This is a genomic window from Nocardia sp. NPDC050630 (assembly GCF_044457245.1).
Classification (GTDB): Bacteria; Actinomycetota; Actinomycetes; order Mycobacteriales; family Mycobacteriaceae; genus Nocardia.
This window is the reverse complement of the sequence record NZ_JBITGN010000004.1, coordinates 72,486-128,862: the sequence shown is the minus strand read 5'-3', so window position 1 is coordinate 128,862 and position 56,377 is coordinate 72,486. Positions and strand designations below refer to the sequence as shown.

54 protein-coding genes, 3 tRNA genes and 1 pseudogene (1 of these 58 running past the window's edge) are annotated in these 56,377 nt (G+C 65.3%); 42 read left to right on the top strand and 16 right to left on the bottom strand.

Annotation, left to right across the window (positions count from 1 at the left end; translation table 11 throughout):
- From infB to ACIBG0_RS13200, 5 genes are all read left to right on the top strand, one after another.
- Positions 1-9 carry the end of a translation initiation factor IF-2 gene (gene infB, locus ACIBG0_RS13220; protein WP_397032154.1) on the top strand. The gene continues 3,048 nt to the left of window position 1, outside the view, so the window shows 9 of its 3,057 coding nt (coding positions 3,049-3,057); the start codon falls outside the window, past its left edge; the stop codon is at positions 7-9.
- A gap of 88 nt (positions 10-97) precedes the next feature.
- Positions 98-388, top strand: a complete 291-nt coding sequence (locus ACIBG0_RS13215; RefSeq protein ID WP_397032152.1) for a DUF503 domain-containing protein — start codon at positions 98-100, stop codon at positions 386-388.
- 25 nt (positions 389-413) lie between these two features.
- Positions 414-857, top strand: a complete 444-nt coding sequence (gene rbfA / locus ACIBG0_RS13210) for a 30S ribosome-binding factor RbfA (RefSeq protein WP_040693060.1) — start codon at positions 414-416, stop codon at positions 855-857.
- A gap of 13 nt (positions 858-870) precedes the next feature.
- Positions 871-1,899, top strand: a complete 1,029-nt coding sequence (locus ACIBG0_RS13205) for a bifunctional oligoribonuclease/PAP phosphatase NrnA (protein ID WP_397032151.1) — start codon at positions 871-873, stop codon at positions 1,897-1,899.
- 234 nt (positions 1,900-2,133) lie between these two features.
- A complete protein-coding gene (locus tag ACIBG0_RS13200) occupies positions 2,134-3,501 on the top strand; it encodes an MATE family efflux transporter (RefSeq protein WP_397032678.1) in 1,368 nt (455 codons plus the stop codon).
- Positions 3,502-3,923: 422 nt separating this feature from the next.
- Here ACIBG0_RS13200 and grpE read toward each other — a convergent pair whose 3' ends face one another.
- Complete coding sequence (grpE, locus tag ACIBG0_RS13195; RefSeq protein ID WP_397032150.1) at positions 3,924-4,385, bottom strand: nucleotide exchange factor GrpE; 462 nt, start codon at positions 4,383-4,385, stop codon at positions 3,924-3,926.
- A gap of 109 nt (positions 4,386-4,494) precedes the next feature.
- Between grpE and ACIBG0_RS13190 the strand changes: the two genes are divergently transcribed.
- From ACIBG0_RS13190 to truB, 7 genes are all read left to right on the top strand, one after another.
- Positions 4,495-6,177 (top strand): Hsp70 family protein, encoded by a 1,683-nt coding sequence (locus ACIBG0_RS13190; RefSeq protein ID WP_397032149.1) that lies wholly within the window; start codon positions 4,495-4,497, stop codon positions 6,175-6,177.
- Between the two features lie 9 nt (positions 6,178-6,186).
- Positions 6,187-8,277, top strand: coding sequence for an Ig-like domain repeat protein (locus ACIBG0_RS13185; protein WP_397032147.1), 2,091 nt, complete (start codon positions 6,187-6,189; stop codon positions 8,275-8,277).
- A gap of 249 nt (positions 8,278-8,526) precedes the next feature.
- Positions 8,527-9,531 carry a permease gene (locus ACIBG0_RS13180; protein WP_397032146.1) on the top strand — a complete coding sequence of 335 codons (1,005 nt, stop codon included), beginning with the start codon at positions 8,527-8,529 and terminating at the stop codon, positions 9,529-9,531.
- On the top strand, positions 9,528-10,397 hold the full coding sequence (locus tag ACIBG0_RS13175; RefSeq protein WP_397032145.1) for a TIGR03943 family putative permease subunit: 870 nt from the start codon (positions 9,528-9,530) through the stop codon (positions 10,395-10,397). Before ACIBG0_RS13180 ends, ACIBG0_RS13175 begins: the two co-directional genes overlap by 4 nt.
- Positions 10,398-10,455: 58 nt before the next feature.
- The gene (locus ACIBG0_RS13170) at positions 10,456-11,412 is read left to right on the top strand and encodes a metallophosphoesterase family protein (protein WP_397032676.1); all 957 of its coding nucleotides are present in this window, start codon (positions 10,456-10,458) and stop codon (positions 11,410-11,412) included.
- Positions 11,413-11,576: 164 nt separating this feature from the next.
- Positions 11,577-12,248 carry a 4'-phosphopantetheinyl transferase Npt gene (gene npt / locus ACIBG0_RS13165; RefSeq protein ID WP_397032674.1) on the top strand — a complete coding sequence of 224 codons (672 nt, stop codon included), beginning with the start codon at positions 11,577-11,579 and terminating at the stop codon, positions 12,246-12,248.
- Positions 12,248-13,153 (top strand): tRNA pseudouridine(55) synthase TruB, encoded by a 906-nt coding sequence (truB, locus tag ACIBG0_RS13160; RefSeq protein ID WP_397032143.1) that lies wholly within the window; start codon positions 12,248-12,250, stop codon positions 13,151-13,153. Before npt ends, truB begins: the two co-directional genes overlap by 1 nt.
- Here the strand turns inward: truB and ACIBG0_RS13155 are convergent.
- A complete protein-coding gene (locus ACIBG0_RS13155) occupies positions 13,125-13,727 on the bottom strand; it encodes a TetR/AcrR family transcriptional regulator (protein WP_397032141.1) in 603 nt (200 codons plus the stop codon). The genes truB and ACIBG0_RS13155 overlap by 29 nt on opposite strands.
- An 86-nt stretch (positions 13,728-13,813) precedes the next feature.
- Between ACIBG0_RS13155 and ACIBG0_RS13150 the strand changes: the two genes are divergently transcribed.
- Positions 13,814-14,227 carry a DUF4345 domain-containing protein gene (locus tag ACIBG0_RS13150; RefSeq protein ID WP_397032139.1) on the top strand — a complete coding sequence of 138 codons (414 nt, stop codon included), beginning with the start codon at positions 13,814-13,816 and terminating at the stop codon, positions 14,225-14,227.
- A gap of 264 nt (positions 14,228-14,491) precedes the next feature.
- On the opposite strand, the gene ACIBG0_RS13145 is transcribed toward ACIBG0_RS13150, so the two are convergent.
- On the bottom strand, positions 14,492-15,268 hold the full coding sequence (locus tag ACIBG0_RS13145) for a metal-dependent transcriptional regulator (protein ID WP_397032137.1): 777 nt from the start codon (positions 15,266-15,268) through the stop codon (positions 14,492-14,494).
- Between the two features lie 412 nt (positions 15,269-15,680).
- On the opposite strand from ACIBG0_RS13145, the gene ACIBG0_RS13140 reads away from it, so the two are divergent.
- The 4 genes from ACIBG0_RS13140 to ACIBG0_RS13125 all read left to right on the top strand — a co-directional run bounded on the left by ACIBG0_RS13140 (position 15,681) and on the right by ACIBG0_RS13125 (position 21,245).
- Positions 15,681-16,652, top strand: coding sequence for a bifunctional riboflavin kinase/FAD synthetase (locus tag ACIBG0_RS13140; RefSeq protein WP_397032135.1), 972 nt, complete (start codon positions 15,681-15,683; stop codon positions 16,650-16,652).
- Positions 16,653-16,778: 126 nt separating this feature from the next.
- Positions 16,779-17,048: a 30S ribosomal protein S15 gene (gene rpsO / locus ACIBG0_RS13135; protein WP_063044519.1), complete on the top strand. Its 270-nt coding sequence runs from the start codon at positions 16,779-16,781 to the stop codon at positions 17,046-17,048.
- A gap of 532 nt (positions 17,049-17,580) precedes the next feature.
- Positions 17,581-19,854: a polyribonucleotide nucleotidyltransferase gene (locus ACIBG0_RS13130; protein ID WP_397032133.1), complete on the top strand. Its 2,274-nt coding sequence runs from the start codon at positions 17,581-17,583 to the stop codon at positions 19,852-19,854.
- Positions 19,855-19,934: 80 nt separating this feature from the next.
- Complete coding sequence (locus ACIBG0_RS13125) at positions 19,935-21,245, top strand: M16 family metallopeptidase (protein WP_397032131.1); 1,311 nt, start codon at positions 19,935-19,937, stop codon at positions 21,243-21,245.
- Between the two features lie 51 nt (positions 21,246-21,296).
- Here ACIBG0_RS13125 and ACIBG0_RS13120 read toward each other — a convergent pair whose 3' ends face one another.
- The gene (locus tag ACIBG0_RS13120; RefSeq protein ID WP_397032129.1) at positions 21,297-21,626 is read right to left on the bottom strand and encodes an ArsR/SmtB family transcription factor; all 330 of its coding nucleotides are present in this window, start codon (positions 21,624-21,626) and stop codon (positions 21,297-21,299) included.
- Between the two features lie 79 nt (positions 21,627-21,705).
- Here ACIBG0_RS13120 and ACIBG0_RS13115 point away from each other — a divergent pair, with 79 nt between their 5' ends.
- Together ACIBG0_RS13115 and ACIBG0_RS13110 are read left to right on the top strand one after the other, a co-directional pair.
- Positions 21,706-22,941 carry an MFS transporter gene (locus tag ACIBG0_RS13115; protein WP_397032672.1) on the top strand — a complete coding sequence of 412 codons (1,236 nt, stop codon included), beginning with the start codon at positions 21,706-21,708 and terminating at the stop codon, positions 22,939-22,941.
- A gap of 367 nt (positions 22,942-23,308) precedes the next feature.
- Positions 23,309-24,694, top strand: coding sequence for a pentapeptide repeat-containing protein (locus tag ACIBG0_RS13110; RefSeq protein ID WP_397032127.1), 1,386 nt, complete (start codon positions 23,309-23,311; stop codon positions 24,692-24,694).
- Positions 24,695-24,697: 3 nt separating this feature from the next.
- On the opposite strand, the gene ACIBG0_RS13105 is transcribed toward ACIBG0_RS13110, so the two are convergent.
- Positions 24,698-25,093 (bottom strand): VOC family protein, encoded by a 396-nt coding sequence (locus tag ACIBG0_RS13105; protein WP_397032670.1) that lies wholly within the window; start codon positions 25,091-25,093, stop codon positions 24,698-24,700.
- A gap of 169 nt (positions 25,094-25,262) precedes the next feature.
- On the opposite strand from ACIBG0_RS13105, the gene ACIBG0_RS13100 reads away from it, so the two are divergent.
- Positions 25,263-26,369 (top strand): zinc-binding dehydrogenase, encoded by a 1,107-nt coding sequence (locus ACIBG0_RS13100; RefSeq protein WP_397032125.1) that lies wholly within the window; start codon positions 25,263-25,265, stop codon positions 26,367-26,369.
- A gap of 55 nt (positions 26,370-26,424) precedes the next feature.
- Here the strand turns inward: ACIBG0_RS13100 and ACIBG0_RS13095 are convergent, their stop codons facing one another.
- The gene (locus ACIBG0_RS13095; RefSeq protein WP_397032123.1) at positions 26,425-26,877 is read right to left on the bottom strand and encodes a MarR family winged helix-turn-helix transcriptional regulator; all 453 of its coding nucleotides are present in this window, start codon (positions 26,875-26,877) and stop codon (positions 26,425-26,427) included.
- A 44-nt stretch (positions 26,878-26,921) separates the two neighbouring features.
- Between ACIBG0_RS13095 and ACIBG0_RS13090 the strand changes: the two genes are divergently transcribed.
- The 8 genes from ACIBG0_RS13090 (at position 26,922) to ACIBG0_RS13055 (ending at position 33,941) form a co-directional block, all read left to right on the top strand.
- Positions 26,922-27,332, top strand: a complete 411-nt coding sequence (locus tag ACIBG0_RS13090; protein ID WP_397032122.1) for a MarR family winged helix-turn-helix transcriptional regulator — start codon at positions 26,922-26,924, stop codon at positions 27,330-27,332.
- A gap of 88 nt (positions 27,333-27,420) precedes the next feature.
- Positions 27,421-28,167 carry a 4-hydroxy-tetrahydrodipicolinate reductase gene (gene dapB / locus ACIBG0_RS13085; RefSeq protein ID WP_397032120.1) on the top strand — a complete coding sequence of 249 codons (747 nt, stop codon included), beginning with the start codon at positions 27,421-27,423 and terminating at the stop codon, positions 28,165-28,167.
- Positions 28,164-28,697, top strand: coding sequence for a hypothetical protein (locus ACIBG0_RS13080; protein ID WP_397032119.1), 534 nt, complete (start codon positions 28,164-28,166; stop codon positions 28,695-28,697). The genes dapB and ACIBG0_RS13080 overlap by 4 nt, the downstream gene beginning before the upstream one ends.
- Positions 28,698-29,030: 333 nt before the next feature.
- Positions 29,031-29,483: a flavodoxin family protein gene (locus ACIBG0_RS13075; RefSeq protein WP_397032669.1), complete on the top strand. Its 453-nt coding sequence runs from the start codon at positions 29,031-29,033 to the stop codon at positions 29,481-29,483.
- A gap of 121 nt (positions 29,484-29,604) precedes the next feature.
- The gene (locus ACIBG0_RS13070) at positions 29,605-30,288 is read left to right on the top strand and encodes a response regulator (protein WP_397032667.1); all 684 of its coding nucleotides are present in this window, start codon (positions 29,605-29,607) and stop codon (positions 30,286-30,288) included.
- Between the two features lie 66 nt (positions 30,289-30,354).
- The gene (locus ACIBG0_RS13065; protein WP_397032117.1) at positions 30,355-31,641 is read left to right on the top strand and encodes an ATP-binding protein; all 1,287 of its coding nucleotides are present in this window, start codon (positions 30,355-30,357) and stop codon (positions 31,639-31,641) included.
- Entirely contained in the window at positions 31,634-32,647 is a 1,014-nt protein-coding gene (locus ACIBG0_RS13060; protein WP_397032116.1) for a hypothetical protein, read from the top strand. Before ACIBG0_RS13065 ends, ACIBG0_RS13060 begins: the two co-directional genes overlap by 8 nt.
- A gap of 82 nt (positions 32,648-32,729) precedes the next feature.
- Entirely contained in the window at positions 32,730-33,941 is a 1,212-nt protein-coding gene (locus tag ACIBG0_RS13055; RefSeq protein ID WP_397032114.1) for a winged helix-turn-helix domain-containing protein, read from the top strand.
- A gap of 41 nt (positions 33,942-33,982) precedes the next feature.
- Here ACIBG0_RS13055 and ACIBG0_RS13050 read toward each other — a convergent pair whose 3' ends face one another.
- On the bottom strand, positions 33,983-34,432 hold the full coding sequence (locus ACIBG0_RS13050) for a toxin-antitoxin system HicB family antitoxin (RefSeq protein ID WP_397032112.1): 450 nt from the start codon (positions 34,430-34,432) through the stop codon (positions 33,983-33,985).
- Between the two features lie 208 nt (positions 34,433-34,640).
- On the opposite strand from ACIBG0_RS13050, the gene dapA reads away from it, so the two are divergent.
- The 5 genes from dapA (at position 34,641) to ACIBG0_RS13025 (ending at position 42,720) form a co-directional block, all read left to right on the top strand.
- Complete coding sequence (dapA, locus tag ACIBG0_RS13045) at positions 34,641-35,564, top strand: 4-hydroxy-tetrahydrodipicolinate synthase (protein ID WP_397032110.1); 924 nt, start codon at positions 34,641-34,643, stop codon at positions 35,562-35,564.
- A 67-nt stretch (positions 35,565-35,631) separates the two neighbouring features.
- The gene (locus ACIBG0_RS13040; protein ID WP_397032108.1) at positions 35,632-37,611 is read left to right on the top strand and encodes a ribonuclease J; all 1,980 of its coding nucleotides are present in this window, start codon (positions 35,632-35,634) and stop codon (positions 37,609-37,611) included.
- Positions 37,612-37,780: 169 nt separating this feature from the next.
- On the top strand, positions 37,781-38,407 hold the full coding sequence (locus ACIBG0_RS13035; protein ID WP_397032106.1) for a TIGR03085 family metal-binding protein: 627 nt from the start codon (positions 37,781-37,783) through the stop codon (positions 38,405-38,407).
- A 239-nt stretch (positions 38,408-38,646) separates the two neighbouring features.
- Positions 38,647-41,232: a DNA translocase FtsK gene (locus tag ACIBG0_RS13030; protein ID WP_397032104.1), complete on the top strand. Its 2,586-nt coding sequence runs from the start codon at positions 38,647-38,649 to the stop codon at positions 41,230-41,232.
- Between the two features lie 69 nt (positions 41,233-41,301).
- Entirely contained in the window at positions 41,302-42,720 is a 1,419-nt protein-coding gene (locus ACIBG0_RS13025; RefSeq protein WP_397032665.1) for a carbamoyltransferase N-terminal domain-containing protein, read from the top strand.
- On the opposite strand, the gene ACIBG0_RS13020 is transcribed toward ACIBG0_RS13025, so the two are convergent.
- The 4 genes from ACIBG0_RS13020 to ACIBG0_RS13005 form a co-directional block, all read right to left on the bottom strand.
- Positions 42,715-42,849, bottom strand: a tRNA-OTHER gene (locus ACIBG0_RS13020). The two genes, ACIBG0_RS13025 and ACIBG0_RS13020, sit on opposite strands and share 6 nt — an antisense overlap.
- A gap of 24 nt (positions 42,850-42,873) precedes the next feature.
- A tRNA-Leu gene (locus ACIBG0_RS13015) sits at positions 42,874-42,950 on the bottom strand.
- A 196-nt stretch (positions 42,951-43,146) separates the two neighbouring features.
- Positions 43,147-43,219, bottom strand: a tRNA-Trp gene (locus tag ACIBG0_RS13010).
- 493 nt (positions 43,220-43,712) lie between these two features.
- Positions 43,713-43,907 carry a hypothetical protein gene (locus ACIBG0_RS13005; RefSeq protein ID WP_397032103.1) on the bottom strand — a complete coding sequence of 65 codons (195 nt, stop codon included), beginning with the start codon at positions 43,905-43,907 and terminating at the stop codon, positions 43,713-43,715.
- A gap of 260 nt (positions 43,908-44,167) precedes the next feature.
- Here ACIBG0_RS13005 and ACIBG0_RS13000 point away from each other — a divergent pair, with 260 nt between their 5' ends.
- Positions 44,168-45,169, top strand: coding sequence for a TerC family protein (locus ACIBG0_RS13000; RefSeq protein WP_397032102.1), 1,002 nt, complete (start codon positions 44,168-44,170; stop codon positions 45,167-45,169).
- On the opposite strand, the gene ACIBG0_RS12995 is transcribed toward ACIBG0_RS13000, so the two are convergent.
- From ACIBG0_RS12995 to ACIBG0_RS12985, 3 genes are all read right to left on the bottom strand, one after another.
- Positions 45,166-45,717 (bottom strand): hypothetical protein, encoded by a 552-nt coding sequence (locus ACIBG0_RS12995; protein WP_397032101.1) that lies wholly within the window; start codon positions 45,715-45,717, stop codon positions 45,166-45,168. The genes ACIBG0_RS13000 and ACIBG0_RS12995 overlap by 4 nt on opposite strands.
- Before the next feature lie 111 nt (positions 45,718-45,828).
- Entirely contained in the window at positions 45,829-46,113 is a 285-nt protein-coding gene (locus ACIBG0_RS12990) for a YciI family protein (RefSeq protein WP_397032099.1), read from the bottom strand.
- A 16-nt stretch (positions 46,114-46,129) separates the two neighbouring features.
- Positions 46,130-46,696 carry an amino-acid N-acetyltransferase gene (locus tag ACIBG0_RS12985; protein ID WP_397032097.1) on the bottom strand — a complete coding sequence of 189 codons (567 nt, stop codon included), beginning with the start codon at positions 46,694-46,696 and terminating at the stop codon, positions 46,130-46,132.
- Between the two features lie 389 nt (positions 46,697-47,085).
- Here ACIBG0_RS12985 and pgsA point away from each other — a divergent pair, with 389 nt between their 5' ends.
- From pgsA to ACIBG0_RS12945, 8 genes are all read left to right on the top strand, one after another.
- Positions 47,086-47,742, top strand: coding sequence for a CDP-diacylglycerol--glycerol-3-phosphate 3-phosphatidyltransferase (pgsA, locus tag ACIBG0_RS12980; RefSeq protein ID WP_397032096.1), 657 nt, complete (start codon positions 47,086-47,088; stop codon positions 47,740-47,742).
- The gene (locus tag ACIBG0_RS12975) at positions 47,739-48,233 is read left to right on the top strand and encodes a CinA family protein (protein ID WP_397032094.1); all 495 of its coding nucleotides are present in this window, start codon (positions 47,739-47,741) and stop codon (positions 48,231-48,233) included. The genes pgsA and ACIBG0_RS12975 overlap by 4 nt, the downstream gene beginning before the upstream one ends.
- A gap of 168 nt (positions 48,234-48,401) precedes the next feature.
- Positions 48,402-48,839: a helix-turn-helix domain-containing protein gene (locus tag ACIBG0_RS12970; RefSeq protein ID WP_397032092.1), complete on the top strand. Its 438-nt coding sequence runs from the start codon at positions 48,402-48,404 to the stop codon at positions 48,837-48,839.
- A 202-nt stretch (positions 48,840-49,041) separates the two neighbouring features.
- Complete coding sequence (locus ACIBG0_RS12965; protein WP_397032090.1) at positions 49,042-49,866, top strand: PspA/IM30 family protein; 825 nt, start codon at positions 49,042-49,044, stop codon at positions 49,864-49,866.
- 150 nt (positions 49,867-50,016) lie between these two features.
- Positions 50,017-50,895, top strand: coding sequence for a hypothetical protein (locus ACIBG0_RS12960; RefSeq protein WP_397032088.1), 879 nt, complete (start codon positions 50,017-50,019; stop codon positions 50,893-50,895).
- A 573-nt stretch (positions 50,896-51,468) separates the two neighbouring features.
- Positions 51,469-51,918: an SRPBCC family protein gene (locus ACIBG0_RS12955; RefSeq protein ID WP_397032086.1), complete on the top strand. Its 450-nt coding sequence runs from the start codon at positions 51,469-51,471 to the stop codon at positions 51,916-51,918.
- Entirely contained in the window at positions 51,915-52,259 is a 345-nt protein-coding gene (locus tag ACIBG0_RS12950) for an ArsR/SmtB family transcription factor (protein WP_397032084.1), read from the top strand. The genes ACIBG0_RS12955 and ACIBG0_RS12950 overlap by 4 nt, the downstream gene beginning before the upstream one ends.
- Before the next feature lie 29 nt (positions 52,260-52,288).
- On the top strand, positions 52,289-52,732 hold the full coding sequence (locus ACIBG0_RS12945) for an SRPBCC domain-containing protein (protein WP_397032082.1): 444 nt from the start codon (positions 52,289-52,291) through the stop codon (positions 52,730-52,732).
- A 156-nt stretch (positions 52,733-52,888) separates the two neighbouring features.
- On the opposite strand, the gene ACIBG0_RS12940 is transcribed toward ACIBG0_RS12945, so the two are convergent.
- Positions 52,889-53,902 carry a DUF4226 domain-containing protein gene (locus ACIBG0_RS12940; protein WP_397032081.1) on the bottom strand — a complete coding sequence of 338 codons (1,014 nt, stop codon included), beginning with the start codon at positions 53,900-53,902 and terminating at the stop codon, positions 52,889-52,891.
- A 961-nt stretch (positions 53,903-54,863) separates the two neighbouring features.
- Positions 54,864-56,377 (bottom strand): annotated as a pseudogene (locus ACIBG0_RS12935) (hypothetical protein); the annotation flags it as partial.

The following is a 56,377-nucleotide window of genomic DNA, read 5'->3' as shown; positions in this document are numbered from 1 at the left end:
CGCGACTGATTTGTTCATCGGTGGTCCGGTCCGCCCGTCAACGCTGGGCCGGACCACCGAGACAATCTTTTCGTAGGCGCCGATACAGGAGGCTTGGGTGTACCTGGGTGCACTGGAGTTCGATGTCCTGCTCGGAGACGTGCACTCGCTGAAGCAGAAGCGTTCGGTGATCCGGCCCGTGCTGGCCGAATTGCAGCGCTTCGGCGTGAGTGCCGCCGAGGGTGGGGAACAAGACCGCTACCGTCGCTCATTGCTCGGAGTCGCCATGGTCAGTTCCGGTATGGATCACTTGACCGAGGTACTCGACAAATGTGAGCGGCACGTCGCGGCTCGTCCGGAGTTAGAGTTGCTGGCAGTGCGCCGCAGGATCTTCGGACCCGAAGACTGAGTTAGCAAGTGAGGAGGGTTCAGCCATGGTGGATCAAGCCAGGGCACGCCGACTCGCCAAGCGGATTTCCGCGATCGTGGCGACCGCGATCGAGTACGAGGTGAAGGATCCGCGTCTGAATTTCGTGACCGTTACCGATGCGAAGGTCACCGGCGATCTACGCGAGGCGACGGTGTACTACACGGTGATGGGCGAAACCCTCGACGTGGAACCGGATTACGCGGCCGCGGCCGCCGGTCTGGAGAAGGCGAAGGGTGTGCTGCGCTCGAAAGTGGGCGCGGGCACCGGCGTGAAATTCACCCCGACATTGGCGTTCGTGCTGGACAAGGTGCCCGACGCGGCACGGGATATGGAAGAGCTACTGGCCAGGGCGCGGGCCGCCGACGACGCGGTCGCGAAGGTGGCGGCCACCGCCACCCACGCCGGCGATGCCGACCCGTACAAGGTCGAACGCGAATCCGACGAGTGACGTGCGGTAGACCATGACGACGATGCCCGTCGACCCGGGTAGGGGGGTCGCTGTCGATACGGTCGATTTCGGACCGGCCGTTGCCGCATTGAGCGCGGCTCGTTCGGTGACCATCCTGTGTCATGTGCAGCCCGATGCCGACACCGTCGGCAGCGGGCTGGCACTGGCATTGGTTCTGCATCGGCGCGGTGTCCCGGTATGGGTGTCGTTCGCCGAACCCGCCGAACTGCCCGCCACGATGCGAACCCTGCCCGGTGTGCGGCATCTGGTGCCGCCCGCGGATGTACCCGCCGAGGTGGATCTGGTGGTGTCGGTCGACTGTGGCAGTGCCGGTCGGCTGGGTTCACTCGGTGATCGATTAGCCGGAGCCGCAACGACTTTGGTGTTGGATCATCATCGCTCCAATACCCGGTTCGGGACAATCAATGTGATCGATGCGAGTGCGGAATCGACGACCAGTCTGATCGCGCGGCTGCTCGATACCTGGCAGGAGCCGATCGATGCGGAAGTGGCACATTGCCTCTACGCCGGACTGGTCACCGATACCGGATCCTTCCGCTGGGTGCGGCCCGGCACCCATCACCTGGCCGAACGGCTGTTGGCCACCGGCATCGACGGTGCCGAAATCACGCGCTCGCTGATGGATACGCATCCATTCGGCTGGTTGCCGATGCTGTCGCGGGTGCTCGGCTCGGCCCGGCTGGAGCCGCAGGCTGGTGGTGGGACCGGGCTGGTGTATGCCATTGTGCGGCGCGAGGATGTCGATGGAGTGCGCTCGGAAGAGGTGGAGAGTGTGGTCGATATCGTCCGCACCACCTCCGAGGCCGGGGTCGCCGCGGTGTTCAAGGAATCGCGCACGATTCCTGATCGGTGGACGGTTTCGCTGCGCTCGCGCGATAGTGTGCCGGGGGCGCAGGATGGTGTCGATGTTGCTTCTGTCGCAACGTCTTTGGGCGGTGGCGGACATCGGTTCGCGGCGGGGTACACCACCAACGGCACCTCTGAGTCGGTTGTAGCGGCTTTATTGGCCGAGCTCGGGTGAGTATCGGTCGTGGGTTGGCAGGTCGGGCAGAGGTGCTCGATTCTTCAGCGTTGTTTTCGACAGTGGGGTGGCGGCGCGCCAGGCGCGGAGTTGCCTTTCGACCGCATTGTGGTGTGCGTATGACAGGACCCGGCAGACGTACATCCTGTGCTCGCCGACTTCGGCGGTATCGAGTCAATGGGTGAGACACGACCGGATTCATCGCGCACGGCGGGCATCGATCCGGTGAATCCAATGGCCGCGACCGCCTCGGAGGTCGGGAATGGGTTGGATCCGACCCGTGCGGTGGGGCCGCGACGGATTCTCGGACTCGCTTTGCCGACCTTGGGTGTGCTGGTGGCAGAGCCCATCTATCTGCTATTCGATCTGGCCGTGGTGGGGCGGCTCGGGGCATTGGCATTGGCCGGGCTCGCGGTCGGCGGATTGATTCTGGCGCAGGTCGGTTCGCAGCTGACGTTCCTGTCGTATGGGACAACAGCGCGGGCGGCGCGGCGGCACGGAGCGGGGGATGAGCGCGGTGCGATCGTGGAAGGGGTGCAGGCGACCTGGGTTGCGGTGGTCGTCGGGACGCTGATTCTTGTTGTGGGGCAGGCGATTGCGGTTCCGCTGACGAATGTGATCGCCGGTGGTGGGGATATTGCGGGGCAGGCATTGGTCTGGGTGCGGATCGCGTTGTGCGGGGTGCCGCTGATTCTGATCGCGATGGCGGGTAACGGGTGGTTGCGCGGGGTGCAGGAGACGCGTCGGCCACTGCTGTTCGTTGTTGCGGGACTGCTGGTTTCGGGGGTGTTGTGCCCGACGCTCGTGCACGGGTTACTGGGTGCGCCGCGGCTGGAGTTGGCGGGTTCGGCGGTCGCGAATGCGGCGGGACAGTCCGTGACGGCCGGGCTCTTCCTGACCGCGCTGCTGCGCGCACATGTTCCGCTGGCGCCGCACTGGTCGGTGATGCGGGCGCAGTTGGTTCTCGGTCGCGATCTGATCGCCCGCAGCCTCGCTTTCCAAGCCAGCTTCGTGTCAGCTGCGGCTGTCGCCTCCAGATTCGGTGCCGCATCAGTGGCCGCACATCAGCTGGTCCTACAGCTGTGGAATTTCCTTGCCCTGACCCTGGATTCGCTCGCGATCGCCGCCCAAACGCTGGTCGGTGCGGCACTGGGCGCGGGTGACGTCAGCGGTGCGCGTGGACTTGCGCGCCGGATAACCCGCTGGTCGGGCGGTTTCGCTGTGGTGCTGGCGGCGGCTTTCGCGGCAGGCGCCATCGTCATCCCCGAACTCTTCACCGACGATCCAGCCGTGCTCGACCGCACCCACGTCGCCTGGTGGTTCTTCGTCGCCATCATCCCGATCGCAGGCATTGTCTTCGCCCTCGACGGCGTCCTGCTCGGCGCGGGCGACGCCGCCTACCTCCGCAATACCACCCTGGGGGCCGCCCTCCTCGGGTTCCTTCCCGCCATCTGGCTCTCCCTCGTCTTCAGCTGGGGCATAGCAGGCATTTGGACCGGCCTAGTGGCCTTCATGCTGCTACGCCTGATCGCCGTCGTCTGGCGCGCAGAATCCGGCCGCTGGGCTCGAGTTGGTACGGAGATCCCGCGCGTCCACGCTTAGTTAGTGCACGTTCCATGCGGCATAGAGTTTCGGGCGAATTCGTGCTCGGCGGGCGGCAGTCCTCATTGGTGTCCGCGGACGATCACGCCTGCCGGGGTGAACTTGCGTGCGGTGGGTCGACAGTCGCGTCCGTGGACTCCGCTCCTGAAGGGTGTACTCGTATGTGGCGGGCGGAAGGTCATCAGTCGTATGGGCGGACGACTGGTCCTGTCAGGCGACCGTGTCTGCGGCGGGGCGGCGCGTGGTCATTGGTGTCCGCGGACGATCACGCCTGCCGGGTGAACTTGCGTGCGGTGGGTCGACAGTCGCGTCTGTGACTGCCACTTCTGACGGGGTATTCGTGCGCGGCGGGCGGAAGGTCATCAGTCGTATCGGCGAACGACTGCTCCTGTCAGGCGACCGTGTCTGCGGGCGGCATGTGGTCAGTGGTGTTTGCGGACGATCACGCCTGCCGGGCGGATCGAGCGTCCGGAGATGGTCAGGCCGGTTTGGACGACGGATGCCACCGTGCGATCGAGGGCGGGATCGTCGGTATCGGCGACGTCCGCCGCTTCCATGGTGAGTGAGTCGAAGGCGTCGCCAGGCTGTGGGTTGACCAGTGTGGCGCCGCGGCCGACGATGAGCCGTTCGATGCGAGCGACGATCGCTTCGAATGCTGCACGCTCGCGCGGGGATTCGGCGGTGCTGGCGCAGGCGGTGGTGTCGGTGTGAATGGCGAAGAGCTCCAGGACAAGCGGGAGGTCGACGCCAGCGCGGTCGCGGCGATCGCGGGCCTTGGCCTCGTCTGCGAGGCGATCGATGGTGGTGGCTTGGCGGGCGACTACCCGCGTGAGATCTTCGATGCGTTCCGCCAAGTGGGCGAGCGGCTCGGCGGGGTCGGTCATGCTCGCACTTTAACGCGAGTTCGTGGGCGCATCGATTGTTCTGGGCGGCAGCGGGATCCAGTGTCCGGAGCCGGGGTCGTGTCGGAGGTGGCTGCTACCATCGCGTCTCATGGGGGTCTACGGCATCGACCTTGGTACGACGAATTCGGCGATCGCGCGGATGGACGCCGATGGTCGGCCCGAAGTCATGATCGGTCTGAACGGTGAGGCGACGGTGCCTTCGGTCGTCTTGTTCGCGTCGGCGTTCGATCATCTGGTGGGTGAGGGCGCGCGGCGGCAGGCCCGACTCGATCCGGAGCATGTGTGCGCGCTGGTGAAGCGGCGGATGGGCGATACGGATTGGCGTTTCGCCGCGCACGGTCAGACGTGGTCTGCGCCTGCGGTTTCGGCGCTGATCCTGAAAAGCCTTGCCGCCGATGCCGAATTCAGCGGTGGCGAGCCGGTGAAACGCGCGGTGATCACCGTGCCCGCCTACTTCGGCGACGAGGAGCGGCGCGCGACCATCCAGGCGGGCACGTATGCGGGCTTCGATGTCGCCGGTGTGCTCTCCGAACCGATCGCTGCGGCGCTCTCCTACGGGTTCGGCAGACTCGACGGCAGTGCGGGTGTCGGCAAGCCGGGCCCGCGCGAGACGGTGCTCGTCTACGACCTGGGCGGCGGCACCTTCGACGCCACCGTTATCGAACTCGCCGACCGCCGCATTTCGGTGCTCGCGGTCGAGGGTGATCACCAACTCGGCGGCGCGGACTGGGATGAACGCATCGCGCTGTATCTTTCGCAGAAGTTCTGCGAGGCGAATCCGGATGCCGAAGACCCGCTCGATGATTCGGCGGGTTCGCAGATGTTGGTGCTGGCCGCTGAACGTGCCAAACGCGAGTTGACCGATGCCGAGCGCACCGATGTGGTGATCGCGCACGACGGTGCTCGCGCGGTGATCCCGCTGACGCGCGATGAAGTCGAGGCGATGACCGCATCACTCATGCGCCGCACCATCGACCTGACCCGCGACTGCCTGGCTGCGGCGAGCAAGCGCGGCGTCGCATCCGTCGACCGCCTGCTGCTCGTCGGCGGGTCCTCGCGCATGCCGATGGTGGAGCACGAATTGCGTAACGAGTTCGATCTCGCCGGTGAACTGCGCGATCCCGACCTATCGGTGGCACGCGGCGCGGCACTCTACGGCGAAAAGCTGGAGCTGGAACGTCTGGTCCTCGCCGACCTGACCACGCGCGGTCGACTGCGCGACGGTGCGCGGGTCGAGGACGCGGCACCGGCCGATCTGGACCAATCGATCGCCCGCGTCGCCGCCTCCTTCGGGCACCCGGTCGGGCTGGTGCGTCGGATGCTCGAAATCCAGGTCGATACCGTCGTTTCGCGCGGTTTCGGCGTGCTCGCACTGGACTACCAGTACGGGCTCGCGGCAACCTGGTTGGTGCATCGCAACTCGACCCTGCCGGTCAAAGTTCGTCGCTCCTTCGGCACCGTGCGTGCGGATCAGGACGAAATCGCGCTGACCATCGTCGAACAGCAGGGCCAGGCGGCATCGGCGCGACCCGAGGATACGAAGGTGCTGGTAGAAGGACGCATTCGCGGCATTCCCCCGGGCTATCCCGAGGGCAGCGAGGTGCGGGTGACCTTCGAGATGGGTTTCGACGGCGTCCTGCGCGTCACCTGCCATCACGTCGACGCCGATATTCCGCTGGTCTTGACCGCGCAGACCGGTGCGACTCTGTCGCAAGCGGATGTCGCGCGCGAACTCGATCAGGTCCAGCGCACCCGCCGTCGAAACAGCTGAGCCGGGACCATGGAGGCGTTCAACCCGAACGACTATCGCAAGCGGGTACTCGCCGATGTCGAGCGCCGCGGCGGCCCCGGGGAGTCGGATCCGTTCGAGCTCTATGACATTCCGCTGGATGAGGTGGACTCGCTCAGCGATGCCGAGATCGCCGTGCGAGTCGAGGAGGTCTGGGGTTTCTGGCAGCGACAGCGCGACCATCCGAAATACCGGGTGCTCGTGGGTCTGCTCGTGGCCGCGCATCCAGCGCTGTCTCGGGTGCTGTTCGATTCGGCAGCACGTCGCGTGGAAGCGGGGCGGATTCGGGAGATGCGCGAGCGGCGGGATGCGGATCGCTACGAGATGCTCGACGCGGCGATCTCCCGATTGGTGCAACGGCACGGTGGGGTTCCGTCCGGGAAGGTGTCCGGGCTGGAGGAGATCGGCGCGATGGGCGGGCTCAGTGCCACCGAGGTCGCGACTCGATTGCGCAGGCATCGGGTGATCGAGGACGCTCCGATGCCCGTCAGTGTGCTCACCGACCAACGCAGACAACAGATTCGGCAGCTGCTCAGCGAATGGGAACGGCTCATCGACGGTGAACCCACGCCCACGCTGTTCGCGCTGCTGCGGGTGGATCCGGCGAAAGCCGGTCAGGCGCAGGAGATTCGATTGCGCGCCGAGGCTTTGCGTGCTCGGTCGCGCGAGCTGCCGCCTGGTCGCATCCGAGTTGTCTTGGACGAGTTACTGATTCATATCCAAGACGTACTCGAATCGGACGAGGCGACGCTGCGGGAATATCTGCGGTCGGTGGCCGAGGATGTCGCCGAGGAATTGCGGCCGAAGGTCAGGGCGGCGGTGCTGGTTGAGGACGAACTGGTCGGCGACGACTTCCAATACCTGCTCGACGAGGCGATGCGGTTGGGTCTCGAGCGGTCCGACGCTACTCGGGTGCTCACCGAGATCGCCGCGGAACTCGGTGCGCGAGTATCGAATTCGCCGCCGACCGCACCGCCGCAACCCACGTCTTCAGCGCCTGCCCCCAGACTATGGGAGGCACCGCTCAAGGCTGCTCGGGCGGCACTGCGCGGGGCACGTCCACAGGAGGCCGCGCGGCATGTCGAGGAGGCGCACCGGTTGGTCGGCCCCGATGGGGAAGGGCTCACGCCGATTCGTTCGGTATCCGATGAGGTCGACCGGGTACTGAACGAGGCCAAGGCCCACTGGCGCGATGCGATGGCCGCCCGCGCGGCAAAGCGGTATTTCGAGGCGCTTGCGCATCTGGAAAAGGTGCGCTGCACCGCCGCCGATCTGCTGCCGCCGAACCAGGTGCCGAGTATCGACCAGTTGCTCGCCGAAGCCCGGTACGCGATTGCCGAAGCGGACCGGCTCTTCGCCGAGGCACAGTCCGGCCCGACCGATGCCAGGATGCGCGGACTGCTCGCCGCGGTCGAGATCTGCGCCGATCACGGTGGTGCGGTCACCGCGCTCGCGGAGTCGCCGCTCGAGGCTCCGCAGCGGGTCGAGGCCACCCGGTTGGCGAATGGGTCGGTGCTCGTAGCGTGGTCGCCGACATCGACGGATAACGTCGCCTACCGAGTGACCAGGTTGCGGCCGGACGGGTCGTGGCGCGTGGTCGGCCGCACACAGGCGACCGAGCTCGAGGACGGTGGTGCACCAGCCGCGGGGCAGCCGGTGTACGCAGTGGCCGCCGCGGTCGCGGGCAGGTACTCGGAGATCACCCGATCCGATACCGGTCCGGTCGCGAAGCCACAAGGCGGACAAGAACAACCGCAGGACGATCCGACACCGAGTGGCATCCCGACAGTGACTGGACTCGCCGAACAGGCGGGGCTACTGGTCTTCATGTGGCCCATCGGTGTCACCGAGGTCATGGCCGTCGTGCGACCCGACCAACCGCCGATCAACCCGGACGATCCCAAGGCCCGCTCCTGGAAGGTCACCAATATGCGGTACGAAATCGACGGCGGTGTCCCGATCCCACCCGATATCCCGCGACCGTGTCACATCGCCATCGCATCCTGCCGCCGCGAACCGAACGGAAACCTCACGGTCGCCGCAGGTTTCGCACCGACGGCGCGGATCCGCTGGCTCGGATAGCGGAGGTCGGTCTGGGTGCCGTGGATCCCGAGACGCAGTGAATCTGCGGCCGGACCGTCGGGACCTCGATAATGCTGTGTGTGGGTCCGCGCCGTCCATTGCGATTCCGGATTCGCATCCCGGCCCTGCGCTCGGATATGAGCGTACCTGCGAGGTTGCGCACCGAGCGGCCCGCCGCGATATGGGCGGCGCAATGCGGATGATCGCCCAGAAACGGGATTTGGCAACAGTACAAGGCAGGATGGGAACGTGCTCGCACAGAATGCTGTGAATTCGGTACGGACCCGGGTGTCCTCGACATATGTGCTTGCCGCGCTGATCGTCCTGGGGCTGGTCCTGCAGGTGCCGCTGGTGCATGCGGTGGGTGCGTCGGCGCGATTGCAGACCGCGGTGACGATTTTCGCGGGTGTCTTCGTGCAGGCGGTGCCGTTTCTGGCGCTCGGGGTTTTGGTGAGCGGTGGTATCGCGGCCTTCGTCTCACCCGAGGTGCTGCGAAAGGTATTGCCGCGCAACGAGCCCGCCGCGATCGGCGTCGCCGGACTCGCTGGGATGGCGCTGCCCGGCTGTGAATGCGGTGTGGTGCCGGTGGCGCGGCGACTGACCGATCAGGGTGCGCCCGGATCGGTCGCCTTGGCGTTCATGCTGTCGGCCCCCGCGATCAATCCGGTGGTTTTGATCGCCACTGCGGTGGCTTTCCCCGGTGAGCCCGGGATGGTGGCCGCGCGGTTCACCGGTTCGTTGGCCACCGCGTTGGTGATGGGGCTGATCTGGTCGCGAATCGGACGCCCGGCCTGGCTGCTGCCGCGCGGCACCGGACGCGACCATTGTGTGACGGGGCGAACCCGGTGGGAGGTCTTCACCGAGGCCGCACGCCACGATCTCTTGCAGGCCAGCGCATTTCTGGTACTCGGCGCCGCGGCCGCCGCAGCGTTGCATGTCCTGGTTCCGCCTACCTGGTACGAGCGGTTGGCCGGGCAGATGGTGGTCGCGATCCTGATCATGGCGGTGCTGGCGATCGTGCTCGCGTTGTGCTCGGAGGCCGACGCATTCGTCGCGGCGAGCATGTCTACGCTGCCCCTGCTGCCACGGCTGGTCTTCCTGGTCGTCGGTCCCGCCGTCGATGTGAAGCTCTTCGCCATGCAGGCAGGTAGTTTCGGCCGCCGCTTCGCACTGCGCTTCGCCCCCATGACCTTCGCGGTCGCCGTGACCTGCGGCACTGTCGCCGGATACATCTTCCTCGGAGGTGCCCGATGAAGCGAGAAACCCAGAACCTGCTGTTGCTATTCATCGGCGGCACCGTGCTCTGGATAACCCTCGACGGCAACTACCTGCGCTATGTGAAACCGAGTCTCTACCCGTTCTTGCTGATCAGCAGCATCGGTTTCATCCTGCTGGCCCTGATCGCGATCATTCGGGATATTCGCCGCGGTACCGCATCCGACCAGCACAACTACATGCACGGCCACCATGACATTCCTGACCGTGCGGGCTCATTCGGTCGCGACGATGCCCGCCACGTCGACATACGGGGACACCACAACGCGCCCGTGCGTCGCGAGCACGACCACAACCACGGTGCCGGCCGCGCGCAATGGTTGTTGCTCGCGCCGGTCGCGGCGCTCTTGCTCATCGCACCACCCGCGCTGGGTGCGGGGGCGGCGGTAACGAGTTCGCCCGTTCAAGTCGTCCCACGCGACATTGCCGCGGAGCAGCCCAAACTCTGGCCCTTTCCACCGCTGCCTGCCGAGCCGGCGCCGCGCCTGCCGATTGTGGATCTGGTGGATCGGGCGCTACAGGACTCCAGTCACTCCCTGGACGGTCGTGAGGTCACGATCAGTGGGTTCATCATTCGGCCCAAGGATCTCGAGCAGCAGCATCCGGATACGCCCGATGCGGATCTCGCGCGAGTGGTCATCACCTGCTGTGTCGCCGATGCCCGGTATGTACTGGTGCACCTGTCGGGGATGCCGGAGGTGATCGAGGACGATGCGTGGCTCGAGGTCAGGGGTGTCGTCGAATCCGGTAGCGCTCAGCGGGATCCGGATCACACGCCCACCCTCGTCATCACCGCCTACCAGCGGATCGAGGCCCCGGACCGGCCGTACGAACGCGGCCGTTAGCGCCATGATCATCGAGCCGAACGGCGGCAACGCGCGCGGATATGCCAATGTAGGTGTGGTGATACCCAAGTTGATGGCGGTGAGCGACATTCACGTCGGGCACCAGGGGAATCGTCCGGTCGTCGAGCAGATTCGGGCGGATTCGCCCGAGGACTGGCTCATCGTGGCCGGGGACGTCGGGGAGAAGTCCGACGATATCCGCTGGGCGCTGGAACTGCTGCGCGGCCGCTTCGCCAAGGTGATCTGGGTGCCGGGCAACCACGAATTGTGGACCACGGCGAAGGATCCGGTGCAGATGCACGGTGTCGCGCGCTACGACTACCTGGTTTCGATCTGCCGGGATCTCGATGTCATCACACCGGAGGATCCTTTCCCGGTGTGGACCGGCGCGGGGTCCGAGCAGTACGGCGGTCAGGTGACGCTGGTTCCGATGTTCCTGCTCTACGACTATTCGTTCCTGCCCAAGGGCACCACAACGAAGGCCGAGGGGCTCGCCCTGGCCCGGGAACGCAATGTGGTGGCCACCGACGAGTTTCTGCTCGCTCCGGATCCGTACCTGACCAGGGACGCCTGGTGCCACGCCCGCGTCCAGGTCACCAAGCGGAAGCTGGACGCACTGCCACCCGAGACGCCGATCGTGATGATCAATCATTTCCCGCTGGTCCGCCAGCCCACCGAGGTGCTGTGGTACCCGGAATTCGCGCTCTGGTGCGGCACCGATCTGACCGCCGACTGGCACACCAGCTACAACGTCGTCTGCTCGGTCTACGGTCACCTGCACATCCCACGTACCTCCTACTATGACGGCGTGCGCTTCGAAGAGGTGTCGCTCGGCTACCCCCGCGAATGGCAGCGCCGTGGACTGCCCGACCAGTTGCTGCGTCAAATCCTCCCGACGCCGGATTACCCGCCGGGCTCGCTGAACAAATGGGGCGGCCACTTCAAGGTGACACCCGAGATGGAGGCCGCGGCCGCCGAGATGCGCGCCAAAGCCGAGCGTCGCCGCGGCGTCTGACGCTGTCCAGCACGACGGCAGCAATTTGATTCGCAGCGCAACTACTGATTTGGTGTGTACATGGGTAACTCGTCGGGTACGGGCAAACTCATCTGCCCCCTGACCGCCGGACGCCGCTCGCGTGGCACACGAGTCCGGCCTGAAGGTTCGGGGAGGCGGAGGAGCTGATCGAGAAAATTCTTCCCGCTGGCGTGGCTTCGGCAGAGCTCCTGGCGTACCCGGAGGATCTGCAGCCGCATCCGGCCGAAGCGCATCTCATCGAGAAGTCGGTGGAAAAGCGTCGCCGCGACTTCATCGGTGCTCGGCACTGCGCCCGGCTGGCGTTGGCGGAACTGGGTGAGGCTCCGGTCGCGATCGGCAAGGGCGAACGGGGTGCGCCGGTGTGGCCGCGCGGCATCGTCGGCAGCCTGACGCACTGTGACGGCTACCGGGCGGCGGCCCTGGGCCACAAGCTGCGTTTCCGTTCGATCGGCATCGACGCCGAACCGCACGGCACCCTCCCCGACGGCGTGCTCGATTCGGTGAGCCTGCCGCCCGAGCGGGACTGGTTGGCGCGGGTCGATGGGTCCGGCCTGCACCTGGACCGCTTGCTGTTCTGCGCGAAGGAGGCCACCTACAAGGCGTGGTGGCCATTGACCGCGCGCTGGCTCGGCTTCGAGGACGCCCACATCACCTTCACCATCGATGAGAGCTCCGACGGCGCGGGTTCGGGCACCTTCCACAGTCAGATCTTGGTGCCTGGCCAGGTCACCGACGGTGGCGCTCCACTGATTTCCTTCGACGGCCGCTGGATGATCGGCGACGGACTCATCCTGACCGCGATCGTGCACGACTGATGGCCGATCCACGGATCGATGCACTCGGCGGTCTGCTGATCGTCGACAAGGACGGCGGCTGGACCAGTCACGACGTCGTCGCGAGATGTCGAAAACTATTGCGCACCAAAAAGATCGGGCACGCCGGAACGCTCGATCCGATGGCCACCGGCGTACTGGTGCTCGGCGTCGAGCGCGCCACCAAACTGCTCGGCCTGCTCACCCTGACGACCAAGGCCTACACCGCGACCATCCGGCTCGGCCAGGCCACCACTACCGACGATGCCGAGGGCGAAGTGCTCTCGACCGCATCGGCCACTCATCTCGCCGACGCCGAAATCGCTTCGCACACGGCGAAATTGACCGGCGATATCGAACAGGTGCCCGCGACGGTCAGTGCGATCAAGGTGAACGGCGAACGCGCCTATGCCCGGCATCGGGCCGGTGAAGAGGTGCGGCTCGCCGCTCGCCCGGTTACCGTCTCGCGCTTCGATATCCTCGCCCGCCGAGATGTTTCGGAGTTCGTCGACCTGGACGTGGTCGTGGAATGCTCGTCCGGGACCTACATTCGTGCCCTGGCGCGCGATCTGGGCGCCGCCCTCGGTGTCGGTGGTCATCTGACCGCGTTGCGTCGCACCAGGGTCGGCCCGTTCACCCTCGAACACGCCAGAACCCTCGACGAATTGGCCGAATCCGAGGACGCGCCGTTGAACCTGGACATCGACGACGCCATCCGAACCGCATTCCCGCACCGCGATATCGATGACAAACAGGCCGACGATCTGCGCAACGGTCGCTGGCTGGAGCCGGTCGGCATCCCCGGCGTCTACGCCGCCATCGACCCGTCCGGGCGCGCGATCGCGCTATTGCAGGAAAGCGGTAAGCGCGCGGCCTCGGTCATGGTCGTGCGTCCATCGAATTTCTAACCGCGCCGAGCGGTTCCAGCGCACCGAGGAGCGCGCCGACGCAGATGTCGCGCAGTTCGGCGCGGGTGCAGGTACGGTTTTCCAGCCAATCGACCGATAGCACCCGGACGAAGGTCAGCCACCCCATCAGCACCGATGAGGTGAGCTCCCGGATATGGCCTTCGACGCCCATGGCGTCGAGCAGACGGACCCGGAGTTCGCCGAGTTCACCCGAGATGATCGCCTGGATGGTCGGATCGCCCGCGAGCAGGCGATTGGCGGCCACCACGGTATTGGCGTTGGCCTCGAAATAGTCGAAGTGCTCGTCGAGTCCGGCCGCGAGTTGTTCGGGCAGCGGGGTTTCGGTATCGAGTTTCGTGGCGACCAGCAGGCGATCGGCGGCCAGTTGGTAGACGCCCGCGAAGAGGTCGCGTTTGGTCGGGAAGTGACGGTAGAGCAGGGCGCGCGAAACACCGGCCGCCGCCGCGACATCCTCCATCAGCACCGCATCGTAGGCGCGTTCGGCGAACAGTTTCGCGCCCGCGTCCAGTAGCAGGCGGCGGCGTTCGTCTGGGGCGAGGCGGCGGCGAGTCACCTTCGTAAGCTTAGTTGACGTATGTCTACTAAGCGTCGTAGGGTCGGGCTTAGTAGACATACGTCTACTACTGAAGGGAGGAATTCATGACCTCGGCACTCAAATGGCTGTCCATGGCGATGGGCATTGTCATCGTGGGTATCGGCATCTTCCACATGGCCGCCGGTATCGACGGCATCCCCGATATGGGCTCCTCCGGCGTGACCGCCGATAGCCAGACCCGCTTCTTCGGTGGCATCTTCGTCGGCTATGGCCTCGCCTGGATCTGGGCCGCCCGCCAAGTCCCGATCTCGACACTCGCGGTGCGCTGGCTCGCTGGAATCTTTCTACTGAGCGGCATCGCCCGCTTGATCTCGGTCGCTGTCCACGGCTGGCCGCACTGGTTCCAAATCGTCCTCACCGCAATAGAATTCGCCATGCCACCGATTTTCTTCTGGCTGGCGGCCAGCCACGAAAAGCGCGCTCACGTCACCACCGAAACCGTGCCCGCCGCTGGCTGAGCGGCTTCGGTAGGTATCGCATATCGATGGCCTATCTCGCGAGGGTGTGCCCGATGCGAGGTAGGTAGTGGTGATGCGTCGACAGGTGCGGAAAAAGTGCGACGAAGTGGTGGGCAAGGCTGTGCGCGCGGTTTCCAGGGGCCTTGACCTGTGGTAACTCCGGGGCACGGCGATGCGATAGGGGTACCGGAGGATGTTCTTGCCGCGGACGCGGTGGCCGCGGCGGCGTGCGGTGGTGACGACTCGTCACCACCGGCACGCGAGTCAGTCGCTGAGCCAGATGGCCTCGGCGGCGGGGCGGCCGAGATCGATGGTGCGGTCCCCGATACGAATGGCTATGGTGCCCGCGAAGTCTCGGCGCTCCACCACGACGATCGGCGTATCGAGGGCGATGCCGACCGAATCGAAGTAGCGCAGCATATCCGGATCGGAATCGGAAATCCGTGCGACATGGCCGGATTCGCCCGCGCGGAAATCGCTGAGCTGGCGGGCGGGCGGCGTCGGCACCGCACCGTCGACCGAGGGAATGGGATCACCGTGCGGATCCCGGTCCGGATAGCCGAGTTTCGCGTCGATCCGCGCCATCAGTAACTCCGAAACCGCGTGCTCGAGCACCTCGGCCTCATCGTGCACCTCATCCCAGCCGTAGCCGAGTTCATTGACGAGGAATGTCTCGATCAGCCGATGTCTGCGCACCATGGCGACAGCGGCGCGGCGCCCGTGTTCGGTAAGCGTGATGGAACCGTACCGAGCGTGTTCGACCAGGCCTTGATCGGCGAGCTTACGAACTGCCTCCGAGACGGTGGAAGCCGAGACGCCGATCCGTTCGGCGAGCAATTTAGTCGAGACCTTTTCCTGCGACCACTCCTGAGCGGTCCAGATCACTTTCAAATAGTCCTGGGCGACCGAGGTGAGCTCCGGCGCAATCGTCGCGGTGCTGCCGTGGGGGCCTGTGGTCTCGGTCGGCTGCGCTGCGGTGTCGGCCAGCTCGCGTCTGGTTGCGATGTCTCGTTTACCGGGCACATCTTCGAGCTTATGCATAGGACTCGGGATTCACACATTCAGCCACTTGAACACTCGGTGCCGTTGTCCGACAGCACCGATCCGGCTCGCCGATCCGTCGGTTTCGGCTGGTCGGGGCCGCTCTCGGGTTCGCCGTTGTGCGGTCGGCCCCGCTGAGCGCAACGATGCGGGTGGGCGGTGTTCCGCCGAGTTCGGCGGCAAGGTAGCTCGGCTGCGAGGAGCACCGCGATATCCGGTTCGCCGTGTATCTCGACATAATGGGCGTTCGCCAACGGCACCTCGGGAGCGACTCCGGATTCGGCTTGTGGGAGTCACTGTCGTCACCGTCTGAACCAGCAATTCACCCCATGTACACACGGAGCTCGGTACAGGAGAGTGGATGGACACCTCCGAATACTGTTCGCCCCGCATTTTGCGTAGGCTGCGGACTGTGCAGAGATGGCGAAGCCTCGATGACGTACCCGCGGACTGGGGGCGGTGCGTACTCACGATCGGCGTATTCGACGGTGTGCATCGCGGCCATGCGCAGCTGATCAGCCGGGCCGTGAAGTCCGCTGCCGCACGGGGAGTTCCGGCAGTGTTGATGACCTTCGATCCGCACCCGATGGAAGTGGTGCGCCCCGGCTCGCATCCGGCGCAGTTGACCACACTTACCCGGCGCGCGGAACTGGCCGAGGAATTGGGCGTCGACGTGTTCTGCGTGATGCCCTTCACCCAAGAATTCATGAAGCTGACCCCGGCGCGCTACGTACACGATCTGCTGGTCGAGCGGCTCCATGTGACCGAGGTCGTGGTCGGTGACAACTTCACCTTCGGTAAGAAGGCCGCGGGCACCATCGAGACCATGCGCGAGCTGGGTGGGCGCTTCGGTTTCGAGGTCGACGGCGTGAAACTCCTCGGCGAGCACGCGGTCACCTTCTCCTCCACATACATCCGCGCCTGCGTCGACGCGGGCGATATGGCCGCGGCCGCCGAGGCCCTCGGCCGTCCGCACCGGGTCGAGGGTGTGGTCGTGCACGGCGACGGCCGCGGCCGCGAGCTCGGCTTCCCGACCGCGAATATCGCGCCGCCCATGTATGCCGCCATTCCGGCCGATGGCGTCTACGCGGGCTGGTTCACCGTGCTCGGTCCCGGTCCGACCATCGGCACCGTGACACCGGGGGAGCGTGCGATGGCCGCGATCTCCATCGGCACCAACCCGACCTTCTCCGGGCGCGCCCGCACCGTCGAGGCCTACGTACTCGACAGTGAAGCCGACCTCTACGGCCAGCACGTCGCGGTCGATTTCGTCGAGCATCTGCGCGGTATGCGCAAATTCGATTCCATCGACGAACTCCTCGAGGCGATGGCCCGCGACGTCGAGAACACGCGCAAGGTCCTTACCGCCGCCGCCGACTCCTGACCGGATTCGGTTGACGCGAGGGCGTCGGGTAGGGTGGATCCTCGGGTTTGCTGCGGTCCGCGGCGGCACCCGGCCGGGTAACCGGAATCCTCGAGCGCGGAACTGAGAAATAGGAGTGGATGCCCCATGGCGCTGACCACCGAGCAGAAGTCGGCCATTCTCGCCGAGTACGGCGTGCACGAGAAGGACACCGGTTCCCCGGAGGCGCAGATCGCGCTGCTGTCCAAGCGGATCGCCGACATCACCGAGCACCTGAAGAAGCACAAGCACGACCACCACACCCGCCACGGCCTGATGGCGCTGATCGGTCGTCGCAAGCGCCTGTCGAAGTACCTCGCCGACAAGGACATCCAGCGCTACCGTTCGCTGATCGAGCGCCTGGGTCTGCGGAGGTAATTTCTTGCAGCGCCTGCGGCGCCGCGTGTTCGCGGCCCCCTGGTGTCTCGCGTCCGAGCCGTCGAGACTCGCGACTTCGTCGCATGCGCTTCGACGACTCGGACGCGAGACGGGCCGCGAACGTCGCTCGTAAGACTCGCTCCGTGGTGGTCGGGTCGGGCGTACAAGCGCTCGACACGCTGCTCAGCAGAGCCGGTCGGTCAGGTGGCCAACGGGGAGACGTACAATCTCCCCGTTGGCTATATGTGTATGAGGGGTATTCACAGCCCGTTTGCACGACAACATTGCACAGCCGTATGCACCCGCCCGCGTGGCGTCGGTCTTCGGTAGTGGCCTCCCGGCAGGCGCGCAGTCGCCGGCGGGCTTCGATCGATGACCGCCTCCGCGTCGCCGTTTCCAAGGGGATCCGGCCGGGTGTGCGCGTCGCAGCCAGGAGGGTTGCCGCGCGTCCGGATCCGGTACGGCTGACGACAGCTGGATCGCGCCTACTCGGCGCTCGATCCAGCGAAGACGAGAGGTTGAGAGCAGAAATATGTCTGAAACAACTACATCTTCGGCCATCGAGGTCGAACCCGGTGTATTCGAATCCGTCGCGCTGATCGATAACGGCACCTTCGGAACCCGCACCGTCCGCTTCGAGACCGGCCGGCTGGCCCGCCAGGCCGCCGGTTCGGTCGTCGCCTACCTCGACGACGAGAACATGCTGCTGTCCGCGACCACCGCCGGCAAGCACCCCAAGGATCAGTTCGACTTCTTCCCGCTGACGGTCGACGTCGAAGAGCGCATGTATGCCGCGGGCCGCATCCCGGGTTCGTTCTTCCGCCGGGAGGGCCGCCCGTCCACCGATGCGATCCTGACCTGCCGCCTGATCGACCGTCCGCTGCGTCCGTCCTTCGTCGACGGCCTGCGTAACGAAATCCAGGTCGTTGTCACCGTGCTGAGCCTGGACCCGAACGATCTGTACGACGTCGTGGCGATCAACGCCGCATCCGCGTCGACTCAGATCTCGGGCCTGCCGTTCTCCGGTCCGGTCGGCGGCGTGCGCGTCGCGCTGATCGACGGCCAGTGGGTCGCCTTCCCGACCGTCGAGCAGCTCGAGGGCGCGGTCTTCGACATGGTCGTCGCCGGCCGGGTCGTCGAATCCGGTGACGTGGCCATCATGATGGTCGAGGCCGAGGCCACCGATAAGGTCATCGAACTGATCGAGGGCGGCGCGCAGGCGCCGACCGAGGCCGTGGTGGCGCAGGGCCTCGAGGCCGCCAAGCCGTTCATTGCCCGCCTGTGCAAGGCGCAGCAGGATCTGGCCTCGCTGGCGGCCAAGCCCACCGAGGAGTTCCCGCTCTTCCCGCCGTACGAGGCCGATGTCTACGAGGCCGTCGAGGGCACCGCCAAGCGTGAGCTGGGCGAGGCGCTGAGCATTGCCGACAAGCAGGAGCGCGAGGCGAAGATCGATGAGATCAAGCTCGCCGTGCTGGACCGGCTCGCCGACGACTTCACCGGTCGCGAGAAGGAACTGGGCGCCGCTTTCCGGTCGGTCACCAAGAAGCTGGTGCGCCAGCGCATCCTGTCCGATGGCTTCCGCATCGACGGTCGCGGGCTGGCCGATATCCGTGCCCTGTCCGCTGAGGTCGCCGTGATCCCGCGGGCGCACGGTTCGGCGCTGTTCGAGCGTGGCGAGACCCAGATCATGGGCGTCACCACCCTCGATATGGTGAAGATGGCACAGCAGGTCGACTCGCTCGGCCCGGAGACCTCCAAGCGCTACATGCACCACTACAACTTCCCGCCGTTCTCCACCGGTGAGACCGGTCGGGTCGGTTCGCCGAAGCGTCGCGAGATCGGCCACGGCGCGCTGGCCGAGCGGGCGCTCATCCCGGTGCTGCCGAGCCAGGAGGAGTTCCCGTACGCCATCCGTCAGGTCTCGGAAGCGTTGGGCTCCAACGGTTCCACCTCGATGGGCTCGGTCTGCGCCTCGACCCTGTCGCTGCTGAACGCCGGTGTGCCGCTGAAGGCGCCGGTCGCCGGCATCGCCATGGGCCTGGTGTCGGACACTGTCAAGAACGACAACGGTGAGGAAGAGGTCCGCTACGTCGCACTGACCGACATCCTCGGTGCCGAGGATGCCTTCGGCGACATGGACTTCAAGGTCGCGGGCACCCCGGACTTCGTCACCGCGCTGCAGTTGGACACCAAGCTGGACGGCATCCCCTCGCAGGTGCTGGCCGGTGCGCTGAGCCAGGCCCACGATGCCCGCACCACCATCCTGGAGGTCATGGCCGAGGCCATCGCCACCCCGGATGAGATGAGCCCTTACGCTCCGCGCGTCACCGCGATCAAGATCCCGGTCGACAAGATCGGTGAGGTCATCGGCCCGAAGGGCAAGGTGATCAACCAGATCACAGAGGAGACCGGCGCCAATATCTCCATCGAGGACGACGGCACTGTCTACGTCGGCGCGACCAACGGTCCGGCGGCACAGGCGGCGATCGACCAGATCAACGCCATCGCCAACCCACAGCTGCCCAAGGTCGGCGAGCGCTTCCTCGGCACGGTCGTCAAGACCACCGCCTTCGGCGCGTTCGTTTCGCTGCTTCCCGGCCGCGACGGTCTGGTGCACATCTCCAAGCTGGGCAACGGCAAGCGCGTGGCCAAGGTCGAAGATGTGGTGAACGTCGGCGACAAGCTGCGCGTGGAAATCGCCGATATCGACAACCGCGGCAAGATTTCGCTGGTGCCGGTCGACGAGAACGCCGACGAGCCCGCGGCGGCCGAAACCGCTGATGCGGGCCAGGCGGAGACCGAGTAGTACTTGTCTCTGTGACGAAGAAGAAGACGGCAACCCCTCTGCTCCGCGGCGAGCAGGGGGGTTCGTCTCTGGAGCTGCGGATGGACCAGATGCGGGGCACCGAGGCGGGGGTACGGCGCACCGTATTACCCGGCGGGCTGCGCGTGGTCACCGAACATGTGCCTGGCGTGCGTTCGGCATCGATCGGGGTCTGGGTGGGCGTCGGATCGCGCGATGAGGGACCGACCGTCGCTGGTGCCGCGCATTTCCTGGAACACCTGCTGTTCAAGGCGACGCCGACGCGTTCGGCGTTGGATATCGCGCAGGCGATGGACGCGGTCGGCGGTGAGCTCAACGCGTTCACCGCGAAGGAGCAGACCTGCTACTACGCCCACGTCCTCGACGAGGATCTGTCGCTGGCCGTCGATATGGTCTCCGATGTCGTACTCAACGGCCTGTGCCGGGCCGAGGATGTCGATGTCGAGCGTCAGGTGGTGCTCGAGGAGATCGCCATGCGCGACGACGATCCGGAGGACCTGGTCGGCGACGCATTCCTATCCGCGCTCTTCGGTGATCATCCGATCGGGCGTCCGGTGATCGGCTCCATCGAAACTATCGAGGCGATGAACGCCAACCAGCTGCGCAGCTTCCATCTGCGCCGCTACCGGCCGGACCGGATGGTTGTCGCGGTCGCGGGCAATGTGGAGCACGAACACACCGTGGAATTGGTGCATCGCGCGTTCGCGCCGCGGCTCGACCTGACCGCCGAGCCGGCGCCCCGCCGCGAGGGCCGCTTTCGGCCGCACAGCGCACCAGCGCTGCAGTGGAGCCATCGCGACAGCGAACAGGCACATCTGGCCTTCGGTGTGCGGGCGTTCGGGCGGCACGAGGGGGAGCGGCGCTGGCCGTTGTCCGTGCTCAATACCGTGGTCGGCGGTGGCCTGAGTTCCCGCCTGTTCCAACGCATTCGGGAGGAACGCGGGCTGGCGTACTCGGTGTACTCCAGCGTGGACACCTTCGCCGATACCGGCGCGTTCTCGGTGTACATCGGCTGTCAGCCCGAAAATCTCGGCAAGGTGGCGACACTGGCGCGCGGGGTGCTGGAAGAGATTGCGGCCAATGGCATTACCGACGCCGAGTGCGCGCGGGCGAAGGGTTCGTTGCGCGGTGGGTTGGTGCTCGGCTTGGAGGATTCGGCATCGCGGATGAACCGGATCGGTCGCAGCGAACTGAGTTACGGCAACCATCGCAGCGTCTCCGAGACACTGGCCCGCATCGATGCGGTAACCACCGAGGAGGTTTCCGCGATCGCCCGCACCCTGCTGGCGCGGCCGTTCGCCGCCTCGGTGGCCGGACCGTATCGGCGCACCCGGGATTTGCCCGCCGCGGTACGGCGATTGGTCGAGAGCTGAGAGAGATGTGTCGGCCACACCGCCGGTGCTGCCGACGCCTCGCGGGTCAGCTCAGTCGCTGTGGGCGCGGTTCGCTGCCTCGACGATCGAAGGCAGCAGGCCGGGTAGGGCATGGTCGAGATCCTCGGAGCGCAGGCGCTGGCAGGTCTGTCCGTCGATAATCAGTCGCTCGATGACACCGGCTTCGCGCAGAATTTTGAAGTGGTGGGTGGCGGTCGACTTGTTGATCACCTCGTAGAGCGCACCGCAGCGCACGGCAGTACCCGCATTGCTCAGCCGGCGCACCATCTCCAGCCGCACGGGATCCTGTAAAGCGCCGAGCACGGCGGGTAACGGGGCGACCGGCGTCGCCTCGGTGGCCGATTCCTTGGTTTCGGTCATGATCTACCTCACAGTGGTTTGATGACCATCGTACCGGCTGTATCGTCGTTTGAAGTTCGATCATCATCAAACTTACCTGATCGGGGTTCCGATGGCAGCGACAATGACGGTGGCGGCCGACCAGCAGACCTCACAGCGCTGGGCATACGCGCTGATTTTGGCGGCGAGCGGGGTGGCGCTCGGCGTGTCCGGGGTACCCGCGCCGCTGTACGGCATGTACCAGAAGCAATGGCATTTCACGCCGCTGACGACGACCTTCGTCTTCGCGGTCTACGCCTTCGCGGCGTTGGCCGCGGTGCTGGTCTCGGGGCGCATCTCTGATGTGGTCGGTCGCAAGCCGGTGCTGCTCGGCGCATTCGCCACCATGATCATCGGGCTCGTGGTGTTCCTGTTGGCCGACAATGTCGCGATGCTGCTGGTGGCGCGGGCGCTGCACGGATTGGCTGTCGGCTCGACGGTGGTCGCCGGTGCCGCGGCACTATTGGATCTACGGCCCAAGCACGGTGCGCGGACTGGTCAGCTCAGCGGCGTTGCTTTCAATGTCGGTATGGCCGTGGCGATTCTGGGTTCAGCATTGCGGGCGCAATACGCACCGCATCCGCTGCGCACGCCGTATGTCGTCATCACGGTGGTGTGCCTGCTCATCGGCGTCGGTGTCATCGCACTGCGGGAACCGCACACTGCTCGCATTGCCGGACGCATCACGATCGCGAAACCGGCGGTGCCGCAGGAGATTCGCGGTGACTTCTGGTTCTCGGCGCTGGGCGTGATGGCGGCTTGGTCGGTGCTCGGCGTACTGCTGTCGCTGTATCCCTCGCTCGCCTCGGCCGAGACCGGCATTCACAATCTGGTCTTCGGTGGCGCTGTCGTCGCCTCGACCGCCGTCGCCGGTGCCACGGCGCAGCTGTTCGCGACCGGAATTCCGGCGCGGCGCGCGGCAATCGGCGGCGATACCGGCATGGCGGTGGCACTGGTCCTCACGGTGCCCGCATTGCACACCGGTAACTGGGTCGTGGTGCTGCTGGCCGGAGTGTTGCTCGGCGCGACCTTCGGACTCGGCTTCGGCGGTTCGCTGCGGCATCTGTCCGAGGTTGTACCGCAGCACAAGCGGGGCGAGACCATGTCGGCCTACTACCTGCTCGCCTACTCGGCCATGGCGTTGCCGACCGTTCTCGCCGGATGGGCGGCCACTGAATGGGGGCTGAGCGAGGTGTTCCCGTGGTTCGTCGGTGCGGTCGCATTCGCCTGCCTGGTCGCGGCGGGGCTGGGGCTGCGTCGTAATCAGGAATCGAAAACGCAAGGGGTGCAGGGGTAGCCGATCATGTCCGGTGGTCGGCGAGTGACAGCCCGGCCACCTGGATGTGGGCTGTGCTGGCCCTTTCAGGGCGCGGGTGAAGGCGTGCGGGAGGCTCGAGCGTTGCCGAGAGCAGGCGGTTTTGGCCCCCGGTGCATTGCTTCACCACTGATAACGGCGCGCTTCGGGCCAAACCAGCTGTACCGTGTGAGATGTGCAGTTGCGGTACACCTTTCGCATCGCTTGTGGAGTGCGGGTAAGACCGGAATCCGTTCCGGCGCTGCGCGGTGAAGCGGGAACCCGCCGACAGACCGCAACGGTCCAGTAGGAATCGCCTCCGTCTACGGAGGCGAGGATGTCAACATGCGGTGATGCGATGGGGAGACGGATGGGTAACCGACTACACCGCGCGGCACTGTTGTTCGCGGTGTTGGGTGCGGTTGTCGGTGGATTGGTGATCGTCGGGTTGACCTGGTGGTTGCTGTGGTGGCTGTTGGGCGCTGAGTCCGCGACGCCGAATCAGTTGGATCTCACCAAGATCGCGCTATCGGTGGCCGCCGGGGTTGGTGGAGCGGTCGCGCTGGTGGTGGCGTATCGGCGGCAGCGGGATCTGGAGCGCGGGCGATTCGCGGAGCTGTTCGGGGCGGCGGCGCGGCAGCTAGGGGATGCGGATCCGGCTGTTCGGATCGCCGGAGTGTATGCGATGGCGGGGGTGGCTGATGAGTTCTCGGCACCGACTCGCAGGCAGCAGTGCATCGATGTGTTGTGCGGGTATTTGCGGCTGCCCTATGACCCGGCCGGTGGATCCGATCACCTTGTCTCGCGGGTTGAATCGGCCGACGAGGCGGGAACGAAGGTCGAACGGGTCTTCCAGTTCCGGCACAGCGATGGCGAGGTGCGCCGGACTATTGTCAAGGTGATCGCCGACCATCTGAAGCGGTCCGCGGATGTCTCCTGGTCGGCGTGTGACTTCACCTTCAACGGCGCGGTCATCGAGAAGGCCGACTTCCGGTACGCCGTCTTCGCGGGCAGGCACACGTCGTTCGCACGGGCGGTCTTCAGCGATAAAACCATGTTCGAGCGAGCACTGTTTGTGGGTCAGCATGTTACGTTCCGCGATGCGATCTTCCGGGACGGTCCGGTGTCGTTCGACCGGGCGGAGTTCGGTTCGAATCGTGTCGAAAAGGCCGAATTAGCCGGATTCGGGACCACATTCGCCGGTGTTGCCTTCGAAGGCGCGGTGTCGTTCGAGGGCGTCGGTTTCATCGGCCCACGCACGACATTTGCCGGAGCTCGCTTCCTCGGCCCTCGAACCTCCTTCCAGGACGCGACGTTCCGGGCGGAATTCACCTCGTTCGAGCGCGCCGTCCTTGACGGCGCGCACATCGCTTTCGACCGCGCTGAATTCGCAAGTCCACGTACGACATTCGAGGCGACACAGTTCTACGCCACGCTCACCGCCTTCGACGAGGCGAAGATCGGTGCGCATCATCGACTACGCAACCGTGGCACTCGCGAAACGAACTTCTCGCAGGCCGAGTTCCATGGGGGTGTCAGATTCCCGCGGACGGTGCTCGGCGGGCGCACGGTCGACTTCACCGAGGGTGACTTCTTCGGCGATATCTCGTTTCTCGGCACACGTTTTGCCGCCCACGAAATCCATTTCGATCGGCCGAAGGCGTGGGTGGGCACGCATTTCGACTGGGATGACGCGCCCACCCGTAAACCAACGAGCGTCAAGCCGAATCCATGGCCGCCGAACGCCGCGGTGTGATGGTTATGTCGGCCAGCCACCGTAGGGGACGGTGATCAGTTCCATGAAGTGACCACTGGGGTCGAGGAAATAGACGCCGCGACCGCCATCGTTGTGGTTGATCTCGTTGACGCCCTGTTGCCGGGGGTCGGCCCAATGCTCCAGTTTGTAGCGCTGGATCTTGGCATAGGCCGCATCGAACTCGGCCTCGGAGATCAGGAATGCGTAGTGCTGGGGCTGGATTTCGGTGATGTGCGGTGGCACGTTCGCGAAGTCGAAGGTGACGCCATTACCCGTTGGCAACGGGATGAACGGGCCCCATTCCTTTCCTAGTTCCAAACCCAGGATGTCCGACCAGAATTCGGCGGACACCCTATTGTCGCGACACCCGACAATGGTGTGATTGAACTGTACTGACAGGGGATTTCTCCTTGTATCGTGACGGTCCCGACCCCGGGCTCGGTACAAGGCGGCCTACGGGAGCACCGTCACGGGCGTCGAGGTTAGCCAATCGGGCTCCATCGTGCCACCCCCGAGTGATGCGGGCCATGGTGGTCTGTCTGTGACGGCGCGCGGTAGCGTCGGTGGAATGAAGATTCGAGGGGCGGTCCTGGAGCGGATCGCAGCGCCCACACCGTTCGCCGAGTCGGCGCCGATCACCGTCTGCGAGCTGGACCTGGGGGAGCCGGGTTCGGGTGAGTTGCTGGTGCGGATCGAGGCTGCCGGGCTGTGTCATTCCGATCTATCGGTGGTCGACGGAAACCGGGTGCGACCAGTGCCGATGCTGCTCGGACACGAAGCTGCGGGCATTATCGAAGCGATCGGACCCGGTGACAGTGACGTCGCGGTGGGGCAGCGCGTGGTGATGACCTTCCTGCCGCGCTGCGGGGAGTGCGCGGGCTGTGCGAGTGACGGGCGCACGCCGTGCGGGCCGGGCAGTGTCGCCAATAATGCGGGGGAGCTATTGAACGGCGGGCGGCGGCTGCATCGGGAGGGCGCGGAGGTGCACCATCACCTCGGCGTGTCCGCCTTTGCGACGCATGCCGTCGTCGATCGTCGATCAGTGGTTCCGGTCGATGCCGATGTGCCGCCGGAGGTCGCCGCGGTACTGGGCTGCGCGGTGCTCACCGGTGGTGGTGCGCTGCTCAACTCCGCGAAACCCGGTGTGGCCGACCGGATTATGGTCGTGGGGCTCGGCGGCGTGGGTATGGCGGCGGTGCTCGTCGCGGTGTCGCTCGGTGAGCACGAGGTGATCGCTGTTGATACTGTGCCGGAAAAGCTCGCTCTCGCAAGGGAACTCGGTGCGAGCGCCGCGTACACTCCGGCCGAACTCGCGGAACGCGGCATTCAGGCCGATGTCGTGGTCGAGGCCGCGGGCAATGTTCGTGCCTTCGAAACGGCTGTGGCCGCAACAGGACCCGGCGGTACGACCGTCACTGTCGGATTGCCCGCCCCCGACGCACGCGCGAGTATTTCGCCCCTCGCGCTGGTCGCTCAGGGGCGCACCATCATTGGCAGCTATCTCGGCTCGGCGGTGCCATCTCGGGATATTCCGGAGTTCGTCCGCATGTGGCGCGAGGGTCGATTGCCCGTCGAGAAGCTGGTGTCTTCGCACGTCGGGTTGGACGAAATCAACCACGCCATGGATGAGCTTGCCGCCGGGCATGCGCTGCGGCAGGTGATTGTGTTCGATTGACATCCTCGTCTCCGTGAACCGAGGCGATTCCTACTAGCGCGGTGCTGTGCGGCAATCACGGGTGCCCGGTGTCGAGAGCGTCGACGAATCGTTCTAGAAGACGGGCGAATTCAATGCGCTCGCGGTCTGTCCATTCCGACATCGCGGCGGCCATGGTGGCGCGGCGGCCCTCGCGTGCCGCTGTGACGACGGTGTGTCCTGCGGGAGTAAGTCGCAGGACAGCTCGCCTGCCGTCCTGCTGATCCGCCACCCGCTCGAGGTGACCGGATGACACCGCCTGGGCGACAAGGCGACTCGCTCGTGGCTGATCGACGCCCAAGGCCGGGGCCAGGGTTCCGACAGTGTCGGCATTCGCACCGGCTACGGCGTCTAGCACCCGGAATACCGCGATCGGTACAGGCGAATCACTGCCCAGCGCCCCACGGGTCTGGCGCCGCCGAATCCGCACCATCGCCGCCTCGACGGCCGCGGTCACCGCATCGTGCTCTTCCATCCGTTCTACTTTCATGTCATAGTACATGTAAATGTAATTCTACATGCTTTGGAGGAACGATGGCAGCGCAACGTCCGATCGGCTACTGGCTGAAGGAACTCGACCGCAGGATCGACGCCCGCTTCGAAGACGATCTGGCCGCCTCCGGCCTGACCCGCCGCCACTGGCAGATCCTGCACTCACTCGCCGAAGGTCCCCGCTCCGCTTCGGACGTCCGCGACGGTCTCGCCCCTTTTTGGAAAGACCCTTCGGAGTGGGGCGTCCAACTCGCGCAGCTGGTGGCTCGCGGTGACATCACCGACGATTCGGGCACCCTGGCCCTCACCGAGGCGGGCCACACCACCCACCATCAAGCCTTCACGCTGATCGGTAAGCGCCGCCGCGCCATGCTCGACGGGATCACCGACGATCAGTACGTCGAGACCGTTCGCCTCCTGGAAAGAATGGCCGAGAACATGGCCGGAGCCTGAGCGCTCGCGTCGATCACCGGAGGTCAGCGGACCGGGAGGGGAGCGGGTCGATAGGCTGGCGGAGTCGTTGATGGAATTAGGAGGTGCGGTGACCATTCGGGTCGGAGTGCTCGGTGCGCGGGGGAAAGTCGGTCAGGCGATCTGTGCGGCGGTGCAGGCGGCCGACGATCTGGAGTTGGTCGCGACCGTCGACAAGGACGATTCGCTCGAGTCGTTCACCGAGTCGGGCACCCAGGTGGTCGTCGACTTCACCAACCCCGATGTTGTGATGGGGAATCTGAAGTTCCTGGTGGAACGCGGAATTCATGCGGTGGTCGGGACCACCGGATTCGATGAGGCCCGCCTGGACGAGGTGCGCGGCTGGTTGGCCGGGCGACCGGAGACCGGTGTGCTCATCGCGCCGAACTTCGCCATCGGCGCGGTGCTGTCCATGCGCTTCGCCGAGCAGGCGGCGCGGTTCTTCGATTCGGTCGAGGTCGTCGAGCTGCATCATCCGAACAAGGTCGACGCACCCTCGGGCACCGCATATCGCACCGCGGGCCTGATCGCCGCCGCGCGGAACAAGGCCGGAGTCGGCCGCAGCCCCGACGCCACCACCCAGGAACTCGAGGGCGCCCGCGGCGCCGATGTCGATGGCGTGCGGGTGCATTCGGTGCGTCTAGCCGGACTCGTCGCACATCAGGAGGTGCTCTTCGGCACCCAGGGCGAAACCCTCACCATCCGGCACGATTCCATCGACCGATCCTCCTTCGCCCCCGGCGTACTGCTCGGCGTCCGCGAGATCGCCAATCGCCCCGGCCTGACCGTCGGGCTCGACCCGTTCCTGGATCTATGACACCGGAACCGGTCCAGCCGGAGGACCAAGGCTCGGACACCGACTCGGGCGGTGGCGGCGCGCGCGGCAGGGACGTCCGCAAGCTCGTCGCATTCATCGCGGTCTTGGTCGTCGTCCTCGGCTTCTACTTCCTGCTGCTCGGCCGCATCGCACTCAGCCTCATCGGTTCCGGCGACATCGCCGCCGCTGTCATCGGGATCGGCGTCCTTATCCTGCCGCTGCTCGGCGTCTGGATAGTCGTCGCCACCCTCCGCGCTGCCTTGGCCCACCAACACCTCGCTCGCCGAATCCACGACGAGGGCCTGGAACTCGACACTTCGAACCTCCCCCGTCGCCCCTCCGGCCGCATCGAACGCGCCGCCGCAGACGAACTCTTCAACAAGGTCAAACAGGAATGGGAGGCCGACCCGGACAACTGGCGTGTCTCCTACCGTCTAGCCCGCGCCTACGACTACGCCGGCGACCGCACCCGAGCCCGCGAAACCATGCGCCGCGCAGTCGCCCTGGAAAAACTGGACCACACCCCATGATCCGCCTTTGGATATCGAACCCGCGCTCGAGAACAACCCCTCGAAGAACCTGTTCCCCTGGAGCAAAGACCCCCAATACAGAACAGTCCCCGGTAGTCTCCATCGAAATCGTGAGTTTCAGTCGTCGCTGACAGCTCCGATATTCGACTGGCTTGCCGGGGGCCTGGCCAGATCCTTGAAAGCCCTCCGATGTCTTTGGACGTCTCCGCCGACGTCTTCGGCACTTTCTGGTTATCTGGTGTAAACCTCTATTTTCCTCCTAGTTCGTCGCTAGTCAATAGCCCAGGGCCCTTGAATTCACTCGAATTCCAGGTCGGCAGTACGCTGCTGGGTGTGCCTCGGCTGCTGATCATTCATCACACTCCGTCGCCGCATATGCAGGCCATGTTCGAGGCGGTTGTCGCGGGGGCGACGGATCCGGAGATCGAAGGGGTGGCGGTCGAGCGCAGGGCAGCTCTGGCGGTTACCGCGAGCGACGTGCTATCAGCCGATGGTTATCTGCTCGGTAGCCCGGCGAATCTCGGTTATATGTCCGGTGCGCTCAAGCATGCGTTCGATACGTTCTATTACCCGTGCCTGGACTCGACGCGCGGTCGGCCGTTCGGCTTCTATCTGCACGGCAATGAGGGCACCGAAGGTGCGGAGCGCGGCGTGCGAAACGTGACCACCGGACTCGGCTGGGAGCAGGTTGCCGCGCCGGTCATCGTGATGGGAGCGCCAGGTAAACAGGACATCCAGCAGTGCTGGGAACTCGGCGCGACCGTCGCGGCGCAGCTCATGGGATAAATGCGCCCGTCCCCCGAATTTTGGTGTCTGACTGGTATCCCGCGGGTCCGTGCATACTACGAGGTGACGTTGTAGCGGAGGGGATGTGGACGAGTTTGCTCGGGAACGGAGTATCGAGGTGATGTGGGCCGAAGGGGGCGAAACAGCACCGCGCCGGATCGGGCTGGTCGAAGATCACGAATCGGTGGCGATAGGGCTTGCCGCGATGCTGGCACCGGAACCCGATCTCGATTTGGTGCTGACCGCGGGGACCGTACCGGAACTGCTGGCGGCGGCGGCGAATAGCGCCCCGCTGGATCTGGTCGTTCTCGATTTGCGACTGGCAGACGGATCCTCGCCCGACGACAATGTGCGCGCGCTGCGCACCCGCGGCGTCGAGGTCCTGGTATTCACCGCCGCGGATAACGCATTCCTGGTGCGCGCCGCGGCGAAGGCCGGGGTACTCGGCGTGGTGCGTAAATCCGAGGATGTGCCGACGGTGGTCGCGGCGGTGCGTCGGGCCGCCTCGGGTGAGCAGGTGGTGACCACCGACTGGGCCGCCGCCATCGATGGCGATCCGCAGCTGTCCGACGTTGGTCTGAGCCCGCGCCAGGAAGAGGTGCTCACGCTCTACGCCTCCGGTGAGAAGGCCTCCCGCGTCGCGCGGCTGACGGGCCTGTCCGAGCAGACTGTCAACGACTATCTGGGGCGCATCCGGCAGAAGTACGCCGATGCGGGTCGTCCGGCGCCCACCAAGACCGACCTCTACAAGCGGGCGGTGGAGGACGGATGGCTACCGGTCCCTGAGCGGCATCTGCGCGCATGAGCGAGCGACCATGACCACCTCCGCAATCGCGGGCATACCGGAACCGAGCGCCAGCGAGGCGCGGGTATGACCGCGTCCAGCGCGCTGGACACCTCTACCACCACTGCGAGCGCCGTCGACCCGTTCCGGGCCAGTCGATGGCGCCGTGGGCGGACCGCGGTGTCCAGGGAGAAGATTGTCGAAGCGGCATCGGATCGCATTCTGCGCCGCATGGGTCTGGCCGTCGGCATCGCCGGTGTGATCGTCGCGATCGTCGAGCTACCCGATATCGCAGACCAGGCCAAATTCGTCTCCGGCCCGTGGGCGAGCCTGGTGGTCGGTGTGGCGCTCGGCTGGTTCCCGGTGCTCGCGGTCGTCTCGTTCACCATGGGCCGCAGGGCGATTCGTGTGGTGGCAGGGGCGGCGGCGGTGAGTTATCTTGCGGCGCTTGCGACCATCCCGTTCATCTATGCCGTGCCGTTGACCGACACCACCTCGGTGTGGATGTATCGGGTACTCGCGCTCGGCGTGCTGGCAGCCGTATTGGCCTGGCGTCCGGCGCTGGCCAGCGGCTATCTCCTGGTCGCCGCGGCCACCGCGGCACTGGGGAACCGGTATGCGGTGCCCAGCACGACGAGCTGGTCCCTCATCGGCGATTTCGCCAGGGCCGCTGGCCTGTGCGCACTATTTCTGTGGTGCTGCATCTTCGCGCTCGCGGCGGCGGCGCGGGTGGACCGGGAATCGGTGATCGCGAGCCGACGTGCGGCCGCCGTGGCCGGCGCCGCGGCCAGGGATCGTGAGCGTGCCCGCTTCGCGGCATTGATCCACGACGCGGTGCTGTCGACCTTGCTCGACGCCTCGCGCGCAGGTGCCGAATCGCCGGTGCTGCGCAGTCAGGCCGAACGCACGCTGGAACAACTCGACGAGTGTCGCGGCACCAATACCGAACCCGACCGACTGGACGCACAATCGGCGATCGGCTTCCTGCGCTCGGCGATCTACGCGGTGAATCCGGGCATCCGATTCACCGCGCGCCGCTGGGCCGGACTCGATGACCTGCGCCTGCCGGTGCATGCGGCGGGCACCATCGCCGCAGCCCTGGCCGAGGCGGCGCGAAATAGTCTGCGCCACGCCACCGTTGCGGGCCGCACCGTACAGCGCACCGTCACGGTGACGATCAGTGCGGGTGGTATCCGTGTCGTATTCCGTGATGACGGCGCGGGTTTCGATCTGGACCGGGTGCCCGCCGATCGTCTCGGAGTCTCGGTCAGCATCCTCGGCCGGATGCGTCAGCTTGCTGGTGGCGCGGGATTCGTGGAATCCCAACCGGGAGAGGGGACCACGGTGACCCTGGTCTGGGGTGGCGATGGCTGATACCGATAACGAATTCGGCCTGCGCGATCTGCTCGGGCTGCGGGACCGCTCGGCCTGGCTCTTCCTGGTCATCTTCGAGGCCACGATCCTGCTGTACATGGTGCGCAACTTCGCCGAGTCTCCGCTGCTTCTGGCCGCGACCGCGCTGGTCTTGGTAGCCGGTGCCGGAGTGCTGGTCCTGGTGATTCCGGTCGATCCGCTGCCGCTGCCCGCGGCCATCGCGGTGGCCGCGGCCGGTCCGATCGCGGCGGCGCTGACCACCGTGAGTATCGACCACGGCCTGTCCAAGCAGGTCTGGACCGCCTTCGCGTCGTCCTATGTGCTCGCGGTGCTGGTGGTGCGCGGCCGATTGGGAGTGGCGTGGTGTGGCGTCGCGGGCATCGCGGCGGTGATCGCGGTGGTGGGCGCGACGAACGGTCTGCGGGTGGTGGTCGGATCCATCGTGCCGATTGCCACGGTGGCCGGGGTCTCCATCGGTGCCGCGGTCATGCGGCCGATGCAGCGCTCGCTGCGGCTGCTGCGCGAGGAGGCGACCATGCGCGCGGCCGCCGAGGCGACCATGGCCGCGCAGAACGGCGAGCGAGATCGGCAACTGGCTCGGCTCGACAAGGTGGCCCGGCCGATTTTGGAACGCATCGCCGAAGGCGCGGAACTCACCGCGGGCGAACGTGAAGAGTGCAGGCTGCTCGAGGCCGAACTTCGCGATGGTCTGCGCGCTCCGCAATTGGTGACCGACGCCTTGAGCAGTGCCGCGCGTGGTGCGCGCTCGCGCGGCGTCGAGGTGGTGCTGCTCGACGACGGTGGATTCGCCGGTGTACCGAAATGGGTGCGCCAACAGGTGATCGAATCGGCGACCAGGGAATTGGATGCGGCCAATGCCGGTTCGGTGACCGTGCGGGTATTGCCGATGGGCCGACGGGTGCTTGCCACGGTGCTCGCGAACGCACCCGACCGGGATCGGCGGACCGAGATCGACACCGCAGGCGCGGTCTCGGTCTCGACGTAGCGTTGTACCGTTTCTCGCACCCTTCCGGCAGGCAGTCGCGTGCACTCCGAATCTGTCGTACCCCCATGGCATTGTCGTGCGCATGCGGACCATGAGTGCGGCCGCGGCGCGTCGGACGGCGCTGGCCGCGCAGGGTTTCGGGCGGCGGAAACCGGCTGCGCCGACGCGGCGGACGATTCTCGACGTGCTCGGCAGAACCCAACTGCTGCAATTGGATTCGGTATCGGCGGTGGTGCGCGCGCACTATGCGCCGGTCTTCAGCCGGATCGGTGGTTACGACCGGTCGGTGCTGGACGAGGCCGCCTGGAGCAATGGTGTGCGCCGCCCGCGCAGACTGGTCGAATATTGGGCGCACGAGGCCGCGCTGATCCCGGTCGAGGATTGGCCGCTCATGCGCTGGCGGATGCGGAAATACGAACACGGGCGCTGGAGCGGTATGCGCCGGGTGACCGAACGCAACCCCACCCTGGGCAAGGACATTCTCGACATCATCACCGAGGTCGGCGCATCCACCGCCGGTGAGGTGGAACGTCATCTCGAGCTCGACAAGCCGCGCCCGAAGGGCTCGTGGTGGAATCTCAGCGATACCAAGATGATCTGCGAGGCGCTCTTCGCCGCAGGTGCGCTCTCGGTCGACAAGCGGGTGGGATTCGCCCGCCACTACGATCTGGCCGAGCGGGTGATTCCGCCGGAGATATTGGCGCGCAACGTATCCGAGACCGAGGCCGTGCGGGAATTGGTCCTGCGCGCGAGCACCGCACTCGGCGTCGCAACCGAGACCGACCTGCGCGACTATTACCGCCTGCACCGCTCCCAGACCGAACCGGCCATCGCGGAGCTGGTCGATGCCGGGGAGCTGGAACCGGTGGAGGTGTCGGGCTGGGGTAAACCCGCCTATCTGCGCGCCGGTGCCGCCACGCCGCGCCGGATCGAGGGTGCGGCCTTGCTATGCCCCTTCGATCCGCTCATTTTCTTCCGGAGCCGCACCGAGCGGATCTTCGACTTCCACTACCGGATCGAGATCTACACCCCGGAACCCAAACGGGTACACGGGTATTACGTATTCCCGTTCCTATTGAACGGACAACTGGTCGGACGTGTCGACCTGCGCGCCGAGCGCGCGTCGGGCAGGCTGCTGGTCCCGGGTGCATTCGCCGAGCCGGGCCACCGCACGCCGGAAACCACCGCGGCACTGAAGGACGCCCTGCGTGAAATGGCGGACTGGCTCGAACTGGACGAGGTGGTCATCGGCGAGCGCGGCGATCTTGCACCGCTACTGTCAACTTCTCGCTAACTTTCGAAGGTGGCCCTGTCGTGGTGCCGGCTCGCCTGCCTTCACATGTCGCGCTTGGGGCCGCCGTAACCGCGCATCTGGTCGCGCAGTGCACCGCTGACGGCATTCGAAAGCCAGGAGTTCAGGGAGACTCCGCTGGCGGCGGCGGCCTCCTCGGCCTTGGCCTTCAACTGCTCGACCATCCGCAGCGTGACCCGGCTGATGTCGCCGGTCATCTCCTCGATCGTCGGATGCTCGCTGTCCGCCGCTGGATTCTTTCGGACATCCACGGTGGCGTCGGTGCCATCCACCGAGACGTGAACTGTCCGGTCGCCGAGCTCGGTGCTGACTTCCGCGGCCAGGTCCGACAATGCGGCGAGCAACGCCAATCGTGCCGAACTCTCGGTGGCTGCGGCCAGGGCGGCCGCGGTGGCCTGGGTCTTTTCATCACCGAGTGCGGCAGCCGCGATCAGGTCCTCGCGTAGCCGGGCGGTGTATTTGTTCAAATCCATGACATCAGTGTGACGCCATTCGTGACGCCATTCAAGGATGGATTCGACATCATGATCGAATTCTGGGAGGTGAATCACTTGCCGTGGCAGCCCGTTCGGCTATGAGGGTGTCGAGGCTGTTGCCGCGAGCGGGTAACCTTTCTGACCATGACGAACGGTGAATCGACGCCTACACCGCGGTGTGAGCCTCAGGCCTGGAGGCGGCAGCATGCGTAACCACGGAGGGCCGGCGAGCACCGCAAATTCAGCGCGGCTGCGCGCGTCCGGCACAGTAGGTGTCGCGATGGTCACCCCCTTCGGTGCCGACGGCAAGCTGAATATCGATGCCGGCGTCGCGCTCGCTGCCCGCCTGGTCGACCGCGGCGTCGATTTGCTGGCGATTTCCGGTACCACCGGGGAATCGCCGACCACCACCGAATCGGAGAAGGCGGATCTGCTGCGCGCCGTCGTCGATGCCGTCGGTACGCGCGCGACCGTGATCGCGGGCGCGGGCACCTATGACACCGCGCATTCGATCGAACTCGCCCGCAATGCCCAACGTGCGGGCGCGCACGGCCTGCTCGTGGTGACGCCGTACTACTCCCGTCCCTCCCAGGACGGCCTGATCGCGCATTTCACCGCCGTCGCCGATGCCACCGACCTGCCGGTGACCCTCTACGATATTCCGCCGCGCTCGGTGGTGCCCATTGCCAGCGACACCATTCGCAGACTCGCCGAACATCCGCGCATTGTGGCGGTCAAGGATGCCAAGGGCGATCTGAACGCGGGTGCGGATCTCATCGCCAATACCGATCTGGCCTTCTACTCCGGTGACGATGCGCTGAATCTGCCGTGGCTGTCGGTCGGCGCGATCGGATTCATCAGTGTCATCGGACATCTCGTACCCGAGCGGCTGCGTGCCCTGCTCGATGCCTACACCGCCGGTGACGTGGTACGTGCCCGCGAGATCAATGCGGCCATGTTGCCGTTGAACGCCGCGATGTCGCGACTGGGCGGCGTCGCGATGAGCAAGGGCGGGCTCCGTCTGCTCGGTGTGGATGCCGGCGAACCGCGCCTGCCGCAATTGATGCCGACCACCGAACAACTCGATGCCCTCGCCGCCGACCTCCGGCTGGCAGGGGTGCTTTCATGAGGAGTGAGCGAATCAGAATCAACGCTTTGTCAGACATGATCGAACCGACCAGTAGTGAGGTGCAGTCATGACTGAAGCAGCAGGCCGTCGCCCCCGCCGGACCGCGAGCCGCCCCGCGGGCGCACCCGAACCAGCCGCACAACGGCCACCGACCAGCACCGAAAGGTCCGATCAGGCTGCGCAGTCCGACGTCGGTGACCTATCGCAGTCCGATACCGCGCCCGAACAGACCGCGCCGGAGCAGGCTCCCGCGAAAAAGGCCGCGCTGAAGGCCCCGGCCGAGCAAACCCGCCGACCGGCGCGTGGCCGTCAGTCGCGCGGACGCGGACGCGGTGAGCAACCCGTGGCGGCCCCCGTGGAGCGGCCAGCAGCCGATCGACTGGGTACCCCGCCGAAGCTGCCCAAGAACGGTCTGCGCGTATTCGCTCTCGGCGGCATCGGCGAAATCGGCCGCAATATGACCGTTTTCGAATACGGCGGCAAACTGCTCATCGTCGACTGCGGCGTGCTCTTCCCGGAGGACCAGCAGCCCGGCGTCGACCTGATCCTGCCCGACTTCCGGCCCATCGAGGACCGGATGGATGATGTCGAAGCCATCGTGCTCACCCACGGCCACGAGGATCACATCGGCGCGGTGCCGTTCCTGTTGCGCCTGCGCGCCGATATCCCGGTGGTCGGTTCGAAATTCACCCTCGCGCTGGTGGCCGCGAAATGCCGCGAGCACCGGCAGCGTCCCAAGCTCGTCGAGGTGATCGAGGGCCAGCACACCACGCACGGCCCGTTCGGGTGTGAGTACTTCGCGGTGAACCACTCGATTCCCGATGCGCTTGCCGTCGCCATCCGCACTCCCGCGGGTGTCGCGCTGCACACTGGCGATATCAAACTCGATCAGCTGCCCCTGGACGGTCGCCTCACCGACCTGGCCGGATTCTCCCGCCTCGGTGACGAGGGCGTCGATCTGTTCCTGGTGGACTCCACCAATGCCGAGGTGCCGGGTTTCGTCACGCCGGAACGCGAAATCGGCGGTGTACTGGATACGGTGATCGGCAAGGCCAGGCACCGGGTGATCGTCGCCTCGTTCGCCAGCCATGTGCATCGCATTCAGCAGGTGGTCGATGTCGCGCAGAAGTACGGGCGCCGCGTGTGCTTCGTCGGCCGCTCGATGGTGCGCAATATGGAGATCGCACAGGAACTGGGCTATCTGACGGTGCCCGACGGGGTGGTCGTCGATCTCGATGTCGCCGCGACCCTGCCGGGTGATCGGCTGGTGCTCATCTCGACCGGCTCGCAGGGCGAACCACTATCGGCGCTGTCACGGATGGCGCGCGGTGAACACCGCCAGATCAATATCCGCGCCGACGACCTCGTGGTGCTGGCCTCCTCGCTGATTCCGGGCAATGAGAATTCGGTATTCGCGGTGGTCAACGGTCTATCGCGACTCGGCGCCACGGTGATCACCCAGCAGAATGCGAAAGTGCACGTCTCCGGGCACGCGTCCGCGGGTGAATTGCTCTACCTGTACAACGCGGTGCGACCCACCAATGCGATGCCGGTGCACGGCGAGTGGCGGCATCTGCGCGCCAATGCGGCGCTGGCCGTGGCGACCGGTGTGGCCGAGGATCGAGTGGTGCTCGCCGAGGACGGCGTCGTGGTGGACCTGGTCGACGGGATCGCCTCGATCGTTGGGCGCGTGCCGGTCGGACATGTCTATGTCGACGGACTCTCGGTCGGCGATGTCGGTGAATCGACGCTCTCGGATCGGCTCGTCCTCGGTGAGGGCGGGTTCATCTCGATCACCCTCGCGGTCGATTCGACCACGGGTAAGGCGGTCAGCACGCCCGAGGTGAGTGGGCGCGGGTTCTCCGACGATCCGAGCGCACTCGTCGATGCCGCGGAACTCGTCGAGATCGAGCTGCTGCGACTGGCAGGTGAGGGTGTGACCGAGACCCATCGCATCGCGCAGAGTGTGCGGCGGGTGGTTGGTCGCTGGGTGGCCGAGACCTATCGCCGCCGCCCGATGATCGTGCCGACGGTCATCGGCGTCTGACACCTACCCGAACCGCCGGGTGCCATTGCTATCCGGCGGTTTTTCCGCATTACCGGGGTGCGTGCCAACTGTATTTTCTGGAAATACCGCCCCGATCTTCGGAGGTACCTCGGTGCACCTGTCGGATGCGGGACTGCCGCGCTGACTCAGCATCCGATATGTTCGGCAGATGAGCATGGCGCAACGGGAACGTCGGGCACTGGTGGATACGATGTCCGCGGTGGGGCCGGACGCGCCCACACTATGCGGCGGCTGGACGGTGCGAGATCTGGCCGCGCACTTGGTAGTTCGGGAACGCCGCCCGGACGCTTCCCCCGGCATCATGCTGAAACCGTTCGCCGGATATCTGGAGTCGGTGCAGACCAAGGCGGCGCGGCGGCCCTTTCCGGAACTGCTGGCGGATGTGCGCTCCGGTCCGCCGTGGTGGTCGCCGCTCAAACCGCTCGATGCCGTCGTCAATCTGACCGAAATGTTCGTCCATCACGAGGACGTGCGTCGCGGGGCACCCGGCTGGGAGCCGCGTGACCTGCCCGCCGCCGATGAGGACAAGCTGTGGTCGGGCCTGCGTCGCATGGGGCGGATGGCCTATCGCAAAGCGCCGGTCACCGTCGAATTGGCCACTCCCGACGGCAGGCGGGCCGTGGTGCATACGAAACCGGGAACGGCACAGGTGACGCTGACCGGCAAGCCCTCGGAACTGCTGCTGCACGCCTTCGGCCGCGATGAGGTCCGGATCGAAACCGCGGGTGATCCGGCCGATGTGCAGGCGGTGCTGCAGTTGGATCGGTCATTGTAATCCTGTTCGTGGCCGGGATTGCTCAGTCGACACGCCATACACGATGACTGATTCGCGACGACTGATTTCGTGTGCACATGGGTAACTCGTCGGGTACGCCCAAAAGCCCTCTAGCACTTCACATGCGGTCCGGTACGAGCTTGTCGAGGCACTTGCGGTCGGCGGAAGGTTCGGGGAGGCGGGACGGTTACCTGTGTGGTTGATGGTCTGGATGGGGCGTTTGCGACTAGCCTGAGTCCATGGCAGGTAAGTCCCGCAGCTCCACGACCACTCGTGCGCGGGCGGGATCGGCCCGGGGGAGGACCACGGCGGCATCTCGTTCGGGTCAGGCTCGCAGCACCGCTCAACGCCGCTCGCCCGCACCGCGCGGCCGCACCACACCGGTGCGCCGCCCGGTCCGTCGCAAGTCGAATACCGCACCGCTCGCGGTCATCAGTCGTGGCATCAGCAGCGGCTGGAATATGCTCGCGCGCGGTCTCGGTGCCACCACCAGGGCCGTGAGTCGGGCGGGTGAAATCGAACACGGCCATCGTCGCGATGGCGTCGCACTGGCCCTCATCGCCCTCAGCGCGGTGATCGCGGCCGCGGTATGGCTCTCGGCGGGCGGGCCGATCGGGCACTGGGTCGAGGAGGCGATTCGCGCTATCGCCGGATCAGCTTCGGCCGGACTGCCATTCGTGGCCACCGGAATCGCCATTGTCCTGATGCGAACCGAGGCACGTCCGGAGATCCGGCCGCGACTGGTACTCGGCGGATTGCTGATCGGGTTGCCGATCCTGGGTCTGTGGCATATCGCGGCGGGAGCACCGACCGATGCGCACGGGCGATCGCGCGCAGCGGGTTTCGTCGGATTCGTGGTCGGCGGACCGCTCACCAACGGCCTCACGGCCTGGCTTTCGGTGCCGATTCTGTTGCTGGCCATCGTTTTCGGTGTGCTCCTGGTAACCGGAACCACCGTGCGTGAGGTACCGCAGCGGTTGCGCGAGTATTTCGGCACCGGCAGCGGCGGCGACGAATACGGTGACTACGATGGCGAATCCGAATTCGATCCGGCCAATTACGATGCCGACGGGTTCCCGCTGCACCGCGGTACCAGGTCGAAGCGACGTGGTCGCACCCCCGAAGAGAACTACCCGCCCGACGAATTCGGCGGTTCCGATGCGGTCACCGAGATCATCGGCGAACCACCCCTGCGCGATGCGAAACCGATTGCGACAGAGGCGGCGCCCGAAGAGAAGCCGAAGCCGAGGAAGCGCGCCCCGAAGGTCGAGGACCAGACCCCACCGCCGCCCAAGCAGCTGGAGTTCATCGCCGATCGTGAGGTCGAGGGTGATTACACCCTCCCGCCGCTGACGCTGCTCACCGACGGCGAACCGCCCAAGAAGCGAAGTGCCGCCAATGAATCGATGATCGAAGCGATCACCGAGGTGCTGGTGCAGTTCAAAATCGACGCGGCGGTTACCGGTTTCGTGCGCGGCCCGACGGTCACGCGCTACGAGGTGGAACTCGGTCCGGGTGTAAAGGTCGAGAAAATCACCGCGCTCGCCCGCAATATCGCCTATGCCGTCGCCACCGAGAATGTTCGGCTGCTTGCCCCGATTCCGGGTAAGTCCGCCGTCGGTATCGAGGTGCCCAACTCCGATCGCGAACTGGTGCGCTTGGCCGATGTGCTCAAGGCGCCCTCGACCCGAAATGACCACCACCCGTTGGTGATCGGCCTCGGCAAGAATATCGAGGGCGATTTCGTCTCGGCGAATCTCGCGAAAATGCCGCATCTGCTGGTCGCGGGCTCGACCGGTTCCGGTAAGTCGAGCTTCGTGAACTCGATGCTGGTATCGCTGCTAGCACGCTCGACTCCGGACGAGATCCGGATGATCCTCATCGACCCCAAGATGGTGGAACTCACCCCGTACGAGGGCATTCCGCATCTCATCACCCCCATCATCACCCAGCCGAAGAAGGCCGCCGCCGCGCTCGCCTGGCTGGTCGAGGAGATGGAACAGCGCTACCAGGACATGCAGGCCAATAAGGTGCGCCATATCGACGACTTCAACAAGAAGGTCAAGTCGGGTGCCATTACCGCGCCGCTGGGCAGCGAACGGGTCTACCGGCCATATCCGTACATTCTCGCCATTGTCGACGAGCTCGCCGACCTCATGATGACCGCGCCGCGAGATGTCGAGGACGCGATTGTGCGCATCACCCAAAAGGCCCGCGCCGCCGGCATTCACTTGGTGCTCGCGACACAGCGCCCGTCGGTGGACGTGGTCACCGGTCTGATCAAGACCAATGTGCCGTCCCGGTTGGCCTTCGCCACTTCGTCATTGACGGATTCGCGAGTCATTCTGGATCAGCCGGGCGCGGAGAAGCTGATTGGTATGGGTGATGGACTGTTCCTGCCGATGGGCGCGAACAAGCCCACCCGACTGCAGGGGGCGTTCATCTCCGATGAGGAGATCCACGCGGTCGTCGACTTCACCAAGAACCAGGCCGAACCCGAATATCAGGAGGGCGTCACCGCCGCCAAGGCTGGTGAGAAGAAGGATGTCGACCCCGATATCGGCGACGATCTGGATGTGTTCCTCCAGGCCGTGGAACTGGTCGTCACTTCACAATTCGGCTCGACCTCCATGCTGCAGCGCAAGCTGCGCGTCGGGTTCGCCAAGGCCGGTCGCCTGATGGATCTGATGGAAACACGCGGAGTCGTCGGCCCCAGCGAGGGGTCGAAGGCACGCGATGTGCTCATCAAGCCCGATGAACTCGAGGGGCTGCTGTGGACGATCCGCGGCGGTGGGGACGCGGAGCCCGACAGCCCGGAGGACTGAAACCGCCTCGGCGGCAAATATTCTCACCGCCGGTGGGTGGGCGTTGTGTCGGTACAGTTGTGCCGCGTGATGATCTGCGGAATCAGAGTGTCGCACGATGGTGGGGTCGCGGTTATCGAGGACGACCGGCTGGTGTTCGGCGTCGAGTTGGAGAAGCTGGACAACAGCAGGCGGCACCGGACGCTGGGCGATCTCGATCAGGTCGCTGAGATATTGCGGTCGGAGGGATTGACGCCAGCTGATATCGACCGGTTCGTGGTGGACGGTTCTGCGCTGGAAACGGATTCGACCGAGCCCACGCGCGTTGCGACATTGGTCGGTGGCCGGCCCGTCGAACTCACGATCGCGCCGTATCAGGATCGACCCGGGCGCACCATACCGCTGGCGCGGCACCGCTTTCGCAGTCACGGATTCGGTTCCGCTGCGCAGGAGTACGTCAGCTATCACCATGTGGACCAGCACATCTTGGGCGGATATTGCACGAGTCCGTTCGCGACACGCGGGGAGGATGCGCTCGTCCTGGTTGGGGACGGTGGAGCTGTTGTGCGGCTCTACCATGTGGTCGTGGCGGCACGAAGGGTCCGTCCGGTCGCCGCTTTCCGGGATCGAGCGGAGCACTTGTCGTTGAGTTCGCTTGTGCGCGAGGATTCTTCATTGCCATCCAAGGTCGTGGTGACCGGGGAAAGCGCCCTTGATATCAAGTGGAACTCGCAGCTGCGCGGGATTTTCGAGGAGGTCTGGATTCCGCCGTTTCCCGACGACTCCGGCGCGGCTATCGGTGCCGCGTGCTGCGAGATGTTCCGGAAGGGGCGCAGTCCCGCGCTGCGGTGGGGTGTGTACTCCGGTCCACGAGTCAGGGTATGCGGGGTGCCGGACAACTGGCGCAGACAGCTCTGTGACGAGCGGGCAGTGGCGGAGTTACTGCACCGGAAGGGTGAGCCGGTAGTGGTGCTCTCGGGTCGCGCGGAGCTCGGACCGCGCGCCCTCGGCAACCGCAGCATCCTCGCGCCCGCAACGGATTCGGCAATGCGGGACCGCCTCAACGGCATCAAGCGCCGAGCCGCCGACCGGTCGGTGGCGGCAGTGTGCCTGGCGGAACGGGCGGCGGAGGTGTTCGGGCCCGGCGGCAGCGATCCGTACTTGACCTTCGAGCATCGCATCCACCCAGAGTGGGCCGACCGCGTTCCAGCCGTGCTGGTGGACGGTACCGCGCGGGTGCAGACGATCGATGCCGCGACAAAGAGCCCGACCGCCCGGATACTTGCGGCGTACGATGCCATCAGCGGCATACCGGTGTTGTGCAATACGAGCGCGAATTCCCAAGGGTGCGGATTCTTTCCGGATGTGGCCGCCGCGGCGCGCTGGGGTGGCACCCGCTATATCTGGTCGGAAGGGTATCTGTATACCGATCAGACACAGACTCGACAAACTACCCGCGAACATGGCTGGTTGCCGCGCGACTGGAGCCGGACAAGTGTGACGTGGTAGCTCATCGTGGAGTCGAACCACGCGGCAGGGCCTTATGAGAGCCCCGGGGCGACCTGCATGGGCCTTGGTCGGTCTGCGCTGGAGTGCCAGGATTCGTAAACAGGTGCTCCATCCGTTGAGCTACGAGCGCCGATCCACGCAAACCGCGCGGATTGGTTCCCTCGGCGAGATTCGAACTCGCATCAACCGGATTCTAAGTCCGGTGCCTCTGCCAATTGGGCTACGAGGGAATGGTTTTGGTGCCCATGGGAAGATCGAATAACCCACCTGCGCCGTCGGAGGACATTGCTAGCGACTGTTTGCAGGCCGCTCGAAAAGTCAGCTCTCGCCACTGAGCTACAGGCGCTCGAAACCGCTATGCAGCAGGGCTGTTCAAACACGTAATACGAAATGTCTACTGCCGTATCTTCACTATGAAGTTGTCAGCACGGATGGAGGGACTCGAACCCCCAGCCCACGACGTTGGAGATCGTTGCTCTTCCAGTTGAGCTACATCCGCTGGACAAGAAAAAGGGCCGCTCCGTGGCGAGTATTCCGCCTGGAGCGGCCCCTGTTCAGGCCTTCTCGAATCGAGACCTCAGGGGCGGCTCCGGATACTCGCCTGTCGCAGCTGCGACATCAACAGCCAGGTCCTGCGCAGCTGCGACATCGGCCGCCGGGTGCCGGAACGCAATTGCCAGGCACCGGCGAGGGAGCGTAGTCCCTGGTCCTGGATGCTGGCCATTGCCTTTGCCTTTCGTGGTTCCGATAACCGATCGATTACTGATTCTTTCGAGCGACCTGCAAGCAGTCGCTAGCGGTGCCGATAACGCTAACACCGAAAGACGCGATGAGGAACCCATTTATTCCGCGCCGGCGAGTTGTCGGCGAGCCTGCAGTGTGTAAGTCCGCGGAAGGCGTTCCGGATGCGCCCTGAGCCGCCACTCACCATTCGACTGCCGTGCCATCTGTCCGGGCAATGCCTCCCACGGAACGCTGCGGTGCTCCACCAGTCAGGTGATCGTCATGCTGTGATCGAGAAGTGCGGTCACCACATTACCGAGTCCGTGGTTCCACTGGTGCGTCACGATCTGCGTGAATTCCGTATCGGTCTCGACATAAGTCGTTCCAGACGAAAAGACCGTGGGCTCGGGCGTTTCGAAGTAGGGGTAGCCGACAGTCGGTCGGTCGGTGCGGGTTTCGTCCATGGCCCACAGCATCAGATGTCTTTCGCGCAGAAATAACCCGTCTGCCCGGCCGAAGTAGGCCAGCGACCGTTCGCGCCCAACGGTCCATGCTCGGAATCCAGCACAGCGCGCCGATTCCGGTGAAGACGTGTTCGTGAGGGTGACACCGCGGTCGCCGGACCCACATGTGATTATGGTCAGCAATTCCTCCGCTAGCTCGACAGATCGGACAAATCGGGCATGATTGCTGTTATGAGACGCCCTGCCGCCCCGGAGCCCGCATGCACGTAACCGCACTCGAGTGGACCCTGACGATCGCGGTGATCCTGGGTCTGTTCGTCTTCGATTTCTTCGCCCACGTCCGCACACCACATGATCCGAGCTTCACCGAATCCGGCATCTGGTCGGCGATCTACATCGGATTGGCCCTGGTATTCGGTGGTTTCGTCGCCGTGAAGTGGGGCTCGACCTTCGCGGGTGAGTACTACGCGGGCTTCGTCACCGAGAAAGCCCTCTCGGTCGACAACCTGTTCATCTTCGTCATCATCATGTCGAGCTTCGCCGTGCCACGGATCTACCAGCAGAAGGTGCTGCTGATCGGCATTGTGCTGGCGCTTGTCATGCGCGGGGTGTTCATTGCCGTCGGTGCGGCCGCGATCAGTGCGTTCAGTTGGGTGTTCTATCTGTTCGGCCTGTTCCTGGTCTACACGGCCGTGAAACTGTTGCGCGAGAGCGGGCACGAGATCGAGCAGGAGGAGAAGCGCGACAGTCGCATCGTGGCGCTGGCCAAGCGAGTGCTCCCGACCACCGATGAATACGACGGCGATAAACTGCTCACCCGGATCGACGGTCAGCGCGTGGTCACGCCATTGTTATTGGCGCTGTTGGCAATCGGCTTCGCGGATCTGCTGTTCGCGCTGGACTCCATCCCCGCGATCTACGGTCTGACCGAGCAGCCCTACATCGTGTTCACGGCGAATGCCTTCGCGCTCATGGGTTTACGGCAGTTGTATTTCCTCATCGGCGGCCTGCTGGACCGCTTGGTCTACCTGTCCTATGGCCTTTCGGCGATCCTCGCGTTCATCGGCGTCAAACTGGTGCTGCACGCATTGCACGAGAACACCCTGCCTTTCGTCAATGGTGGTCGGCACGTCCAGGTACCGGACATTTCCACGCCGCTCTCGCTGAGCGTGATCATCGGGATTCTGCTCATCGCGACCGTGGCGAGCCTGATCAAAACCCGTGGTGCGACCCGGTCCGCCGAGGGCCGGATCGGCGATTAGAAGACCCGGTTGTAGTCGGGCGCGATCTCGAAGCCGCGTCCGGTCGCGTCATTGCGGCAGGTCACCCCGACGCGTTGGGCCCGGCAGGTGAAGCCGTACACGCTCAGGCTCGACCCGACCGGCAGCACCGGCCCATCGGCGTCCGCGCTGGAGGTGGTACTGGAGGTGGTTGCGACGAAGAAGCCCCGGTTCACACAGAGATATCCGGCGCTCTCTCCGACGGCGAGGGCGGCCGCACTCGGGTCGCTGCTCCAGCAGGCCTGCATCGTCGGCGGGGTTGGTTGAGTGGTGCCCTGGCAGCCGACCGGTCGTTTCGGCTGTCCGAACGGCTCATCGAGGAAGCCGCAGGCGATGCCGCCGTCGGCTGTCCGGAAGTAGTAGCCGTCGGTGGCGCGATAGTTCGACTCGTCGACCAGACCCGGTCGTAGCAGGGGGCGATCCCCGGCAGCCAAGTTTGCCGTGTTGTCGAAATCGGTGGCCGTCGAGCAGGTGGTGAGTGCGAGGCCTGCGACCGACATCGACGCGAAGATCGCGACGGATATGCGCATACGGGGGAGTCTGCGTCGGCGGGCACGGATTCGCCCGCACCTGGCGCGGCGTGTCGCCGCAAGTTTGCTGACCGCCGAGTGTCGAGCGCTGACACGCGGCGGCCGGATCGATCAGGCAGCGAATGTGCCCATCACCGGCAGCCACTCGACTGCGCGCACGTCATCGATGAGATTCTCGCGGGCAAACGGATCCTGCGGCAGCAGTTCCTCGAGCGTCGCCTCGTCCGCGACCTGGAACAGCAGCAGGGCGCCGGATCCGTCCGGGTAGGGGCCGCTGGTCAGCAGTGAACCCGCATCGACCAGACCGTTGAGCCAGGCCCGATGTTCCGGGCGGACGGTGTCGCGCGCCTCGACGGTCGCGTCGGAATAGGTGTAGTGCACGGCGAAGATGGGCACGATCGATCCGTTCTTGTCAGAGGTTCAGCAGCATTCGAGTATTGCCGAGCGTGTTCGGTTTCACATAGCTGAGGTCGAGGAATTCGGCGACGCCGGGATCGAAGGTCCGGCACATCTCCGCGTACACCTCCGCGGTCACCGGTGTGCCGTCGATTTCCACGAACCCGTGCCTGCCGAAGAAGTCCACTTCGAAGGTGAGTACGAACAGCCGTCCCAGTTCGAGTTCCCTGGCCACCGCGACCAGCCGCTCCACGATGAGCCGTCCGACACCATGCCCCTTGACATCGGGATGCACCGCGACGGTGCGCACCTCGCCGAGATCGGCCCACAGCACATGCAGCGCGCCGCAGCCCACCACCCGGCCGTCGAGTTCGGCCACCCAGAATTCCTGCACCGCCTCATAGAGCGTGACCAGGTTCTTCTCCAGCAGAATCCGACCGGCGTATTCGTCGACGAGGGCCTTGATCTGGGGCACATCGGAGGTTCGGGCGCGTCGCACGACAGGAACGGATTTATTCGCGGCAGGTGCCGCGCCCGGATACGCGTCGCTAGTCGAACCACCTAATGGTCCCCGAGAGGTCATGGGGTGCACAGTAGTCGGCCCGGTTACCGATACTCTGAACGTGTGCCGCACATCCACCCGCTCCGCTCACCGCATCGCCTCGGCATGCGTCCGAGCCTCGTAGCGGCGGGTGTTGTCGGCTGCGCGGCCGGTCCGAGCGTCAGCGTGGCGGAGGCCGTGAGGGAGCGTAGCGAGCGAGCCATGTCACAGCCGTGCACGCACGCGCCGGAGCCGAGCGTCAGCGTGGCGGAGGCCGTGAGGGAGCGTAGCGAGCGAGCCATGTCACAGCCGTGCACGCACGCGCCGGAGCCGAGCGTCAGCGTGGCGGAGGCCGTGAGGGAGCGTAGCGAGCGAGCCATGTCACAGCCGTGCACGCACGCGCCGGAGCCGAGCGTCAGCGAGGCGGAGGCGTGAGCGTGCAGCCCGAAGAGATCGATCGACGCTGGGTCGAACCTGCGGTCCGTGCCGGATTCGCGCCCGCCCAGGCCGATCCGGTCGTCCCGCTGATGAATATCGCGAATGTGTTGACCATGCTGCGCATCGCGCTGGTTCCGCTGTTCGTGCTCGCGCTGTTCGTGAGCGGCGGTCATCAGACCGGCTGGCGGATCGCCGCCGCCGCTTTGTTCGGCATCGCCGCCATCACCGATCGCTTCGACGGGCAATTGGCGCGCAAATACGGTCTGGTCACCGATTTCGGCAAACTCGCCGATCCGATCGCGGATAAGGCGCTGATCGGTTCGGCCGTGATCGGACTTTCCATGCTCGGCGATCTGGCCTGGTGGATCACCCTGGTCATCTGCGGTCGTGAGATCGGGATCACGCTGCTGCGGTTGGTGGTGGTGCGGCGCGGGGTGATTCCGGCCGGACGCGGCGGCAAGTTGAAGACGCTTGTACAGTCCGTCGCGATCGCGGTTCTGCTGTTGCCGCTGCACGGCGGATTCGCCACCGCCGGTATGGCACTGATGTATGTGGCCGTCGCGCTGACGGTCATCACCGGCCTCGACTACGTGGGGCAGGCGGCTCGAGTGTGGCTCGCGGGAGGTCCGGGCCGGGCACGCGGCGCATGACCGATCCGCTGACAACCGGAGCGCCTGTCATCGAATTGGTGCGCGAACTCGGTGCCGTCCGGCAGACCGTCGCGACCGCGGAATCGTTGACCGCGGGCCTGCTCGCGGCGACTATCGCCGGGGTGCCCGGTGCGAGTGCGGTGCTGCGCGGCGGGCTGGTCGTCTACGCGACGGAACTCAAACACAGCCTCGCCGGTGTCAGTGCCGAAGTGCTCGCGACCGAAGGGCCGGTGGCCGCGAGCACCGCAGAAGAATTGGCAGTTGGTGCTCGGCTTCGCTGCGGTGCGGACTGGGGAATCGGATTGACCGGCGTCGCCGGACCCGAATCCCAGGGTGGGCATGCCGTCGGCACGGTCTTCCTCGGCTTGGCCGGGCCCGGCCATACCGAGGTCATGCGGCTGAAACTGGACGGTGACCGGTGGGCGATCCGAATCGGCGCTACGCACAGCGCGGTGCGGGAGTTGCGTCGTATCGTGGGAGGCGGCCGCTAGCGACTGCTTGCGGGTCGCTCGAAAGGGTCAGCTGGCCAGGTGCCTCGGCATCTGGTTTGGCACTGTGGGAACCAACCGGCCCCTGCTCGACGTTGTGCCAGAAAGGACGGCGTGCGCAGCGCTGGTAGGCGCCCGCGGACCCGGTTACTGGAAGCTAAGGAGAACGACATGACGCTGCTGCGAGAGGCGATCGGGGACAGTTTGCGGCGTGCTCGTCTCGCCCAGAGCCGGACCCTGCGTGAGGTCTCCACCTCGGCGCGCGTGAGCCTGGGATATCTGTCCGAGGTCGAGCGGGGCCGCAAAGAGGCCTCCAGCGAACTGCTCGCCGCCATCTGCGCGGCCCTGGATGTCCCGCTGTCGCGGGTGCTCTGGGATGTGAGCACGATCATGGCCGGTGCCGACGGCCTGCCTGCTGACGCGCCCGCCCAGACCGCCGACGCACCGGAGACGGAGCGGACCGCCGCGGCCGAACCCGCCGAGGCCGCGCCGGAGCCCGCGACCGCCACGATGTCGGTGGCCGGACCCCGGCCACAGATCGCCGAGGAGACCCGGATCGTCATTCCGGCGCCCAAGGCGGACATGCTGGTCTTGGTGAAAAGCAACTGATCGCTGGACGAGAGATGGCGTCCGCGGCCGACGCTGCGAACCTGTGCCGAAAGCGGATAGATTCTGTACTAGGCGTCGATAGGGCCGGGTTCGCCCGGCCCTGGTGCCACATGGTGGAGGATAGGCACATATCGGGTGCGTGACGGTCGCGCACTAGAGTCGCGGTAAAGCGCGGCGCATCTTATGGAGGCGGGATCAATCGATGGCTAATCCGTTCGTCAAGGCCTGGAAATACCTGATGGCCCTCTTCGATTCGAAGATCGAAGAGCATGCGGATCCGAAGGTCCAGATTCAGCAGGCTATCGAGGAAGCTCAGCGCCAGCATCAGGCCCTCTCGCAGCAGGCCGCATCGGTTATCGGCAACCAGCGTCAGCTGGAGATGAAGCTGAACCGTCAGCTCGACGATGTCGAGAAGCTCAATGCCAATACGCGCCAGGCCGTCATGCTGGCCGATCAGGCCGCCGCGGCGGGCGATACCGAGAAGGCGATCCAGTACACCAACGCCGCCGAGGCATTCGCCGCGCAGTTGGTCACCGCCGAGCAGGCCGTCGAGGATCTCAAGGTATTGCACGACCAGTCGCTGCAGGCGGCCGCGCAGGCCAAGAAGGCGGTCGAGCAGAACGCGATGCTGTTGCAGCAGAAGGTCGCCGAGCGCACCAAGCTGCTCAGCCAGCTGGAGCAGGCCAAGATGCAGGAGCAGGTCTCGGCATCGCTGCAGCGGATGGATTCGACGCTGTCCGCGCCAGGTACCACGCCGAGCCTGGATGCCGTGCGCGAGAAGATCGAGCGCCGCTATGCCAATGCGCTGGGTGCCGCCGAACTCGCCGGCAATTCGGTGCAGGGCCGGATGCTCGAGGTGCAGCAGGCCAGCGTCCAGATGGCCGGACACAGCAAGCTGGAGCAGATCCGTGCCTCGATGCGCGGCGACGCGCTGCCCGCCGGTGGCGCGACCGCTATCAATCCGGCCGCGGCGCAGGCGAATCCGGCGCAACCGCAGATGAACAAGGGGCAGACCGCGCAGCAGTAGGCGCGTAGTTCGAAATAAATACAGTTCGGCGAGGACTGGTTCGGTGGAAGACAAGGCACGGGTACCTGGCGGGTCGGCCGTCGGTCATGCTCAGGCCCTGCCTGTCCGGCCACCGCGGGTCGCGCCGAGTGCTTGCCCTGAAGGAGACCGATGAGCCCGCAGGGATCTCGCGAACGTCGTCGTCGCGGTGCCGCGCTCGTGCGCGCACAGGCGGTGCTCGCACCTCAGCCGGGGAGTCTGCCCGACAGCCTGCGCGAGGTCGGCGAACATGCACTGGTGGCGGTGCGGCGCTGGGCGGATCCGCGCGAGCGGGAATTGCGTAAGCGCCGCCGGATCCGCCGCCGCAGTTTCCAACTCGGCACGGTCGGCGGTCTCACTACTGCGGGAACCGTTGGGCTGGTGGTGATTTCGGCACCGGTATGGGCTGTGGTGGTGGTTGGCGGGGGAGCGGTGGCGCTGGTCACCGGAACCGCGCTGAGCGCCCGCCGCTACCTTCGATTACGCAGCGCCCCGCTGCCGCAGGCTGCCTTCATACCGCGCAAGCAGCCACCCCCGTGGTCCTCTGCGCGCGGACCGATTTCTCGCTTGGTTCGGGCAGAAAAGGCGCTACACGGCCTCGGTACGCAGATCGCCCGCTCGAACCGATTGCCCGAGGATGAACTCGCCGACATGATCGAAACCGCGGGCTCGGGCGCGGCCGCGCTGCATGCGCTGGCCGCCAATATCACCGCGATGGAACAAGCACTCGGCGCCATGGGGCGTTCGAAATCCGTCGCCGCCGTTGGCCTCACCGAGAATATGCAATTCGCCCTCGGCCGCCTCGATAGCGGGGTCGCCGAATACGAACAGGTGGTCGCCGCGGCGGGGCGGATTCTCGCGGTTCCCGAAAGTGCCGTGCTGCAGCACAACTTCGACACCATCGTCGCCGACCTGCGCGATGCGGCCGATCGGCTCGACGGGTGGGCACAGGCACTTACCGAGATCGCGGATCAGCACGCCCCCACTTCCCTTCCTCCGCAGGCGATCTAGCGAGCGAGGGGCGGGACGATACTGCCTCTGCCGTATTCGCCGGGGCGGGGAGGTAGTGCTTCTGCCGTATTTACCTGGGCGGGGCGATAAGTGCTTCTGCGGTAGCTACCTGGCGGGGAGGTAGTGCTTCTGCGGTAGTTACCTGGGCTGGGTGAGATTGTCTCCTGCGACAGTTGCCGAGGCGAGGGCGGGTGATGGTACTTCTGCCGCAGCGCAGCTGGTCAGATGATCATTATCGACGGAGAGTCAGACTGCATGGCCCGGCTGCGGCTGCACTTCGCCGCCAACCTGGCGCTACTCGCCGAATATCCGCGACCGCTGCGGGCGCTGTCCATCATCGGATGCTCGTCACCCTGCTCGCCGCGCATCCCTGTATGGGCAGAGCCGCCGGGACACTAAACGCGGGTGGTGGTGCGAGGCACCGCCGAAGCCTCGGCTGACCACGTGCGATGGGAGTGTCGAGGTGTTCTGCTGTCCGAGCCCCGATAGACCGACATGCAACCGATGGTTGCGTGATTGTGGATGGTGGGCTAGCGTGATGTGCAACCAATCATTGCGTATGGAGGGAAGAGTATGGAGTACGGCAGCATCGAACGCGAGATTCACGTCGACGCCTCACCAGAGGTGGTCTTCGAGGTGGTCAGCAGCCCGGAACACATCTCCGAATGGTGGTCCGACGCGGCCGATTTCCAGGTAACTCCCGGCGCGGTCGGTGAGCTCGTCTTCGGCGACCGGGAACATGTCGCCCCGATAACCGTGCTGACCGTCGAGCGGCCCCGGCTGTTCTCGTTCCGCTGGTGCTATCCGGAGGGGTCCACCGACCTCGCCGACTCGCTGTTGGTCACCTTCGAGCTCACCCCGTCGGGCGCGGGCACCAGGATTCGGCTCACCGAGACCGGGTTCCGCGAGATGGGCTGGGAGGCTGCGAAATTGGAAGAGACCTATCAAGACCACGCCTCCGGTTGGGACAGGTTCGTTCCGCAGCTCGGCGAGTACATCGCGCGACTGGTGTCGACCCCGTGACCACCACCGTCGACGACGACCTGTGGTCCGCGGTCGGGGATCCGACCCGTCGGCGGATGCTCGACCTGCTTCTGGCGGCCGGGGATGGCACGGCCACCAGCCTCAGTGAGCAGCTGCCCGTGACACGGCAGGCCATCGCGAAACATCTGGGCGTGCTCGACCGAGTCGGTCTAGTACACGCCACCCCCGCGGGGCGGGAACGGAGGTATCGGGTGGATGAGGCGCAACTTGCCCGCGCGGTCGCGCAGTTGTCCTCCGTCGGGGCGGCATGGGATGCCCGGCTGCGGCGCATCAAGCGGATCGCCGAGGCGATTCAGCGCACACAAGATCAGCAGAAGTGAAAATCCAACACTGGAAAGAGGATTCGAAAATGGTGGATATCCTGCATCGAGTCGCAATCAAAGCGTCGACGGCCGAGGTTTATACGGCCCTGACAACTGTCGAGGGGCTCGCCGGTTGGTGGGCGACCAAAACCCAGGGCAAAGCCAATGACATCGGCGGCGTTCTCCAATTCCGTTTCGACGCCGGCGGATTCGATATGAAGGTCCTCGAGCTCGACCCGGGCAAGCGCGTGCGCTGGGAGGTCGTCGAGGGCCCGGAAGAATGGGTCGGCACCCACGTCGACTGGAACCTCGACCAGGTCGACGACTACGCCGTCGTGCTCTTCAAGCACGAAGGCTGGCAGGAGCCGGTGGAATTCATGCACCACTGCAGCACCAAGTGGGCGGTTTTCCTGTTGAGCCTGAAGTCGTTGCTGGAGACCGGAAAAGGTGCGCCTGATCCGCATGATGTGAAGATCGACAATTGGAACTGACCCAGTAGAGCCCAACTAGCGATCTGGTCCCCGTATCTCCGCAGCAGCCCCGGTCGCGACAAGCGCCCTCGGACTGCGTCGGGGCTGGTCGAGCAAGTGATCCAGCTGTTTGTCTGGTCCAGCGACAGTGCGTCAGTCCTTGGCTGACTCGGTGCACTATCGGGGCGGATGGACGACGCCGACGAAGCCGGCGGGGCTGCTGTAGGTGTGCTGGCGGACCGCATCGCCGGAGTTGCCTTCGATAGTGGTGATGGTGTTGCCGTTGCGGGCTACGACGAGTCCGATGTGTTTCTGGCCGGGGAAGACGATGAGGTCGCCGGGGCGGGCGGTGGTTGCGTTCGCGGCGAGGCCCATGCGTTGGGCATCGGACCAGACGGTGGGGACGTAGTTTTTGCCGGTCCAATTGACGTGGATGCCGGCTTGTTGCCACACCCAGGTGGCGAACGCTGCGCACCACGGTCCGTCGATGTTGTAGGGCCGGTTCACGTGGTTGTTGCCGCTGTTTTCGTGGACGCCGAGTCTGAGTTCTCGCTGGGCAATGCTGAGAATGTTGTCGAGACGCGAGGATTGGCCGTGCGTGCCGTTTTGTCGTGTTGGCATACCGGCCAGGGCACTCAGGTATTGGTTGGTGAGTTGTTGGATGGTTTGGGTGGTCACGGTGGAGTGCGCTCCACTTGCGTGGACGATGGTGCGGGAACGTCGCAGGGCGGTGTCCAAGATCTTCTCGACTTGGTGATAGCCGTCGCGCGTGAATGCGGCCGGGCCCAGTTCGGCCAGTGCGACATCGACTTCCCGGAGTATCCGGAGGAGGGTTTTACGGTCTACGTTGTTCGGGCCTGCGAGTTGGCGGATGCATGCGGCGAGTTCGTTGTCGATTGTGTTGAATGCCTGTGCGAGATGCCGGTGGTATAGCTGGCGGAGTCGGTATGCTTTCGCAGTTTCTCCGGCTCCGACTCGGCCGCTGGAATCGGCGCCGAGTTGGCTGTGAGGAGCGCCGTCGTCTCCGGGCCCGTACATCGCCGCCAGTTGCCGCAGGGTTTGTAACGCTTCCTGGGTGTTCGGAGCTGTCGTGGGTGCGCTGCCGGAGGGTGTGGCCTGTGGCGCTGTCGTTTTGGGGCTGGCCAGCGCGGCCAGTGCGGATGCGACGGCCGGGAGGATCGCTTCGACCATTTTGGTGGGAAGCGAAGGGTCTGTTGTCGCCTCGTGATGTTGCTCGGATCTGTTTCGTGGGGCGGGGCGAGAGGGTGAGGCGGTGGCTTGGGGTGAGCCGGGTGTCCTGGCGGGGTGACCGATGGTAGGCGGCGCTGGTGTGCTCGGTGGCGACGGGGGCATGCCCGGTGTGGGGGATGCGGGTGATGGACCGGCGGATGCGGGGGCGGGACCCGCTGGTGAGGTCGGTAGTCCGGGTTCTGGGCGGCTCGGTTGGCCAGGTTGCCATGGGACCGTCAGCAGTGGGCGGCCATTGCGTGATGGCGTGCGTTGGTCTGGGGGTGTGGTCGTCTCTGTCGTCGTCTCGGCGCCGTCTGTCTCATCGGGTACATCGGCAGCGGAGAACGGTACTTCCTCGGCGCTGGTCACGGTTTCGACTGCCTCTTTCTCGCGGTGGCCGACGCCGCTGTCCTGGTCATCACCCCTTTGCTGTGGGGTTGTGGCGGGCGATGTCGCGCGCAGGCCGGTGTCGGGTGCACCCAGACTAGTGCAATAAAATTTGCCCTTCAATTGTCAATTGCATGTTGGGTTGCATCACGTCCCGGATTGTGCTGCTGTCGTGCAGGGTCGTGCAGATGCTCGTGGTCTCGTCGTGCGGTGGGTGAACGATGGTGGACCCAGACGCTCCAGTCGACGGGTCCCGTCATGGGCACCGGCAGTGGTAGTTCGAGTGTGTGTTGTCCTGTTCGAGAAGGTGGCCGGATCGAGCGGATTGAAGTGTCAGGTGCCAGTGGGCGCTGAACGGTGTCGGTTGCCTCGGCTCGGGTGCGGCGCCCGGTGGCGAGATGTTTCGCGCCACGCGTGGTACGAAACCTGCGTTGGGTCATGCATATAGGACGAGACCGCAGTCAGCGGTTACGGCCACGACCGTCCGACCGAGCAGTCGAGGCATACGCACCCCACCCATACTCACTAGGAAAAATTATCGTTCAACTACTAATGCTGTGCGGTTTAGAATCACCCAATACCTGTCGTTCATACCCCAGTTGCCGCCATGCGTGGAGTACGCATCGTAGCCTCTGATGGCAGCGAACCTACCTAAGTCCGAGTAGACATACCATGCGTCGACTAGCTCTTGAATGCGTGCAGCGATCTCTGGTGTCTGCTCCATCTCTTCCAGCCGCCGCCGCTCGTTGGTGATGGATCGGATTGCAGCTTCTTGCTCGTGGTACAAGGGTGTGATGTCAGAGACTCGTGCATCAGGTAGCAGCGCCATTCGAACGACGCCTTCAGGATTTCCTTCAGCGTAGTCCAGCGCCGATTCTCGCACGGTTGTCACATAAGTTCCGTTTCCTGTGATCACTCCTGGGGCTGATAAACCCGGAAAGTAGGGTCCCGTCCTGAATTCCGATGCGTATCTAGGGTCTGTGACGCCACGAAAGAACTCACGGCCGCCTGCGGCAATGACCTCGTCCACGCCCCTGGAATCGGTGAGCGCTGGAAGTCCATCGAAACCCTGAAGGCGGTAGATCTCGCCCAGCGCCGGATCGCTGATGTCGCGGATGGAAGTACGCATCTTACTGCGAATGAATCCGAAGTCCAGATCATCGTGCAGATTACGGCCTAATGCGACATTTACGGTTGGCAACTGCGGCAGCATGTCATGTTCATCCGCCGGCGATCGTTCGGGCGACGGACCTGCTTCTCCGTCGAGTCCATGCGGCGGCGAGACCTGTTCGTCGGGGTGGTGCGCGGTCTTCTCGCCGGGCGGTAGTTGCGGCTTGACCGGTGTCTCGTCGGCTGCAGGCGTGGATCCGCGGTCAAGCGCTGCGAGGATCTCGCTGGACAACGGCGGTGCTTCCAATCCGTACCGCTGAAACGAGAAGTCGCGTACCGCCATCAGTTCGTCGAACGACATGTTCGGCTGTAGCGCTTCGAAGAATTCGTCGAACGGCATGTCGGGACGCATAACCCGATGCACTCTTCCGAGTGATATTTCGAACGGTGACAGTTTTCTGAACTGTTCGAGCGGTAGATCGGGAGCCAATGCCTGGTGGAGCTCCTCGAACGACATTGCCGGACGTATGGCGTGAAACGATTCCTCGAACGTTTGCAAGCCCTGATTCAATTCCTCGAGCGTACGCGGGCGGTCGAATACTTCCGGGAACCTCTCCACAGCACGATCGAGTATATCCGCATCCGGATGCCCGGCGAACGGTGATTCGCCCTGCGGATTGCCAACAGCAGGCGGGACCTCTTCGGTGTGTGGCGGAGGATGGTGGGGGTTGACCGGAATTGGTCGGTCCTCGGGTGGTGGAGTTGTATTTTCGGGTTTGGGCCAGACTTGTTTGTCGGTGGGGAGTGATGGTTTGGCTGGTTCTGGTGTGCTTGGCGGGGTGGGTTCGGGTTTGGGCCAGACTTGTTTGTCGGTGGGGAGTGATGGTTTGGCTGGTTCTGGTGTGCTTGGCGGGGTGGGTTCGGGTTTGGGCCAGACTT

Excerpts from the sequence above, each read along its gene's own strand:
- rbfA (WP_040693060.1), top strand. The coding sequence starts at position 414 with ATGGTGGATCAAGCCAGGGCACGCCGACTCGCCAAGCGGATTTCCGCG.
- ACIBG0_RS13205 (WP_397032151.1), top strand. The coding sequence starts at position 871 with ATGACGACGATGCCCGTCGACCCGGGTAGGGGGGTCGCTGTCGATACG.
- ACIBG0_RS13200 (WP_397032678.1), top strand. The coding sequence starts at position 2,134 with ATGGCCGCGACCGCCTCGGAGGTCGGGAATGGGTTGGATCCGACCCGT.
- grpE (WP_397032150.1), bottom strand. The coding sequence starts at position 4,385 with ATGACCGACCCCGCCGAGCCGCTCGCCCACTTGGCGGAACGCATCGAA.
- ACIBG0_RS13190 (WP_397032149.1), top strand. The coding sequence starts at position 4,495 with ATGGGGGTCTACGGCATCGACCTTGGTACGACGAATTCGGCGATCGCG.
- ACIBG0_RS13185 (WP_397032147.1), top strand. The coding sequence starts at position 6,187 with ATGGAGGCGTTCAACCCGAACGACTATCGCAAGCGGGTACTCGCCGAT.
- ACIBG0_RS13175 (WP_397032145.1), top strand. The coding sequence starts at position 9,528 with ATGAAGCGAGAAACCCAGAACCTGCTGTTGCTATTCATCGGCGGCACC.
- truB (WP_397032143.1), top strand. The coding sequence starts at position 12,248 with ATGGCCGATCCACGGATCGATGCACTCGGCGGTCTGCTGATCGTCGAC.
- ACIBG0_RS13150 (WP_397032139.1), top strand. The coding sequence starts at position 13,814 with ATGACCTCGGCACTCAAATGGCTGTCCATGGCGATGGGCATTGTCATC.
- ACIBG0_RS13145 (WP_397032137.1), bottom strand. The coding sequence starts at position 15,268 with ATGCATAAGCTCGAAGATGTGCCCGGTAAACGAGACATCGCAACCAGA.
- rpsO (WP_063044519.1), top strand. The coding sequence starts at position 16,779 with ATGGCGCTGACCACCGAGCAGAAGTCGGCCATTCTCGCCGAGTACGGC.
- ACIBG0_RS13130 (WP_397032133.1), top strand. The coding sequence starts at position 17,581 with ATGTCTGAAACAACTACATCTTCGGCCATCGAGGTCGAACCCGGTGTA.
- ACIBG0_RS13125 (WP_397032131.1), top strand. The coding sequence starts at position 19,935 with ATGGACCAGATGCGGGGCACCGAGGCGGGGGTACGGCGCACCGTATTA.
- ACIBG0_RS13120 (WP_397032129.1), bottom strand. The coding sequence starts at position 21,626 with ATGACCGAAACCAAGGAATCGGCCACCGAGGCGACGCCGGTCGCCCCG.
- ACIBG0_RS13110 (WP_397032127.1), top strand. The coding sequence starts at position 23,309 with ATGGGTAACCGACTACACCGCGCGGCACTGTTGTTCGCGGTGTTGGGT.
- ACIBG0_RS13100 (WP_397032125.1), top strand. The coding sequence starts at position 25,263 with ATGAAGATTCGAGGGGCGGTCCTGGAGCGGATCGCAGCGCCCACACCG.
- ACIBG0_RS13095 (WP_397032123.1), bottom strand. The coding sequence starts at position 26,877 with ATGAAAGTAGAACGGATGGAAGAGCACGATGCGGTGACCGCGGCCGTC.
- ACIBG0_RS13090 (WP_397032122.1), top strand. The coding sequence starts at position 26,922 with ATGGCAGCGCAACGTCCGATCGGCTACTGGCTGAAGGAACTCGACCGC.
- ACIBG0_RS13080 (WP_397032119.1), top strand. The coding sequence starts at position 28,164 with ATGACACCGGAACCGGTCCAGCCGGAGGACCAAGGCTCGGACACCGAC.
- ACIBG0_RS13070 (WP_397032667.1), top strand. The coding sequence starts at position 29,605 with ATGTGGGCCGAAGGGGGCGAAACAGCACCGCGCCGGATCGGGCTGGTC.
- ACIBG0_RS13065 (WP_397032117.1), top strand. The coding sequence starts at position 30,355 with ATGACCGCGTCCAGCGCGCTGGACACCTCTACCACCACTGCGAGCGCC.
- ACIBG0_RS13060 (WP_397032116.1), top strand. The coding sequence starts at position 31,634 with ATGGCTGATACCGATAACGAATTCGGCCTGCGCGATCTGCTCGGGCTG.
- ACIBG0_RS13055 (WP_397032114.1), top strand. The coding sequence starts at position 32,730 with ATGCGGACCATGAGTGCGGCCGCGGCGCGTCGGACGGCGCTGGCCGCG.
- ACIBG0_RS13050 (WP_397032112.1), bottom strand. The coding sequence starts at position 34,432 with ATGGATTTGAACAAATACACCGCCCGGCTACGCGAGGACCTGATCGCG.
- dapA (WP_397032110.1), top strand. The coding sequence starts at position 34,641 with ATGCGTAACCACGGAGGGCCGGCGAGCACCGCAAATTCAGCGCGGCTG.
- ACIBG0_RS13040 (WP_397032108.1), top strand. The coding sequence starts at position 35,632 with ATGACTGAAGCAGCAGGCCGTCGCCCCCGCCGGACCGCGAGCCGCCCC.
- ACIBG0_RS13035 (WP_397032106.1), top strand. The coding sequence starts at position 37,781 with ATGAGCATGGCGCAACGGGAACGTCGGGCACTGGTGGATACGATGTCC.
- ACIBG0_RS13030 (WP_397032104.1), top strand. The coding sequence starts at position 38,647 with ATGGCAGGTAAGTCCCGCAGCTCCACGACCACTCGTGCGCGGGCGGGA.
- ACIBG0_RS13025 (WP_397032665.1), top strand. The coding sequence starts at position 41,302 with ATGATCTGCGGAATCAGAGTGTCGCACGATGGTGGGGTCGCGGTTATC.
- ACIBG0_RS13005 (WP_397032103.1), bottom strand. The coding sequence starts at position 43,907 with ATGGACGAAACCCGCACCGACCGACCGACTGTCGGCTACCCCTACTTC.
- ACIBG0_RS13000 (WP_397032102.1), top strand. The coding sequence starts at position 44,168 with ATGCACGTAACCGCACTCGAGTGGACCCTGACGATCGCGGTGATCCTG.
- ACIBG0_RS12995 (WP_397032101.1), bottom strand. The coding sequence starts at position 45,717 with ATGCGCATATCCGTCGCGATCTTCGCGTCGATGTCGGTCGCAGGCCTC.
- ACIBG0_RS12985 (WP_397032097.1), bottom strand. The coding sequence starts at position 46,696 with ATGACCTCTCGGGGACCATTAGGTGGTTCGACTAGCGACGCGTATCCG.
- ACIBG0_RS12975 (WP_397032094.1), top strand. The coding sequence starts at position 47,739 with ATGACCGATCCGCTGACAACCGGAGCGCCTGTCATCGAATTGGTGCGC.
- ACIBG0_RS12970 (WP_397032092.1), top strand. The coding sequence starts at position 48,402 with ATGACGCTGCTGCGAGAGGCGATCGGGGACAGTTTGCGGCGTGCTCGT.
- ACIBG0_RS12965 (WP_397032090.1), top strand. The coding sequence starts at position 49,042 with ATGGCTAATCCGTTCGTCAAGGCCTGGAAATACCTGATGGCCCTCTTC.
- ACIBG0_RS12960 (WP_397032088.1), top strand. The coding sequence starts at position 50,017 with ATGAGCCCGCAGGGATCTCGCGAACGTCGTCGTCGCGGTGCCGCGCTC.
- ACIBG0_RS12955 (WP_397032086.1), top strand. The coding sequence starts at position 51,469 with ATGGAGTACGGCAGCATCGAACGCGAGATTCACGTCGACGCCTCACCA.
- ACIBG0_RS12945 (WP_397032082.1), top strand. The coding sequence starts at position 52,289 with ATGGTGGATATCCTGCATCGAGTCGCAATCAAAGCGTCGACGGCCGAG.
- ACIBG0_RS12940 (WP_397032081.1), bottom strand. The coding sequence starts at position 53,902 with ATGGTCGAAGCGATCCTCCCGGCCGTCGCATCCGCACTGGCCGCGCTG.